We start from the raw sequence: 57157 nt of genomic DNA, 5'->3' as shown, positions 1-57157 counted from the left end.
GGAGAGTTCGTGACGCAGCAGGTCGTACTGGTCGCGCAGCGTCTGCTCGATGCCGACATGCGAGAGCCACGCGACGTCGGCGCCGCTCGCGTGGCCGGCGAATCGTCGCCCGTCCACTTCGGCACCGCGGAAGTAGTAGTCGGTCGCGGTATCGAGCGAACCCGTCCGCAGTGCCGCCCGGGTACCGGCGTGGTCCTCGAGGCAGTTCGATCGCCGGTCGAGTGCCCAGAACTCGATGTGGGCACCGCGAGTCGCGGCCGCGACGACGGTGTTGCGCGCGACGCTCTCGAATGCACCCGCTCCCTCGAAGATCCCCGGTTGGGCGACGAGGATCCGGTCGGCGTCGGCCGAACTCTCCGGTCCGTCGGCCGACCGCCACCGCAGATACGACAACCGGTCGCACGCGGCGGGTCGCGGTCCCGCTTCCGCCGGCAGCGGCGCGGGTATCGACACTACGGACCCGAGCACCTCGCCGGCCAGCGGCGCCGACGAGTCATACGGCATTTCGGTGCGTCCGCTCGTCTCCGCCGACACCACCGATGCCGTCAGGACACTTCCCATCACCGCCGCAGCCATCGCGGCGCCCATCATTGCGCGCATCCCATCCCCCGATCGGTTCGTGCGTATTGAACACCGTTGCGGGAGTCGGGTCTACGGAAACAACAGAAGAACGGACCCGTCGGAGTTCACCGACGGCCCTTCATCGTCCGCGCAAGGGAGAGACATGCGCAGAGCGACGGTCCCTGCCGTTCGGGGGAGGTGGCAGGGACCATCACTCGAAGAGTCGGGATCTTCGATCCTTCCGTTGCGGGTGAAATGTGAGGGTGACATCCTGACCTGGGCATTTCCGTAACTTCGGGTCACATCTTCCGTTCTGCTCCCGTCCCGGCGGCCCCAGGAGGGCATGGTGCTAGGGTCGCCCGTGACACGGGGTGCTCCGCACGAGCGGGGCTGAGATCACACCCGTCGAACCTGACCAGGTAATGCTGACGAAGGGATGTCCCGACATGACCACGCCTGTACCCACATCGATCCGTCCCCTGCCCGCGCAGTGAAGGCGCGGCGGACTCTCGCCGGACTGCTCACCCTCGTCGCCGCACTCTCCGCGGTCGTCGGGTGCTCGTCCGATTCCGGGAGCGACACCATCCGATTCGCGTTGGACTGGACGCCCAACACCAATCACACCGGCCTGTACGTGGCGCAGCAGGAAGGTCTGTTCGCCGATGCGGGTCTCGACGTCGAGATCCTGCCGTACAACAACGCGACCCCCGACACCCTCGTCGACGCGGGTAGCGCCGAGTTCGGAATCTCCACGCACGCCACATCGACCATCGCCAGAGCCGCCGGGTCCCGGACCGTCGCGGTCCTCGCACCGCTGCAGCACTGGGCGACGGGGATCGCCGTGCGGGCCGACAACGCCGAGATCACGCGGCCGGCGGATCTCGACGGCAAGACCTTCGCGGGCTTCGCCAACCCTGGTGAGGACGAGATGCTCGCCGAAGTGATCCGCAACGACGGTGGCCGCGGTGAGTTCGAGAACGTGACGCTCGGGACGTCGTCGTACGAGGCCGTCTACTCGTCGACCGCCGACTTCACCGTGTCGTACCTGGCGTGGGAGGGTCTCGAGGCCGAGCACCGCGGCCTGCCCATGCGGTACTTCGGCTTCACCGACTACGGCTTCCCCGACGCGTACGCGATCGTCGTCGACGGCAACGAGGACTGGATGACGGAGAACCCGGAGCAGGCACGCGCTTTCGTGCAGGCGCTGCACCAGGGTTACCGGATCGCCGCCGACGACCCCGATCGTGGAGCCCGGGCTCTGCTCGAGGCGAACCCCGGGGCCTTCCCCGACGAGGAACTCGTCTACGAGAGCCAGCGCATGCTCGCCGCCGAGTACATGCGTGACGCCTCCGGCGCCGTCGGAGTCCTCGACGCCGGGAAATGGTCGGGCTATGCCCGGTTCCTGTACGAGAACGGCGTGCTGTCCGGACCCGACGGCAGCCCGTTGACGACCGAGCCGGACTGGTCGACCTATGTCACCGATGACTACCTCGAAGACCGATAGCATCGGCCGCGCACGTCGGCTCCTTCCCGCGCTGCTCATCGCCGGGGCTCTGGTCGCGATCTGGCAGTCGTACGTCGTGGTGAGCGGTGTCCGCCCGCAGGTGTTGCCCTCCCCCGCACGCGTTCTCAGGCAGGGGTGGTCTCATCGCGTCGACATCGCCGGGCACGCCTGGTCCACTCTGCAGGTCACGATGGTCGGGTTCGCCGTGTCGCTGGCACTGGCGTGGGCCCTCGCGATCGTCGTAGACTTCTCGCCTTGGTTGCGGCGGGCCCTCGTGCCGTTGTTCGTGGTGTCGCAGACCCTGCCGATCATCGCGATCGCGCCGTTGATGATCATCTGGTTCGGTTTCGGACTGCTACCGAAGATCCTCGTCATCGCGCTGGTGACGTTCTTCCCCGTCGCGATCGGGCTGCTCGAAGGGTTCGCGGCGGCCGACCGGGAGGCGGGCGCGTTGCTACGCAGTATGGGCGCGTCGCGGTGGCAGCAGTTCCGTTACGTGCGCCTGCCATCCGCGCTCCCCCGCTTCTTCACCGCCCTGCGGATCGGCATCACCTACGCCGTCGTGGGTGCGGTGTTCGCCGAATACGTCGGCGCGACATCCGGTCTGGGCATCTACATGAGCACGCAGAAGAACTCGTTCCGCACCGATCTCGTGCTCGCTGCCGTAGTGGTGACCGCTGCTCTGTCACTCCTGCTGTACGCGCTGACGTTCGTCGTCGAACGGATGGTCGCGCCGTGGGCGCTCACGAGGGGTGAGAGATGAATGCGGTGACGGTGGCCTCGGTCCACAAGTCGTACGGCGACCGGGCGGTGATCGACGGCATCGACTGTGCTGTGGAGCCCGGCGAGTTCGTGTCCCTCATCGGGCCGAGTGGGTGCGGCAAGTCGACGCTGTTCTCGATCGTCGCGGGACTCGAGCAACCCGACACCGGAGAGGTTCTCGTCGGCGACTCCCCCGCGGCACCCGGGCAGGTCGCGCTGATGCCGCAGAAGGACCTGCTGTTCCCGTGGCGGACGGTGCTCGACAACTGCACACTCGGGCTCGAGGTGCAGGGTGTACAGCGATCCGACGCTCGTGCCCGCGCCCGCGAACTGCTGCCGACCTTCGGCCTGGCCGGCTTCGAGGACGCTGCCCCGCACCAACTGTCGGGCGGTATGCGTCAACGCGCGTCGCTCGCACGCACGGTGCTGCAGGGGCGCGACGTGCTCCTGCTCGACGAGCCGTTCGGCGCACTCGATTCGCTGACCCGCACCGAGATGCAACTGTGGTTGCAGCAGGTGTGGCAGCAGCATCGGTGGACGGTGCTGATGGTGACGCACGACGTCCGCGAGGCGGTGTTGCTGTCCGATCGGGTCGTCGTCCTCGGTCCGCGACCGACGCGGGTGCAGCACGAGGTGCGTGTGCACCTGCCCCGACCTCGAACCCTGGAGACGTGCGTGTCGAGCGAGTTCGTGGCGCTCGAACACGAGCTCATGGAGGTCCTGCACCGGTCACGACACGAGGAGCAGCAGAGGTTGCCCTCGGGATAGTCGCCGGCCGAACTGTTCGCCACCAGTGCATCCGCTACAAGATTCGCTATCCGCTACGGCAAATTCGCTGGTTGTCAGGATGTTCGTGAGACACCTGGCAATCAGCGCGGGGATCGGAACACACCCATGATCGACATCCCTGTTGGGCGGACCCGCACCGGCAAACGCGCGTTCTCCATCGCCTACAAGATCGAGTTCCTGCGACAGTGGGACCAATGCATCGAAGTCGGTGCCAAGACCCGTCTACTGCGCGAGACCAACCTCGACTACGCCACCATCACACGTTGGATCCACGCCCGGGATTCGGGAGACTTGGAAGCGTCGATGGTGACCGCAGCAGACAAGTCGAGGGACCGAGTGGACAGTCGAGACCGTGCGGAGCTGGCCAAACTCCGCAAAGAGAACGAACGCCTCCGCGAGAAGGTCGCCCAGGGCGACGCCGCCGTGGAAATCCTGGGAAAAGCATTCGAGCTCTTGCAAGGGATCACCAAGAGTTCGACCGACGAGGACCCGCAGATCCCGCCGTCGTTGATGAGTGCCCGCGAGTACGCGCAATGGCTCGAACGCCGAGGACTGTCCTGACCGACACCGTCACCGCGTTGGCCGCCGCCGGCGTGCCGATCGTGCGTGGCTGCGCATTGCTGGGGATCCCCCGGGCCCGCTACTACCGGGAGGTGCGCGGGTATCGGCACTATCGGCCGGTGTCCGATCCGATCCGGCAGCGGGACCGGCACCAACCGGCCGCGTTGTCACCGGCCGAGAAGGACACCATCGTCGAGGTGATCCTCGCCGAGGGGAACACCCATCTGTCTGTGTGCCAACTGTATTGGCGGTCCTTCGATGAGGGGCTGGTGGAGTGTTCCCAGTCGAGTTTCTATCGAGTGGCGCACTCGCAGAACCTGGTCGGGGACCGACGCCGCAGCCGCAGCGGCGGCCCGGGATCGGGGATCAGCCGCCGCAAACCGGTCGTTCCGGCTCCGGCGGTGGGCACATTGTGGTCGTGGGACATCACTGCGCTCAAGGGGCCACGCACCCAGGACCGGTATCTGCTGTATCTGGTGATCGATGTGTATTCGCGGTTCCCGGTGGCCTGGCGCATCGAGTACGCCGAGACCGCCGCCGCGGCGGTGGAAATGTTCACCGAAGCGTTCACCGCGTTCGGGGCACCGACGGTGCTGCACGCCGACAACGGGGCCTCGATGCGCTCGGGCGCACTGCTCGATGCGCTCGACGAGCAGCAGGTGCTGCCCTCGTACTCGCGGCCGCGGGTCAGTGACGACAATCCGTTTTCCGAGTCGTTGTTCAAGACCATCAAGTACGACCTGTCGTGTCCGCAACGGTTCGACAGCATCGACCATGCCCGGCGGTGGACCGAGGAATTCATGACCCGGTACGCCCTCGAACACCGCCACAGTGGGTTGGGTCGGCACACCCCCGCGTCGGTGTTCCTCGGCACCGCCGTCGAGGAACACCGCCGTCGGCAGGACCGACTCGACCGGATCCATGCCCGGCACCCGCAGCGGTTCCAGCGCCGGCCGCTGGCACCACCCCTACCTCGACCGACCGGAATCAACATCACCCATCTGTCTCAGACAGGTTGACAACTTCCGAATTGCTGTAGCGGATAGCGAGAGCGGTAGCGGATGCATCGGGGACGACCCCGGACCTGTGCCCCCAGTGGGACTCGAACCCACACTGTGCGGATTTTAAGTCCGCTGCCTCTGCCAATTGGGCTATAGGGGCGTGGGGATCACATTAGCGTTCACGACTGTCCACCACCGCGCCGGGGCGCGAGGTTCTTGAAGTACCGTGCGACGGGACGGCGTTCGTATCCTGTCCCCTCGTAGACGGAGGCCGGTACAGCCCGAGGACGGGACGCCACGCCCGGAGGGAGAGATCGAGTTCGTCACTTCGTCGTTCGGCCGTGCAAGGTTCGATCCTCATTGCTCCTCGACCTCCTCGGATCCGACTTCGAGTGTGCTCCTCGCCCGGGCTGTAACGCACCTCGATTTCCGGCCGACATCCTGCGGGGAGACAAGTACACAGCGGACAGCCGGGTGGTGAACCGGGCACGAAGAGAAGGACCATGGATGCGCTTCACGACCGCACGCCCACTGACCGGGCGACTCGCCACCGCAGTAGCCGTCATGGCCCTGGCAGCGACGCCGAGCCTGGTGGCCGCACCCTCCGCACAGGCCGAAGGCATCGTCTACCCCGCGTCCGTGAACGACTCCTTCTACAGCACCCCCGACGACATCGCCGATCGGCAGCCCGGTGACGTCCTCGCCGCGCGCGTCCTTCCGCCGCCGCTCGGATTTCCCGGCACCGACGCCGTCCAGTTGAAGTTCCGGTCGACGAACTCCGCAGGCGAACCGATCTCCGCAGTGACCACCGTGCTGTCCCCTCAGGGTGGGGCGCCGGGTCGTCCGCTCGTCTCGTACCAAGCCATCATCAACGCACTCGGGCTCGAATGCGCGCCGTCGACGGCGCTGTACGCACCGAACCCGCTGCGAGGGATCCGGGAGTCTCCCGGCCTGCTCATCGCGATCCAGCGCGGCTGGTCGCTGGCCGTTCCCGATCATCTCGGACCGAACAGCGCCTACGGCGCCGCGAAGGTCGGCGGGCAGATCACCCTCGACGGCATCCGGGCCGCGCAACGCTACGCACCGCTCGAACTCGCCGACAGTCCGGTCGGCATCGCCGGCTACTCCGGCGGCGGGATGGCGACAGCGATGGCCGCAGCACTCGCCCCGACCTACGCGCCCGAGATCCCGATCGTCGGCTCCGCCTACGGTGGCGTCCCGATGGACATCGGCGAGATGGCCCGGGAACTCGGCGAATCCGCGCATCCCGCCTTCGGATTGGCGATGGCGGCCGCCCTCGGCCTCGAACGTGAGTACCCGGACCGCATGCCGGTCAGCGAGCAGCTCAACGGTGCGGGGCGGGAACTGCGCGACCGCATCGCCAACGCGTGCACCAACGAAATCCTGCTCGCCGGTGCCGGTCGCAGCATGGCCGACGTCGCCGACGCGGCGGCGGGCCTTGCCCTGCTCGACAGCCCGACCGTGCAGGAGGTGCTGATGGAGAACAGCGTCGAGAAGGTCGCGACGGTGCCGAATGCCCCGGTGTACGAGTGGCATTCACCGACCGACGTGCTGATTCCTCTCGATGCGATCTCCACGACGCTGCGCAGGTACTGCGACGCCGGGGTGGCGGTGCGGACCGAACTCGTGCCGAGCCCGGATCACATCACTGCCGCCGTGATCGGCTTGCCGGGGGCGCTGGACTTCCTCGACGGCCGATTCGCCGGCGTTGCGCCGTCGTCGGACTGCGGGATGGTATGAACACCGCTCGGAGCGTGACTGGACGACAATTCCGTCGGACGTTCGCGGTCGGCGGCATGTCGCTTGCCCTGCTCGCGGTTCTTCCGGGCACGGCGTCCGCGCACCACCAGGAGTTCGTTCCCCTGCCGACCACATACTCGTTGGGGCGGGACCACTCGGTACCGTGCAGCGGGCAGCTGACCGGCCACGTGTTCGCCCCGCACCATCGACCGGGAACGATCCTCATCGATCTGTCCTGGTCGACGTTCTTGGGCGGTTCGTGCACCATCACCGCATTCGTCAACCACTGGGGAAGCAAGAGGAACGGCGTACGCGCCCTCGAGCTGACGTCGGCTCCCGGCGAACCCGGACACGCTCCCAGCGGACAGATCAGTATCGACATCGGTTCCGGCGATGCGGGAATGACAGTGACCACGGACGGCCTCAACACGACCTATCTCGACCCCGCCCGGTTCACCACTCGTTTCACGGTGCCCTGACGGGATTTCCGGTCGTCACAATCGTTTCCGCTCGATCCGGCCAGGACATGCATCAGGCCCGCCTCGAATGACGAGGCGGGCCTGATGGTGTCTCGGATCCCCTGGGGGACGGGAGATCGAATCAGATCACGGTGATACCGGTGGCCTGGGGACCCTCGGCACCCTGGCCGATCTCGAAGCGCACGCGCTGGTTCTCGTCCAGGCTGCGGTAGCCGCCCGACTGGATCTCCGAGTAGTGCGGATCAAAGAACTAGCGGGCGACGGACAGGGCGATGCCGTCGAGGATGTCGTGCTCGCTCACGACCAGCTCGGTGATGCCGGCTCGGCGGCCGAGTTCCTCGGCGAGGACCGTGGTGATGATCGAGCCGCCGCCGATGACGTCGACGCGGCCGGGATGCATCGGGCCGAGCGCCGCGCGCTTCTCGCGGGTCGCGGCGACGAGACCGTCGCACACCTCGCGCAGGCGGTCGAACGGCACCGACGACAAGTGGATCTTCTCGGAGTCGTACTCGTCGAGTTCGAGGGCGAGCGCGGCGAGGGTGGTCATGGTGCCCGCGACACCCACCCAGGTGTGCGCCTGCTCGACCGGCACCCGCTCGAGCGCTTCGCGGATCTTGTCCGCCGCGACCTCCCGTGCCGCAGCGACCTGCGCGGCGGTCGGCGGGGCGTCGTGCAGGCACCGTTCGGTCAGCCGGACGCAGCCGATGTCGGTGGAGTAGGCGGCGTGCACACCGTCGGCGTCGCCGAGCACGACCTCGGTGGATCCGCCACCGAGATCGACGACGACGAAAGGCCCACGCGCGGAGTCGAGTTCGCCGACCGAACCAGCGAAGGACAGACGCGCCTCCTCGTCGCCGGTGATGACCTCTGCCTCGGCTCCGGGGATCACGGCACCGAGCACCTCGCGGGTCATCGCGAAGAAGTCCTCACGGTTGCTCGCGTCGCGCGTGGCCGAGGTGGCAACCATGCGAACGGCGGTGGCGCCGGTCTCGCGGATCAGGTCGGCGTACTCCACCAGCGCGACCCGCGTGCGTTCGATCGCCTCGGGTGCGAGACGACCGGTGGCGTCGACGCCCTGCCCGAGCCGCACGACCTTCATGAGGCGGGTGACGTCGGTGAGGGTGCCGTCCTTCGCGATGTCGGCGATCAGAAGGCGGATGGAGTTGGTGCCGCAGTCGATTCCCGCGACCCTCACTGTTCTTCTCCGCGCAGCTCGGCGTAGGTGGGCCAGTCGGCGGGGATCGCCGTGCCACGCAGACCGGCGTCGGCGGCGAGGGCTACGGATTCGTCGCCGAGCGGGTTGACGCCCGGTCCCTTCGCGAGCGAATGGGCGATCAGCACGTGCAGACACTTGACGCGTTCGGGCATGCCGCCGCCGGTGAAGTCGGTGCCGAGCGACTCGATCGCGTCGCGTTCGGCCAGGTACGACTCGTGGGCGCGCAGGTAGCCCGCAGCAAGTTCCTCGTCGGTGCCGAGGCGCTCGGTCATCTCCTTCATGACCCCGGCGGATTCCTGCCGGCTCGCTTCGGCTGTGAGGCGCGGGTCGGTGAGGTAGTACAGCGTCGGGAAGGGCGTGCCGTCGGGCAGCTTGGGCGCGGTCTTCACCACTCCGGGCGCACCGTCGGGGCAACGGTAGGCGATGGCCAGGACGCCGCGGGGTTCGCGCCCGAGCTGGGCGGCGACGGCGTCGAGGTCTTCTTGCGTGACGTGATCGGTCACCCGGGAACATCTCCTGGTTCTGGGGGTGCCACAGGCATCTGCTGGGGCACGGGTTCGGGCTCGGGTTCGGGTGCCGGTTCGGACACCGACAACCACAGGTCGCTGTACCAGGCGCCGGTCGTCGGCCGCTCGGGTTCGCGTTGCTCGCGTTCGGGTGGGGCGTCGCCCGGCAGTTGTACCTGGTAGGGAATGTCGCCGGGGACGACGAACCGCAGTCGCTCGCGGGCCTGGGCGCGGACCCAGGCCGGATCCTCCATGCGGGCCTTCTGCTCTTCGAGGGCCGCGATCTCCTGTTCGAGCTGCACGCGTTCGGCGGCGAGCTGCTCGGCTTCGGAACGCTGGCTCACGTAGGTGCGCAGCGGCACCGCGAGGGTGAGGGCGAGACCGCACACGACGAGGGCGAGCACCACGGCGCGGCCGGTGGACAGGCCCAGGACGGTGCGTTCGGTGCGGGGGCGGCGGGAGTCGCGGGGGGCGCCGACCCGGGGGGGGCGGGCTCGCCCCGAACCACCGGGCCGGCCGCGGCCGGGCGACGAATGAACGGGGTCCTCGCGGCCGGCCGGCCGCGCACCCGCGTTCTCGGCCGAGTGTTCGGCCGGGGCGGTAGATCCCGTGGGCCGGACCCGGCCCGGACGCCGGACGCCCGACACACCCTCGGTGCGGGTGCGCCTCGCGCCGGGACGGGATCTACCGCGTTGACTCATGCCGGCGATCAGCCCTCGACGGAGAACCGCGGGAAGGCGAGCTCGCCGGCGTAACGAGCGACGTCACCGAGGGACTCCTCGATGCGCAGCAGCTGGTTGTACTTGGCGACACGCTCGGAGCGGGCGGGCGCGCCGGTCTTGATCTGTCCGCTGCCGACGGCGACGGCGAGATCGGCGATGGTGGTGTCCTCGGTCTCGCCGGACCGGTGGCTCATCATCGTCTTGTAGCCGTTGCGGTGTGCGAGGTCGACGGCGTCGAGGGTCTCGGTGAGGGTGCCGATCTGGTTGACCTTCACGAGCAGCGCGTTCGCGGCGCCCTTGACGATGCCGTCCTCGAGGCGCTCCGGGTTGGTGACGAACAGGTCGTCGCCGACGAGCTGGATCCTGTCGCCGATCTCCTCGGTGAGCGCGACCCAGCCCTCCCAGTCGTCCTCGCTGAGCGGATCCTCGATGGAGACCAGCGGGTACTGGCCGAGCAGCTCGGCGTAGAAGGCGCCCATCTCGGCGGCCGTGCGGTTCTGGCCCTCGAACTTGTAGCCGGTGCCCTCGGTGTAGAACTCGGTGGCCGCGACGTCCAGCGCGAGCGCGACATCGCTGCCCAGCTTCAGGCCGGTCTTGGAGATCGCCTCGCTGATCAGGTCGAGCGCGGCCTTGGTGCCCGCGACGTCGGGAGCGAAGCCGCCCTCGTCGCCAAGGCCGGTGGCCAGGCCCTTGCTCTTGAGCACGGACTTGAGGGAGTGGTAGACCTCGGCACCCCAGCGGAGGGATTCCTTGAAGGTCGGGGCGCCGATCGGGGCGACCATGAACTCCTGGACGTCGACGCCCGTGTCGGCGTGGGCGCCGCCGTTGAGGATGTTCATCATCGGAACGGGAAGGATGTGGGCGTTCGGGCCGCCGACGTAGCGGAACAGCTCGAGTCCGGACGACTCCGCGCCGGCCTTCGCGACGGCGAGCGACGCGCCGAGCAGGGCGTTCGCGCCGAGACGGCCCTTGTCGGGGGTGCCGTCGGCGTCGAGGAGTGCCTGGTCGACGGTGCGCTGCTCGGTGGCGTCGAGGCCGATGATGGCCGGGCCGATCTCGGCGAGAACCGCCTCGACGGCCTTCTCGACACCCTTGCCGAGGTAACGCTCGCCGCCGTCACGCAGCTCGACGGCCTCGTGCTCGCCGGTGGAGGCGCCCGACGGCACTGCAGCGCGGGCGAAACTTCCGTCCTCGAGCAGCACCTCGACCTCGACCGTGGGGTTGCCACGGGAGTCGAGGATTTCGCGGGCTCCTACCTGCTCAATGATGGCCACTGGCTGATTCTCCTTCGATGGACTGTCACGCTGCGGTGTCTGCACGCTGGGGACAGCCTAACGGTCGCGACCTGCGTGTGAGGCACAGGCGCGCTCGAGGCCCGGCGCGGTGCCGTCTACGGCCGCACTCCCACGCCGTAGGCGGCGGCGCGGTCGCGGACGAGCATCAGGTATTCGGTGGAGCGGTTGTAAGCCATCAGGGCGTTCGTCCAGCCCTCCGCGGTGGTCAGGTCGCCTCCGCGGTCGCACAGATAGCGGCCTGCGGTCAGGGCCGCGTCGTCGATGTTGTCGGGGTCGGCGATGCCGTCGCCGTTCGCGTCGACACCCCACCGTTCCCAGGTCTCGGGGATGAACTGCATCGGCCCGACCGCCCGGTCGAGCACCGGGTCGCCGTCGAGGCGGCCACCGTCGGTGTCGCGGATCTCGGCGTTGCCCCGGGTGCCGTCGAGCGGGACACCCCGGATGGGCGGTGAGACGCTGCCGTCGGATCCGAGGGAGGCGCCGCCGAACCGTCCGTGGCTGCTCTCCACGTTGCCGATGCCGGCGAGGGTCGTCCACGACAGGCCGCAGTCGGGGGTGCCGACGGCCAGGACGGCCGCCGCGTGCCCGTACGCCTCGAGTGCGGTGGTGGGGATGCCCAGCTCCCGCGATTGGGGTTCGGCCCAGGCGGCGAGCTGCGCGGCTGTGCGGCCGGGACCGTTCACGTCGATGGGCGGAACGGGCAGACCGGGTGCCGGCGGGACGCCGTCGGGGATCTCGACGGACGGTCGCGGGGGTGAGTGCAGAGCGGACTCGACCGCCACGAAGACGACGGCGACGAGTGCACTGAGCAGGACCACCGGCCACAGCCAGCGTCGGGGTTCTCGATCGGACGGCCCCCCTCCATATTCCATACGGGACGAAAACCCCTTGTAGACGAACCGGCAGACGCACCGGCGCCGACGATCCCGCCTGATCGTCGGTGCCGGTCTCGGAGGGTGGAATCCGCGAGGGGTCGGACTCCACCGTTGTCTCTGACTCTGTCTCTACTGTCTCGACAGCGGTCTCCCTCAATATGCGCCGTCCCCGCTGAGAACGGCCCGGATCGTGCGGCGCAGGATCGACAGGTCGAGCATGAAGGTCCAGTTCTCGACGTACCGCAGATCGGCCCGTACCGACTCGTCCCAGGACAGATTGCTGCGTCCGCTGACCTGCCACAGTCCCGTCACACCCGGTTTGACGAACAACCGCCGCGCCGCGCCGTCCTCTCCGTACCGGGCGACCTCGCATTCGAGCGGTGGGCGCGGGCCGACGAGCGACATGTCGCCCTTGACCACGTTGAACAGTTGCGGCAGTTCGTCGAGCGAGTACCGCCGGATGAAGCGGCCGACCCTGGTGACCCGCGGGTCCTCGCGGACCTTGAACAGCACTCCGGCACCGATGTCGTGATCGGCGATGTCGTCCTTGTGCTCGTCGGCGCCGACGACCATGCTGCGGAACTTGTACATCGTGAACGGGGTTCCGCCGCGTCCCACCCGTTGCTGACGGAAGAGGATCGGTCCTCTGCTGCCGACCTTGATCGCGACCGCGACGGCGAGCAGTGCCGGCGCGATCACCATCAGGATCAGCACCGCGAGGACCCGATCGAAGACGTTCTTCACGATCCAGGCCGGGCCGCTGTAGCTGGGGGCGCTCATCTGCAACAGGGGCAGCCCCTCGAGCGGGGAGATGTGCAGGCGCGGGCCGACGACGTCCATGAGCACAGGGGCGATGAGGAGCTCGGCACCGATCTTCTCGAGGTCCCAGCTGAGTCTGCGTGTCCGCGCGTGCGGCCACCGACCGGAGGGCAGGAGTGCGACGGCCTCGAAGTTGTGCTGCTCGGCGACGGCCAGGACGTTACTTCCGGCTCGAACCGCTCGCGCGTACCTCCCGCCTGGAGCTGTTGCGCTTCCTCCTGCAGTGCCGCGAGGACGGTCTGTCGGTGGTCGGCTACGGTGCACCCGGCAAGGGCAACACCCTGCTGAACTACTGCGGAATCCGACCGGACCTGTTGTCCTACACCGTCGACCGGAATCCGTACAAGCACGGACGCTTCACCCCGGGGACCCGGATCCCCATCGAGCCCGTCGAGCGGATCGCCCAGGACCGGCCGGACATCGTCCTCGCACTGCCCTGGAACCTCGAACCCGAGCTGACCCGCCAGCTCGCCTACATCGCGGACTGGGGCGGACATCTCGTCTTCCCCCTCCCCACCATCCACACGGCCATCGGTGAACCCGAACTGTCCTGGAGGACCACATCATGAAGGTTGTACTGTTCTGCGGCGGTTACGGCATGCGCATGCGCAACGATCGCAACGACCAGATCCCCAAGCCCATGCAGATGGTCGGTCCGCGCCCCATCCTGTGGCACATCATGCGCTACTACGCGCACTTCGGGCACAAGGAGTTCATCCTCTGCCTCGGCTACGGCGCATCCAAGATCAAGGAGTTCTTCCTCGACTACCACGAGGAACAGTCCAACGACTTCGTCCTGCACGGCAACCGGGTCGACTGCCTCAGCACCGACATCAGCGACTGGAAGATCACCTTCGTCGACACCGGACTCGAATCGGCGATCGGCGAACGCCTGCGCCGCGTCCGCCGATATCTCGACGGCGACGAGCACTTCCTCGCGAACTACGCGGACGTGCTGACCGATGCCCCGCTCGACGACATGATCGAGGCGTTCCACACGTCCGGGGCCACGGCCTCCATGCTCGTCGTGCCCCCGCAGTCGTCCTTCCACTGCGTCGACGTCGCGGAGAACGGCGAGATCAAGGAGATCACCCCGGTCAGCAACTTCCCCATCTGGGAGAACGGCGGATATTTCGTCCTGAACCAGGCAATCTTCGACCTGTTGCCACCCGGCGGCGACCTCGTCGCCGACGTGTGCGGACCGCTCGCAGGCCAGGGGAAACTGTTCGGCTATCGCCACTTCGGGTTCTGGAAGCCGGCCGACACCTTCAAGGAACGCGCCGAACTCGACGACAACTTCGCACGCGGTATCCATCCGTGGACGGTGTGGGAGACACCGGCGGTGACCTCGTGAACCTCATGACCGCCGACGATCCCGGGAGAGATTGACATGCGCGTACTCGTCACAGGGCACAAGGGATATCTCGGATCCGTCATGGTGCCCGAACTGCTCGCCCGCGGTCACGAGGTCGTCGGTCTCGACACGGGACTCTTCGCGGAATGCACTCTCGGCACGGCACCGCAGGATCCGCCCGGCATGACCGTCGACATCCGCGATGTGGGAACCGAGCACCTCACCGGGTTCGACGCCGTCGTCCACCTGGCGGCGTTGTCGAACGACCCGCTCGGTGCGTTCGCACCCGAGATCACCTACGACATCAACCATCTCGGATCCGTCCACCTCGCCAGGTGCGCGAAGGAGGCCGGTGTGCGCCGGTTCCTCTACGCGTCGACCTGTTCGGTGTACGGAAGTGCGGGCGACGATCTCGTGGACGAGAGTGCTCCGCTCCGGCCGCTCACGCCCTACGCCGTGAGCAAGGTCCGGGTCGAGGACGACGTGGCGGCCCTGGCCGATTCGGGCTTCTGTCCCGTCTTCCTCCGCAACGCCACAGCCTTCGGATACTCGCCACGGCTCCGCGCGGACATCGTCGTGAACAATCTCGTCGGCACCGCGGTGCTCACCGGCGAGGTGCGCGTGCTGTCGGACGGCACCCCGTGGCGTCCCCTCGTTCACGCGAAGGACATCGCCCTCGCGTTCGCGTGTGCCCTCACCGCACCGGAGAGCGATGTGCACTGCGCCGCCTTCAATGTCGGCACCGAATCCAACAACGTCCGCGTACGCGACATCGCCGAGTCCGTCACCCGCGCGGTCCCCGGGTCGTTCGTCTCCATCACCGGCGAGACCGGTCCCGACCCACGCTCGTATCGTGTGGACTTCTCGGCTATCCGCCACGCCATGCCGGCCTTCGTTCCGTCGTGGAGTGTCGACGCAGGCGCTGCCGAACTGTTCCGTCACTTCGTCGCCGACGGCCTCACGAAGGAGGACTTCACCCAGCGCTTCACGCGTCTGGCACATCTGCGGCGGCTGTCCGATGCGGGACGCCTCGACCCGACGCTGCGGCCACGGCCGGCGGGCGTGTTCCGCGAATGAACAGGTGCCGCGCGTGCGGCCACGATCGCCTCGAGCGAGTCCTCGATCTCGGAGCGGTCCCGCCCGCCGATTACTTTCCACCCGGGGACTCGCCTCCTTTCCCCGCCGAATCAGCCCACGAACTGGCGATGGTTCTGTGTACCGGCTGCGGACTGGCGCAGCTGGCGGACGACGACACCGTCCCGGACGAACCCCGCGGCATCGAGCCGGAGGCGCTGCGCGAGCAGGCCCGCGAGGCCGTCGAGGTCGTCGAGCGGGCGGGCCGGCTGAAGGGCCGCACGGTGATCGAGTTCGGCAGTCCGCACGGCGGCACCTGGCTCCCCCTGCTGATCGAACGCGGTTTCCAGCCCGCCTTCCCCGGGGCCGCCGCGCCCCTGGTCCTCGACAGCTTCGGCATCATGCACGAAGCCGATCAGCGCGCGGCATTCCTCAAACGCGCGGCGGCGCTCTCCCCCGACGGTGTGCTGCTGCTCCAGTTCCACACCCTCTCCGCCATCGTGTCGCAGGGCCAGTGGAACGCCCTGCGGCACGGTCATTTCGCGTACTACTCACTGACCGCACTGCGGCGACTGCTCGAGGACGTGGGACTGCACATCTCCGAGGCCTGGACCTTCGACCTCTACGGCGGCACCGTGCTGGTCGCTGCCGAACGGGATCCGTGGACGAATGCGGGACTGAGTGCACGCCGGATCCTCGCCGCCGAACGGGCGACCGGCATCACGAGCGCTGCGACACTCCGCACCCTGCAACGGCAGGCCGACCGCCAGGTGGACGAACTGGTCTCCTGGCTGCGCAAGTCGGCCGCCGAACACCGACGGGTCTTCGCCTACGGCGCGGCTTCCCGGGCCGTGGCACTGTTCGCTCGTGCGGGTGTCGACCGCTCCGTCATGGAGGCCGTCGCCGACGGCTCACCGGCGAAGGCCGGACGGCGAATGCCGGGAACGGACGTCCCGATCGTCGACCTCACCGCTCTGCGCGATGCATCCCCCGATTGCATCCTGCTCACCATCCCCGATCTGCTCCCCGAAGTGCGGGCGCAGTTCCCGGAGTTCGAGGGCCGCTGGTGTATTCCACCCGACAGCCGGCACGGGGTCCGGTGGGTCGGGTGAGACACATTCAGGCGCGGTGCTCGTCTGCGGGTCCCCCGCGGTGCTCGTCTGCGGGTCCCCCGCGGTGCTCGCCGGCGGGTGCCCAGTAGCGACGCCACGCATCCTCGTCGAGCCCGCCGTGCGGAACTCCGTCGGTGTGCGCGGCCTTCTCCGCCGCCCGGATCGATCCGGCGAACGCGAGAATCGCCGATCGGAGCGTCGACTCCGTGTCGCCCGTGCCTGTGATCCGGACGACCCGCAACGTCTCGGGCACCAGGTCCTCCGGGAAACCCGCTCGCATCGCGCGTTCGATCACCTTGTCGGCCAGGGAGAGTGCGGGCTGCGCCATCGCGATCCCGTCGAGGCACGACGTGCGTGCCTTCTCCGTCTTCTTCGCGATCTCCCACGCCGCTTCCTGCTCCGTGACGTCGAGCGGACCGGTGTGCCCGTTGGTCAGGTGCGGGCTGCGCGCGGCCAGCTTGGCGACGAGCGTCGCCGCCACGTCGTCGACCGTGAACTGCCCGTTCGCCTCGGCGATCCGGGAGTGGAACAGCACCTGCAGCAGCAGGTCGCCGAGTTCTTCGCGGAGTTCGTCCGGATCACCCGACTCGACGGCGTCGAGAACCTCGTAGGTCTCCTCGATCAGATAGCGGCGCAGACTCTCGTGGGTCTGGGTGACCTCCCATCCCCCGAACGACCACAGTCTGTCCATCACGGCCGCCGCCTCGGCGAGAGCGGTGTAGTCGGTCATGCATTCACCGTCGCCGCGCTGTTCAGGTCCACCGAGCCTTGCGGCTTGCCGTCGAGGGCGAGCAGGAAGTCGGCGATGTACTGCAGCAGCGCCACGTCGCGCACCCGATCCGATCCGACCCCGCCGGTCCGCGGGATCGGCAGCTGCACGAGACCGCTCGTCGCGCGGTACTGCGCTCCCGGGTACAACCGCTTGAGCCGCATCTGCTTCGAGTCGGGCAGCTCCATCGGCGAGATCCGGATCTGGGTGCCGGTGACCGCGACCTCCTCGAGGCCGTACTCGCGGCACAGCAACCGCACCCGGCCGACGGACACGAGCCGCTGCACCTCATCGGGCAGCGGACCGTAACGGTCGACGAGTTCGTCGACGACCGTGGCGATCGCGGCGTCGTCGTTCGCGGCGGCGAGCTTGCGGTACGCCTCGAGGCGCAGCCGGTCGGATGCGACGTAGTCGGCCGGGATGTGCGCGTCGACGGGAAGGTCGATCCGCACCTCCTTGGGCGTTTCGTCGGTGGTGACCGTGCGGCCGTCGGCCGCGGCCCGGTATGCCTCGACGGCCTCGCCGACGAGCCGCACGTACAGGTCGAAGCCCACGCCGGCGACGTGGCCGGACTGTTCGGCACCGAGAACGTTACCGGCGCCGCGGATCTCGAGGTCCTTCATGGCCACGGCCATACCCGCGCCGAGATCGGAGTTCTGCGAGATCGTGGCGAGTCGGTCGTAGGCGGTCTCCGTCAGCGGCTTCTCCGCCGGGTACAGGAAGTACGCGTAGCCGCGCTCACGCGAACGCCCGACGCGGCCGCGCAACTGGTGCAGCTGCGACAGACCGAGCGAATCCGCACGTTCGACGATGAGCGTGTTGGCGTTCGAGATGTCGAGGCCGGTCTCGACGATCGTCGTGCACACCAGCACGTCGAACTCGCGCTGCCAGAAGCCCTGCACCGTCTTCTCGAGCGTCTCCTCGTTCATCTGCCCGTGCGCGACCGCGACCCGCGCCTCGGGGACGAGATCGCGGAGTCGCTTGGCGGCCTTGTCGATCGAGCTCACCCGGTTGTGGACGTAGAAGACCTGGCCGTCGCGCAGCAGCTCTCGGCGGATCGCCGCGGCGACCTGCTTGTCGTTGTAGGCACCCACATAGGTGAGGATCGGGTGCCGCTCCTCGGGCGGGGTGAGGATGGTCGACATCTCGCGGATCCCGGCCATGCTCATCTCGAGGGTTCGCGGAATCGGTGTGGCCGACATCGTGAGCACGTCGACGTGCGTGCGCAGCGCCTTGATGTGTTCCTTGTGCTCGACGCCGAAACGCTGCTCCTCGTCGACGATCACGAGACCGAGGTCCTTCCAGCGGATCCCGGTCTGGAGCAGGCGGTGGGTGCCGACGACGATGTCGACGGTGCCGTCGGCCATGCCCTCGGTGATCGCGCGCGAATCGGATGCGTCGGTGAACCGGCTCAGCCCCTTCACCGTCACGGGGAAAGCCGCCATCCGCTCGGTGAAGGTCTGCAGGTGCTGCTGCGCGAGCAGGGTCGTGGGGACGAGCACCGCGACCTGCTTGCCGTCCTGCACGGCCTTGAAGGCCGCACGCACCGCGATCTCGGTCTTGCCGTAGCCGACGTCGCCGATCACGACGCGGTCCATCGGCACCGCCTTCTCCATGTCGGCCTTGACCTCGGAGATCACCGTGAGCTGGTCCTGTGTCTCCGTGAAGGGGAAGGCGTCCTCCATCTCCTTCTGCCACGGCGAGTCGGGCGCGAAGGCATGGCCGGGCGAGGCCTGCCGCGCCGCGTACAGCCGCACGAGCTCGCCCGCGATCTCGCGAACCGCCTTGCGCGCCTTGCGCTTGGTGTTGGCCCAGTCGGATCCGCCGAGCTTGCTGACGGACGGCAGCTCACCGCCGACGTACCGAGAGAGCTGGTCGAGCTGCTCCATCGGCACGAACAGCTTGTCGCCGGGCTGGCCCCGCTTGCCGGGCGCGTACTCGATGACGAGATACTCGCGGCGGGCACCACCGACCGTGCGCTCGACCATCTCGACGAACTTGCCGATGCCGTGCTGGTCGTGGACGACGAAGTCACCGGCGTTCAGGGCGAGCGGGTCGACCTGGTTGCGACGCTTGACTGGAGTCTTGCGGCCCTCGGTGACCACGCGGTTACCGGTGAGGTCGGCCTCGGTGACGACCACCAGCCCCGGCACCACGTTGTCGTCGTTGCCGGGGAGGACGACGCCCTCGTGCAGGCAACCGCGCATGACGCCGACCTGCCCGCGCACCGGTTCGGTGCCCGGTTCGAGCTTCGCGGCGGGGACCTCGTTCTCCTTCAGCCGCTCGAGGATGCGCTGTCCGGTGCCCGCACCGGCGACGACGATCACCGCGCGGCCCCCCGCGGTGACGTGGGCGCGCAGGTTCACGAACAGCATCGACAGCAGGTCCTCGGAGCCGCGGACCTCGGGGGCCGGCTGCACGTCGAGGACGAGTTCGGTGTCGGCACCGGAGGCGAGCGGGCTGAGCGTCCACCACGGTCTGCCCGCGGCCTGCGCGGCCTCGCGCACCTGACGCAGCGACCGGTAGGCCGACGCGCCGAGATCGAGCTTCCGGCCGTCCACCCCGTTGAGGTTCGAGGTGTCGAGCGGCGCCGCACCACCGATCGAGGCGGCCGTCCACGACGCCTCGAGGAACTCCTGCCCGGTGCGGGCGAGATCGCTCGCACGGGTGCGGACCTTCTCCGGGTCGCAGATCAGCACGTGCGCCCCGGCGGGCAGAACGTCGGTGAGCAACTGCAACTCGCCGGGCTGCAGCACCGGCAGCAACGCTTCCATGCCCTCGACGGGGATGCCGCCGGCCATCTTGTCGAGCATCTCGACGAGCGCCGCATCGGCCGGGTTGTCCTCGGCGAGCTGCGCGGCGCGGGCCTTGACCTCGTCGGTGAGCAGCAGTTCGCGGCACGGCGGCGCGACGAGCACCGGCACGTCGACCTCGGAGATCGAACGCTGGTCGGCGACGGAGAAGCAGCGAAGTTCGGTGACCTCGTCGCCCCAGAACTCGACGCGGACCGGATGGTCGGCGGTGGGCGGGAAGACGTCGAGGATGCCGCCGCGCACCGCGAACTCACCGCGCTTGCCGACCATGTCGACGCGGGTGTACGCCAGTTCGACGAGCCGCTCGACGAGTTCCTCGAAGTCGTGTTCGGTGCCGACCCGCAGCGTGACGGGGTCGATCTCGCCGAGTCCGGGAGCCATCGGCTGCACCAGCGACCGCACGGTGGCGACGACGACCCGCAGTGCGGGCCCGAGATCGCGATCGTCGGGACGCGCGAGGCGACGCAGGACGTGCAGGCGACGGCCGACCGTGTCGGCGCTCGGCGACAGGCGCTCGTGCGGCAAGGTCTCCCACGAGGGGAACTGCGTGACGCCCTCGCCGAACATCTCGGTGAGTTCGGCGGTGAGATCGTCGGCCTCGCGTCCGGTGGCGGTGACCACGAGCAGAGGTGTCTTCTCGGCCAGCGCCGCCGCGACGAACGGCCGCGCGGCGGGTGGGGCGACGATCTCCTGTTCGGCGGAACCGGCGAGCTCGCCGATCCTGCGCAGTCTGTCGTCGGCCAGCGCGATCCGCGCCAATCCGGACAGTGGGACAGCGGCCGGGGGCACAGCAGACAAGGAAGGCGCTCCTGAGTGTGGGACGAGAACCTTGTCGAGTCTATTCCGCTGTTCCCCGCGCGTCACCGCGCCGGGGGCGTGAAACGCGCTACCGCGCCGGGGCGTGAAACGCGCTACCGCGCCGGGGGCGTGAAACGCGCTACCGCGCCGGGGGCGCGAGGAGGTCGGCGCTGTTTGCACCGAGGTCGCGCGCGGCCCACTCGGCCAGCCGTGCGAACAGTTCGTCGTCGTCCGCCTCGCGCCGGGTGTCATCGTCGGCGAGCCAGCGACGGCGCACCATTCTCAGCAGTGCCGCGCGGGTGCGGACGGGATCGGCGTCGAGCGCGAAGGTGACGAAAGCGTCGGGTGTCCACGCTTCGATACCCGATCGTTCCAGTGCCCCGGTGAGCTCGGGGTCGGCGGTGACGACGGCGTCGGCGTGGCACAGCAGCGCCACCGAGGTCACGTGTGCCTCCCTCGGTCCCGTCACGTGCGGCACCTCGCGGAGCACGGTGGTGGGCCAGACCACCCGGGCGTCGGGGAAGGCGCGGTCGAGTTCGGCGAAGAGGAAGTCGCGGGCGGGACGCAGCAGTTCCTGCGGCAGTCGGCGGTCCACTTCCGCGATGATTCCGTCGCTCCAGAAGGGTTGGTAGAGGCCGTCTTCGGTAAGGGCGAGCGCCACATCGCGCAGGCGGGGCGGGCGAGGACCGTCGCATCGAGCACCACTCGAACCGGCATCGTCACCCTTCGTCGAACCGTCGGAACGGACCGTACCGTGCTGCCGCGGCGGGCCGCGGCATGCTGTCAGAACGGGTCGTACAGTCCTTCGCGCCGCGTGAGATCGGCGAGTCCGTCGAGGACGGTCGTGACCACCTCCGCCTGCTGCTTCGCGAGGTCGAGGACGTCGGAGCGCAACACCCGCCGGTGCAGGCCGTGGAAGTCGGCGGAGAGTGCGCCCGTGTCGACCAGGCGCGCGACGTGCCGGCGGGAGCAGCCGAGGACGTCGGCGGCCTGGGCGATGGTGAGCAACGACGGCACGACACCGATCGTCACGGCGGTGTCGGACCCGAACCGGTCGAGCAGCCCCGCCAGCGCCGCGGGGGCCTCCTCGGCGGAGAACGGCCCGAAGGTCACGACTGCAGCCGCAGACGGCGCTCCACGAACTGCCGGAAGTATTCGAGCTTGTTCGCCGGCACCAGCGCGGGCAGGATCATCTGCCACATCGCACCGGTCTGCTCTGCGAGCCGTTCGGTCGCCTTGAGAGCGTTCGCCATGATCCGGGCGCCCATCGCCTGTTCGAGCAGCAGCAGGGAGACCGCGTGGACGTCGACGTCCTCGACGAGGTCGCCCTCGTCGGCGGCCCGGGCCGCGAGCTCCTGCAGGTTGTTCTGCCAGATCTCGTAGGGCCGGTGCTCGGTGCCCTGGTAGTCGCCGATCTCGACCAGCAGCCGGAACATCGCCCGCACCACGGAATCGGTCTCGGACATGTCGACGTGCAGGACCGACAGGTCGATCAGTGTCTCGAGCGCCGGGGAACGGCGGTCCATCTTGGACTCGGCGGCGGCCTCGAAGCGGAGATAGCCGGAGTCGATCACCCCGCGCGCCAGTTCTTCCTTCGAACCGAAGTGGAAGTACAGCGCACCCTTGGTGACGCCGGCCTCCTCGATGATGTCGCCCAGGTTCGCGTCCGCGTACCCGTCGCGCACGAAGATCGTCGCTGCGCCCTGCAGCACCGATTCGCGTGTCACCTCTGCGCGTACTTGTCGTCCCACCACAGCCTGCCTTCTCACGGGTATCCCAACGATAACGCCGCTTACCTGAAAGTAGAGAGCAGACGGTCCCGGAAACGAGAGGACTATTCGGAAACCGGGGGTTCCCCGAGCTTCGGGTCCGCTTCCAGACCGATGAGGCCGTTCCAGCACAGGTTCACGAGGTGGGCCGCGACGTCCTCCTTCGACGGAGTGCGGCGGTCGAGCCACCACGTCGCGGTGGTGGCGACCATGCCGACGAGAGCCTGGGCGTAGAGCGGAGCGAACTCCGGGTTGAGCCCCCGCCGGGAGAAGTCGCCGGTCAACAGCTTCCCCACCTGACGCATCGCCTCGTTGAGCAGACTCGAATAGGTGCCTTCCTCGGCGGACATCGGCGAGTCGCGCACGAGGATGCGGAAGCCGTCGGTGCGCTCCTCTATGTAGGTGAGCAGAGCGAGCGCGGCCCGCTCGACGCGGATCCTCGACCGGTTGCGGGTGAGGCTCTCGGTGACCATCGACATCAGCACGGTCATCTCGCGGTCCACGACCACCGCGTAGAGACCTTCCTTACCGCCGAAGTGCTCGTAGACGACCGGCTTGGAGACCTGCGCCCGCTGGGCTATCTCCTCGATGGAGGTGCCCTCGTAGCCGCGCTCGGCGAACAGGGCGCGACCGATTTCGATGAGCTGTTCCCGACGCTGCGTGCCCGTCATCCGGATCCGCGGAGTGCGCTCGGTTCGCTTCTGCGACGCCTGCGACACAGGTCCTCCTTCGGCGGCGGGACGTACTCGAACGTTCGACAGCCTATCCATTCCCGATCGCGCCACCCCAGGTTCGACGTCGACGCCGTCTCGTGCGAGGATCAGGGGCGCACGCCCGCCGGTTCCGCCGCGGGGGTGTGGCAATCCGCCGTGGTGTAATCGGCAGCACCTCTGATTTTGGTTCAGATAGTTCAGGTTCGAGTCCTGGCGGCGGAGCGGGAACCGTCCCGGGGAGCCTCAGTGCTTCCCCGGTGTACGCACGGACCGGCGTACAGAAACGTGTCGAGGGAGCTACATGCAGGTGCAGACCGCGATCGTCGTGCTGGCAGCCGGAGCAGGAACAAGGATGCGGTCGAAGACACCGAAGGTGTTGCACACCCTCGGTGGACGCACGATGCTCGCTCACTCCCTGTACGCCGCCGCCGCACTCGGACCCGACCATCTCGTCACCGTCGTCGGGCACCGCCGCGAGGAGGTCTCCGCCGAGGTGAGCGCCGTCGCCGCGGATCTCGACCGCGAGATCCGGGTGACCGTCCAGGAGGAACAGCTCGGCACCGGCCACGCCGTGGAGTGCGGCCTCGGTGCCCTCCCCGACGACTTCGACGGCACGGTCGTCGTCACCGCCGGCGACGTCCCGCTGCTCCGCTCCGACACCCTGCAGGAACTGCTCGACGCGCACCTCGACACCGAACCTGCCGCCGTCACCGTCCTCACCACGACGGTGTCCGAGCCGACCGGCTACGGACGCATCGTGCGCACCACCGACGGCGACGTCGCCGGGATCGTCGAGGAGAAGGACGCCTCGCCGACGCAGCGCGCGATCCAGGAGATCAACACGGGCGTGTACGCCTTCGACGCGGCCGCGCTGCGATCCGCGCTCGGCAAGCTGAGCGCCGACAACTCGCAGGGCGAGCTGTACCTGACCGACGTCGTGAAGATCGCCCGCAACGAGGGCCACACCGTCCGCGGACTCCACACCGACGACGCGGTGCAGGTCTCCGGCGTCAACGACCGCGTCCAGCTCGCCGCACTGACCACCGAACTCAACCGGCGCCTGCTCGAGCACTGGATGCGCGAGGGTGTCACGGTGATCGACCCGGCTTCGACGTGGATCGACGTCGACGTCGTGCTCGGCGCCGACGTCACCATCCACCCGGGTGTGCAGTTGCGCGGCCGCACGGTGATCGCCGACGACGCGGAGGTCGGCCCCGACACGACGCTGACCGACGTGCAGGTCGGCGCCGGCGCCACCGTGGTGCGCACCCACGGCTCCGACGCCGTGATCGGCGCGGAGGCCACCGTCGGCCCGTTCACCTACCTGCGCCCCGGCACCGAACTCGGCGCGTGCGGCAAGCTCGGTGCCTTCGTCGAGACGAAGAACGCGCAGATCGGAGCGCATTCGAAGGTCCCCCACCTCACTTATGTCGGCGACGCGGAGATCGGCGAGCACTCCAACATCGGGGCATCGAGCGTGTTCGTCAACTACGACGGGGTGAAGAAGTACCGCACGGTCGTCGGATCGCATGTCCGGACCGGGTCGGACACTATGTTCGTCGCTCCCCTCACGGTGGGCGACGGCGCCTACACGGGCGCCGGAACAGTACTCCGTCGCGACGTTCCTCCGGGGGCGCTGGCGGTGTCGGGTACGCCACAGCGCAATATTGACGGGTGGGTCCAGCGAAATCGCGCCGGTACCCCCGCTGCCGAGGCAGCATCGAGAGCACAGCAGCCGCACGACCACGATCGCCAGAAGGACGGCCAGAACCAGTGACCAATTGGATCGACAACCAGAAGAACTTGATGCTCTTCTCCGGCCGGGCCCATCCCGAGCTGGCAGAGCAGGTCGCGAAGGAACTGGGCGTCCCCCTCACCCCGCAGACGGCACGGGACTTCGCGAACGGTGAGACGTTCGTGCGTTTCGAGGAGTCGGTGCGCGGTTCGGATGCCTTCGTGCTGCAGAGCCATCCGTTCCCGCTGAACCAGTGGGTCATGGAGCAGCTCATCATGATCGACGCGCTCAAGCGTGGTTCGGCCAAGCGCATCACCGCGATCCTGCCGTTCTACCCCTACGCCCGTCAGGACAAGAAGCACCGCGGCCGCGAGCCCATCTCCGGCCGCCTGATCGCCGATCTGCTCAAGACCGCCGGCGCCGACCGCATCATCACGGTCGACCTGCACACCGATCAGATCCAGGGCTTCTTCGACGGTCCGGTCGACCACATGCACGCACAGGGCCAGCTCGCCGAGTACATCCGCGGCAAGTACGGCGTCGAGAACATCGCCGTGGTCTCCCCCGACTCCGGTCGCGTGCGGGTGGCCGAGAAGTGGGCCGACACCCTCGGTGGCGCGCCGCTGGCGTTCATCCACAAGACCCGCGACCCGCTGGTGCCCAACCAGGTCAAGTCGAACCGCGTGGTCGGTGAGGTCGACGGCCGCACCTGCATCCTGATCGACGACATGATCGACACCGGTGGCACCATCGCCGGCGCCGTGAAGATCCTCAAGGAGGCCGGCGCGGGCGACGTCATCATCGCCGCCACCCACGGTGTGCTCTCCGACCCGGCCGCCGAGCGCCTCGCTTCGTGCGGCGCCAAGGAGGTCATCGTCACCAACACGCTGCCGATCCCGCCGGAGAAGCAGTTCGACTGCCTCACCGTGCTGTCGATCGCTCCGCTGCTCGCGCAGACGATCCGCGAGGTCTTCGAGAACGGCTCGGTCACCTCGCTGTTCAACGGGGGCGCCTGACCTTCCGCTCGACGACGGGGCAGACTTGTCCGGGTGTTCACCGGATTTCCCGTCGCGGCCCTCGACTTCTACGACGATCTCGAGGCCGACAACAGCAAAGCATTCTGGGCCGCGCACAAGGCCGTCTACGACGACTGCGTGCGCGGCCCGATGCTTGCCCTACTTGCGGAACTCGAGGAGGAGTTCGGGGAGGGCAAGGCCTTCCGCCCGTACCGCGACGTGCGGTTCAGCAAGGACAAGCTGCCGTACAAGACCCACCAGGGCGGATTCGCCTCCGTCGCGCAGAGCGTCGGCTACTACGTCGAGATCAACGCCGCCGGATTGCGGGTCGCCGCCGGCCTGTTCCACGGCTCGTCCGATCAGATCGCCGGTTACCGGACCGGGGTCGATCACGACCGTCGCGGCCCCGAGCTCGGGAGGATCGTGCGCAAGCTCGAACGCGCGGGATACGAGATCGGCGGCGACCGGTTGAAGTCCCGGCCGCGCGGCGTGGGCGCCGATCATCCCCGCATCGAACTCATGCGTCACCGGTCGCTGTGGGCCGGTCGCACCGAGATCTCCCCGCCGTGGATCGACAGTCCGCGCACCCTCGAGGAGGTGCGTTCGGCGTGGCGTGAGTTCCGGCCGCTGGTGCGCTGGCTCACCGCTGCTACCACAACGTGATCCGGCAGACCGGGTGGTATGGAAATGCTGTGTGGCGCAATGGTTTGAAGGACGCGCCGGGACGGGGATGATCTTCGTCACGCCGCGTGAAATCGTCGCAGGTCGTGCGAGACCCCCCTCCCCTGCGTAACTCGGCTTTCACCTAAAGTGGCACCTCGTGACCGACGCGCAAACTCTCGAAGCCCCTACGGAAAACGCGACAATCCGAACGGTCCGACGATGGTCGCCGGGTGCGTGCGTCTGGTGCGGCGACACCGACTCTGTCGAGGTCTTCCGCAACGAACCTCGCTGTGCCACATGCCGTAAGCACGAAGCCGTCATCGACGAGGCCCGCAAGTTCATGGGCATGTACGGCCTGCGCCCCATCGGCGGCACCCTGCAGTCCGACGACGAGGAGGAATACGAGCACCGCCTCGCCGCCCGCGAGGCCCGCCGCGCCCTCAACGACATCCGTCTCGCCGAGCAGCCCGACCCGACGCTCGTGCGCAAGGCCTTGCGTCCCCGCGCCGCCGCGATCACGGAGGGCCACACCGGTTCCTCCGCGCAGACGTCGACGCGTCCGGCCTCCGCGACCCGCAGCTCGTCCGCTTCGGCCAAGCCGGCGAAGTCCGCGGCTCCGGTCCGGACGGGCGCCGTGGACGTCGAGGAGATCCAGACCCGGGCCCTCGCGCTGCTCGATCAGCTCTCCGCGATCGACGCGCAGCTCGCGCTCGTCGCCGAGCAGAACGGCCTCGCCGCCCGCGCCCGCCGCAGCGATCTGGAGAAGCAGAAGGCGACGATCCTGCGCACCCTCGCCGCACTCGAGAAGGCACGTCTGAGCGCATCCGGCAGCTAGTCGCCGGCTCACACCACCGCAGCCCCGTCCCGCTCCGTCGAGTCCGCTCGACGGTCCGGTGCCGGGGCTGCCGTCGTTACCGCACGTCACGACGGTTGTCGTTACCGCACCTCACGACAACGGACCAGGTAGTCTGTGATCGACCAAGAGCCTGTCGGGGGCACTGCTCGGGCCTTCCCGCCTGTGCAGATCCGGGCTGAAGCCTTCCGAAGGAGTGCGCGTGAGTGTTTCCGACTCCCCTCGCGTCGGTGCACCCGCGTGGCGTTCCTTGTCCTCGGCTCTGGCGCGACCCCGATTGTTCGCGTGTCTCGACCGGTGCTCCACGCTGACGGTGATCGACGCTCCCTCGGGTTTCGGCAAGCGGACGCTCGTCGCGGGATGGCTCCATCGGGGCGGCGCACCCGACCACACGATCGTCTGGGTTCCCGAACTCACGGCGTCCGGCGACGGCGACCTGCCCGAGCATGTGCTCGCGGTCCTCGCCGATCACCCGGCCGTCGAGGTCGCCGGCGACGGTCCCGACGATTCCCCGTTCGAGCGCGTGGTCCGTACCTTCCGCGATCTGGGGTCGCCCTGCCTGCTCGTGCTCGCCTGTGTGTCGCCGCAGAACTCGGCCGAGGTGCTCGAAGCAACCCTTCGGCTGCTCGACCGGTGCCCCCTGCTCGATGCGATCGTCTGCCTGCCGGGAAACAGCACCGACATGACCGAGGTCGTCCTCCGCGGGATCGACTCCACGTACGTCCCGGCGGCCGATCTCGCGTTCACCATCGAGGAGACGACGACGCTGTTGCGCGACGCCGGACCGGAGCGCTCCGACAGCGAGTGCGAGGTCGTGTGTCGCGTGCTCGGTGGTGTGCCCACCCTGGTCTCGGCGGCCGCGGCCGTCGCCCGGAGCCGGCCCCAGCGCCTGATCGACTCCCGTGGACTGCCGACCCCGGCCTTGGCCCGCCTCGTGCGGACGTATGTGGAGAGCCTGCTCGACGAACTCGACGACGCGCACCGCGAGTTCGCGTTCTCGGTCGCCGCTGCCCACAGCGTCACCGCCGAGCGGGCGGCCGAACTGACGGGCGCGGCGGACCCCGAGGCCGCACTCGCGACGCTCGCCGCGGCCGGCCTCCTGATGGATTCGCCCTTCGACGATCCCCGGACGTGGCGGTGGCCCGACGCCGTCCGCTCGTGCGTGCTCGACATCTCCCGCCGAGAGCAACCCGGACGTGTCGACGCCCTGCTCGTCGAACTCGCCCGGGCCCATCGCGACGCCGGCAGGCCCGCCGAGGCGTCGATCTATGCCGTCGAGGCCGGCGACTGGGAGACCGCCGTGGCGATCGTCGAGGAATCCTGGGCGCGCATGGTCGACAGTTCTTTCGACGTTCTCGTCAAGGTGCTTCGGCAGATCCCCGACCAGGAGCTCGGCGACCATCCGTCGGTCCAGGCAGGTCGCGCGCTGTTCACACAGATGCTCGACGAACATTCGATCCTGCACGCCTCCCTGCCCGCGGATCCCGACGAACTCACCGAGCTCGGGAAGACACCCGGCGCCGCGCAGGCCCTCTACGTCGCGACGGTGCAGACCCTGACCCTGCGGGTCTCGGGCGAATTCGGTGAGGCCGCGCGGTTGACGCTGCTGTTGCGTCCGCTCGTCGATTCGATCCTCGAACACCGGCCCGACGATCTCGGTCCGCAACTGCCGCTGCTGCGCGTGCAGTGGGCGATCACGCTCCAGCTCGCCGGATATCTGACCGAGTCCACCACCGTCTTCCGCCGCGCCTACCGCGGTGCGTACGCCGTGAACATCGCCTTCGTCATCCAGAACGCCGCGGGCAGCTCGGCGCTGAACTGGGCGGTGACGGGCGACAATCCGCGCGCCCGGGAATGGCTGCGCATCGAGAGCAACGCCGAGCCCACCGAGGGTCGCTGGGGCGAGATGGTCAAGGTGGGTGGTCGCGTGGCGTCCGCGCTCGTCCACCTCGACTCGCTCGAGCTCGACCGTGCCGTCGGATATCTCGACGAGCTCGGTGTCCCGCGGGTTTCGGAGGAACTCTGGGGATTCGTCGCCTACGGCCGGGCCTACTACAACCTGGCGGCGGGCAACGCCTACGACGGACTCACCGAACTGCACCGGCTCATCGCTTCACACCACGATCTGTTCGACCGCGGCGCGTTCTCGCGCATCCTGCTCGGGGCCGCCGAGATCGACCTGCAGCTGGCGCTCGGCAACGGCAACCTCGCGCGCGCCCTCGCCGAGGAGTCGCCGCAGACCCATCCGATGCTCGTGGTGACGAACGCGCGTGTCGAACTGTTCACCGGTCATCCGGAGATCGCGCTCAAGAAGCTCAAGCGTGTTCCGTGGACGGAGTGCGGCTTCCCGCGCGCACATGTCGAGGCGTTGCTCATCGAGGCGAGCGCCCACCTCGATCTCGACAAGAAGGACGCCGCGGTCCGCAGCTGGCAGCGGGCCTGCACGCTCGCCGAGGCCCTCGGCAACCGCCGCGCCTTCACCACTCTGTCCGAGGGTGTCGCCGGGCGTCTCGCGGAGCCCGGCGGTCTCACCGTCCCGGACGAGGCGATCGGGTCCGTCTTCACCGAACCGGTCACCCATGTCGAACTGTCCCGGCGGGAGACAGACGTGCTGGAGTTGCTGGCGCTGGGATCGACGCACGCCGACATCGCGAAGAAGTTGTTCGTCTCGCACAACACGATCAAGACCCAGTTGCGCAGCATCTACCGCAAGCTCGGCGTGCACACGCGGGTGGAAGCCATCGGCCGGGCGCGCGATCTCAGGCTGCTGCCGGTCCGCCGGTCGCTGTAGCCGAACGCGCACGCATCCGGGCGGTGAGCCGAAGATCGAGCGCCCACACGACACCCGCGAGCGCCGCCAGTCCGACACCGAGCACACACACCGCGGTCCACCCGCCGGCGCTCCACGCCATCGTGCCGAGCGCCGAACCGGACGCCGCACCGATGAAGTAGCCCGTCATGTAGACGGAATTGACGCGCGAGCGGGCGTCGGGGTCGAGGGCGTACACGATGTTCTGGTTGGTGATGTGCACGAGGTTGAGCGCGAGGTCGACGACGAGCATCCCGACGACGAACCACACCAGCGAGCTCGCACCCGCCGCGAGCGCCGCCCACGACGCGATCAGCGTGAACACTCCCACCGCCGTCGTCGGCGGTCCGTAACCGCGGTCGACGAGCCGGCCCGCCGCGGTCGCGGCGAACGCACCGGCCACCCCGGCCAGCCCGACGAGCCCGATCTGCAGGTCGTCGAGGCCGAAGGGCGGGTCGGACAGCAGGAACGCCATCGTCGAGAACAACGCGCCCACCGACGCGAAACCCAGCCCGCCGAGCAGGGTCCGGGTGCGCAGGCGAGGATGCGTGGCGATCAACGTCCGGAGTGATCGCAGCGTGCTTCCGTAACCCTGACGGACCACCGGTGGCGTCGCCGGCAGCACCCGCCACAACGCGAGCGCCACGATCACCATCGCGACCGCGCTCACCCGGTAGACCGTCGTCCAACTGTCGCCGAGTTCGGCGAGGATGCCCGCGACGCTCCGGGCCACGAGGATCCCGACGAGCAGCCCGCTCATCACGGTGCCGACCGCGCGACCCCGCGATTCCGGCGTCGCGAGGGTCGCGGCGAACGGCACCAGCACCTGCGCGGCCACCGAGAACAGACCGGCGACAGCGGTGCCCACCACGAGCACCCCGATGTTCGGCGCGAATCCGCTCAGCCCCTGCCCCGCCGCCGCGGCCAGCATGAGCATCACCGCCAGCCGCCGCTGCGGGAACATGTCGCCGAGCGGCACGAGGAACAGCAGGCCGAGAGCATAGGCGACCTGCGCGACCGTCACGGTGGAGGCGGCGGCCGATCGGGAGGTGTCCAGTGCTTCGGCGATCGAGTCGAGCAGCGGTTGGTTGAAGTAGTTGCCACCCACGCACAGACCCGTCGCCACGGCCATGAGCAACAGGACCGGGGTCGTCAGGACGGGACGGGAGGACGCCATGTCCTCCAGCGTCCCGTGTGGGCGCGGCGGAAGTCGAATCGGCTCGTCGGCCGCCTTTCGAGGACTACTCCCGGGATGCGGCGAGCAGGACGAACCGTCCGTCCGGATCCACCCATTCGTGCCGGACCACGAATCCCGCGTCGGCGAGTTCCTGCGAGATTCCGACGAGGCGGAACTTCGCGGAGATCTCGGTCCGGATCTGCTCACCCTCGACGAAGGAGATCTGCAGGTCGAGACCCGGGATCGTCACGTCCATCGCCTCGGTCGCCTCGAGGCGCATCTCGATCCACTCGTTCTCCGGGTCCCAGACGGCACGGTGCACGAACCGGGCGGGATCGAAGTCGGCGCCGAGCCGGTCGTTGAGCACCCGCAGGACGTTCCGGTCGAACTCCGCCGTCACGCCGGCCGCGTCGTCGTAGGCGGCGATCAGGGTGTCGCGGTCGATGACGAGACCGGCGCCGAGGAGCAGCCACTCGCCGGGATGGAGGATCGCGGCCGTCCCGGCGAGGAACTGTGCGCGTTCGCTCGGGACGAGATTGCCGATCGTGCCGCCGAGGAACGCGATCGCGCGTTTCCCGCCGGCCGGCAGATGCGTGAGCGAATCGGTGAAGTCGCCGACAACCCCGTGCACCGTCAGGTTGGGATACTCCGCCGCCAGCCGGGTGACGGCCGACCGCAACGCCGGTTCGGAGACGTCCTGCGGCACGTAGGTGTGGAGATACGGTTCGAGGGCGTCGAGCAGCACGTGCGTCTTCTCGGACGACCCGGAGCCGAGTTCGACGAGCATCTCGGGGCGGGCGGCATCGGCGAAGTCGGCGGCGTGCTGTCGCAGCAGTGCGAATTCGGTGCGTGTCGGATAGTACTCGGGCAGTCGCGTGATCTCGTCGAACAGTTCGCTGCCCCGCGCGTCGTACAGCCAGGTCGGCGACAGGTACTTGGGATCGGACGTGAGTCCGCGCCGTGCGTCCTCGCGCAGTTTGGCGTCGAGGTCCTCGGGGCGCAGATGCACGTCGACGATCACGGTGAACCGACCTCCAGTGGTGAGACGATGAGTTTGCCCGGCATCGCGGCGACGAGATGCCGGTCGGGTACGGGTTTCCAGCGGCTGTCGTCGTCGAACGGTTCGGACGCCACGATCGCGACCTGCTCGTCGACGAACGTCCACAGCGAGTGGTACCAGGCGGTGGCCCAGATCCCGGATTCGTTGCACAGCAACATGTTCAACCGTGATTCCGGTGCGAGTTCCAGCACGTCGTGAACGAGTGAGATCAGCGCCGGCTCGGGATCGGCCGAGCGCAGACGCGACTGGAGCAGGAGCCACAGCGTGGCAGCATCGGTCGGTGATTCGAGCTGCAGCAGTTCGGCGACGGGAAGCGCGCCGGCGAGGGTGACGAGCGATCCCGGCCAGCCCCGGACGACACCGTTGAGACTGAACGCCCACCGGTCGTCGGAGAAGGGCGCGGCCGCCGACCGTTCGACGGGCATCCCCTCGGTGGCCGAGCGGGTCGCGGCGACGACGGTGCGCGACCGTATCGACGTCAGGCCTTCACCGACGAAGGGATCGGACCAGATCGGCAACGCCGACCGGTAGCGCCCGAAGGTGCCCTCGGCACTCCACCATCCGACACCGAATCCGTCGACGTTGATCGTGCCTCCCCCACGCATGTCGGTGGGCGCCCACGACTGGCGGAGCAGCGAGTTGGTTCCGGTGGAGAGCAGTGCCGCGACGTTCGTCTCCGGCCCGATGTACGCCAGATGTCTACACATCGCCCGTCCCGTACGCGACGCGGAGCCCGGAGAAGATCTGACGGCGGATCGGCAGATCCCAGTTGCGGAAGGTTCCGCGGCACGCGACCTCGTCGGTTCCGAACGAGCCTCCGCGCAGAACCCGGTGTCCGTCGCCGAAGAAGACCTCCGAGTACTCGCGGTACGGGAACGCGCGGAAGCCCGGATAACCGGTGAACGGTGTGGACGTCCACTCCCAGACGTCGCCGATCAGCTGGTGCACCCCGAGCGGTGACGCTCCCTGCGGATACGCGCCGACGACGGCGGGACCGAGATGACGCTGACCGAGATTCGCGTGGTCGGGACCGGGATCCTCGTCGCCCCACGGGAATCGGCGGCTGAGCCCGGTGGCCGGATCCCAGCGTGCCGCCTTCTCCCATTCGGCCTCGGTCGGAAGACGTCCACCGGCCCAGCGGGCGAACGCCTCCGCCTCGTGGAAGCACACGTGCACGACCGGCTCGTCCGGGGGCAGCGGCATCGTGCGGCCGAAGGCCGTTCGGCTCCATCCGGTTTCGTCGCGACTCCAGAACTGCGGGGCCTCGAGACGGGCGTCGAGGCGGTGCTGCCAACCTGCCTCGCTCCACAGTTCGGGCCGCTCGTACCCGCCGTCCTCGACGAACCCGAGGTAACGGCGGTTGGTGACGGGCACCGCGTCGAGTTCGAACTCCGGCACCTCGACGACGTGTGCCGGGCGCTCGTTGTCGAGGGCCCACGGATCGGTGGACGTGCCCATCTCGAATGCGCCGGCGGGGATCCGGACACGTTCGGTGTCGCGGACGGTTCCGGTGCGCGGCGCTTCCGGCGCGTCGAGCAAGGGCGGACCCTGCCGTAACTGGTGCGTCGCGAGCATCGTCTCGCCGTGCTGCTGTTCGTGCTGCGCGACCATCGCGAAGACGAAACCCTCGCGGGTCAGATCGTCGTCGAATGCACTGTCTTCGAGCACATCCCAGGTGAGCTCGCGGACGGCACGCGCGTAACGGCGGGCGGCGTCGGGGTCGAGCAGCGGCAGCCCCGTGCGGGTCGCGCGGGGATGCCGGAACGCGTCGTAGAGATCGTCGATGTCGTCGCGAACCGCAGGGCGCCTGCCCGCGACCCGCACGAGCCAGCGCTCCTCCTGGTTGGCGATGTGCGCGAGATCCCACACCAGCGGGCTCATCAACGGCGAATGTTGTGCGGTGAGATCCTGTTCCGGCACGGAGGCGAGTACCTCGGTGCGGGCACGCGCCCGCTCGAGGTGCCGCCTGAGCGCAACACGAGCAGGTGTCACCGCACCTCCTCACCCGGCGCCAGACCGCGCAGGCACCGTGCCGCGGCCGCGTCGAGCGCCGCGGTGAACCGCATGTCGCGGGAGGACTCCGCCGCGAGCGAGAGCAACCCCGCCGCGGCAGCACGCAATTCGAGCGAGGCGAGACCGACGCGGGCCGCCTCGGACCACTGGTCGCGCACCGGCGCGGCGATCGCGCACGCCTCCGCGGAGACCTCGGGCGCCGACAGCAACGCCTCGAGAGCCGCGACGGGCACCTGCCACGACTCGGCCGGCTGGGCGTCGAGATAACGCACCTCGAGATGCCCGCACGGACGAACAGGCGGGAACAGCGTCGTCATGTGGTAGTCGAGGTCGTCGATGGTGGGTCGACGGTGGATGTCGGCGTCGAGCTCGCCCGCGAGCCACGCCGCGAAGGTGGCGCCGGGCGGTGCGTACCATTCGGGCATTTCCGAACGCACGCAGGTCAGCGGTGCGTCGAGCACCCATGCGGGGTAGTCGGCGGGATGGTCGACGTGACCGAGGGCGGGATCGAGTTCGAGCCACGTGCGCATCCGCTGCGACGCCCAGTCGCCCTCCGGAGCACCTCGCAGCCGGGGCGAGCACGCGAAGGCCGCGATCATCGCCGGGCCGATGGCGTGGAGCAACTCCCAGCGCTGCACCACCTCTGTCTCGTCGCGTCCCGCGTCGACGGAAACCTGTATGGACGCAGTGCTGTTCATCATCACCCGGCCCATCGGGCCGATCCGGTCGTAGCGGAGTTCCATCGCTCCGTAGCGCGGGGTGCGCAGCAGACGGTGGGGAGGCCGCACCTCGTCGGCGGCGCGGTCGAGCATGGTCACCGACCGGCGGGCCAGCAACGCCCGGAGCATGCGGAGGTCGGCCGTGAGCCGATCGCACACCTGCCGTGCCGAAGTGCACGGCACGCTCGACAGCTCGATCTGACCACCCGGCTCGACGCTGACCGCGCTGCCCGACGGCAGGGGACGGGCCGACGACGACGGCGCTACCGTGCGCGGCGCGTGGGGTCCGAGGGCCTCGACGAGCCTCGTGAGTTCGGGACGCGATTCGGTGCCGTCGGCCCGCGCGGTGAGCCATTCGAGCTCGACCCCGATCAGCCTGGGGATTCCCAGCCGGAATGCCCTGCTGCGGACGTGGTCCTCCGCTGCTGCTCGGGAGCCGAGTTCCTTGCGGGCACGGGAGGCTGCGGCATCGACTGCCATTGCCATTCGTCCACCCCCTCGGCCGGTGCGCCAGGTCTGCGGTCGAGACTAACCCGCCGGGGGACACGACGCGCGGATAACGCACCGGTGCGTGCGCGAACGCACTCCACCGGGCAGGCTCGACCCCGACGATACGGACGACGGAGGAGGTGAGCGGCCCGTGCTGGACCTCCAGGCGGCCCGACGCGACACACCGGGATGCTTCGACCGGGTCTTCCTCGACAGCGCCGGCTCGTCGCTGCCCCCGGCACCGGTGCTCGAGACGATGCTCGCGCACCTGCGCCGCGAGGCGGAGATCGGCGGGTACGTGGCGGCCGACGAACGGCTCGACGACCTGACGGCCGTGAAGACCTCGCTCGGCCGCCTGTTCGACGTGCCGGAGACCTCCCTCGCGCTGTCCGACGGCGCCTCGCGGGCGTGGACGTCCTTCTTCTACGCGGTGCCGCTGCGACCCGGCGACCGCATCCTGATCTCGCAGGCCGAATACGCCGCAAACGCGATCGCCGCGCTGCAGCGCGCGCGGGCGACCGGCGCCACCGTCGAGGTCGTTCCGTCCGATCCGTCCGGCCGCGTCGACGTCGAGGCGCTCGAGGGGATGCTCGACGAACGGGTGCGGCTGGTGTCCGTCGTGCACGCCCCCACCAACGGCGGGCTCGTCAACCCGGTACGGGAGATCGCCGACGCCGCGCACGCGGTCGGGGCGCTCGTGCTGCTCGACGCGTGCCAGTCGGTGGGGCAGCTGCCGGTGAGCGTGCCCGAACTCGACGTCGACGCACTGTCGGGCACCGGGCGCAAGTGGCTCCGCGGGCCGCGCGGCACCGGTTTCCTCTACGTGCGGCCGCGCCTGGTGAGCGAACTCGAACCGGCCGTTCTCGACCTGCACAGCGCCTCGTGGACCTCGGCCGACAGCTACGAACTCGCTCCGGACGCCACCCGCTTCGAGATGTGGGAGGCCGGAGTGGCGGCCCGGCTCGGGCTCGGCGCGGCCGTGGACTATCTCCTCGATCTGGGTGTCGACGCCGTGGCCGAGGCGGTGGCCTACCGGGCCGGGCACGTGCGCGAGGGGCTCGCGGGCATCGACGGCGTCACCGTCACCGACCTCGGCGAGCAGCGCAGCGGCATCGTCTCGTTCACCGTGGACGGCCGCGACCCGCGGGAGGTCCGCGACGCCCTGGCCGAGCGGTCCGTGACGGTCACGGTCAGCAGCCGCAGTTCGACGCTGCTGGACATGACCTCGCGCGACCTGCAGTCGGTGGTGCGGGCGTCGCCGCACTACTTCGTCCCCCCCGCCGACGTCGACAGGTTCCTCGCCTCGGTGCACGACATCGCCCGGTCGTGAAGCTCACGCGCGTCGACGACAGGGCTGTTTGTCCCTGATCGACGTCGTCCGGTAAAGTGGTTCGAGTTGTCTCGGCGAGGGTGAACCGCAATATCGCTGGATCACCGTGATCGACGCGGCTGCGACGGAAGCAATGTGCTCCCCGGTCGCACGTGTCGGATCCGTTCGTTCGAGAACACCCGACCACCAAGTGCCACCAGCGTAGGAGCCGTCACATCATGTCCGACGAGAATCGTCTCGTAGCCAGCGTCCGCACCGAGTTCGGCAAGGGTGCCGCACGCCGCGCCCGTCGCGCCGGCCAGGTCCCCGCCGTCCTCTACGGCCACGGCACCGAGCCCCGGCACCTCGCCCTCCCCGACCTCGAGTTCGCAGCCGTGCTGCGTAACCACGGCACCAACGCCATCCTCACCCTCGACGTCGACGGCGAGGATCAGCTCGCGCTGACCAAGTCGGTCGTCGTCCACCCCATCCGTCGCTACATCGAGCACGCCGACCTGCTCGTCGTGAAGAAGGGCGAGAAGGTCACCGTCGAGGTGCCCGTCGTTCTCTCCGGTGAGGCCGGCTCCGGCACGCTGGTGGTCAACGAGGTCAACACGATCAAGCTCGAGGCCGACGCCCTGAACATCCCCGAGGAGATCACCGTCTCGATCGAGGGCGCCGAGGCCGGCACCCAGATCCTGGCCGGTGGCGTCGAGCTGCCCGCCGGCGCGACCCTGCAGGACGATCCCGAGCTGCTGCTCGTGAACATCGTCGAGGCTCCCTCCGCCGACGCCCTGGAAGGCGCCGAGGGCGAAGAGACCGCAGAAGAGGCCTCCGAGGAGGCCTGAGCCTTCACCGGCTCCCTGTGAAGTCACTCGTGCGGCGCGTCATCCCTTCGGGGTGGCGCGCCGCACGTCGTTCGAATGCACGGAAGGATCAGTTCGTGGGCGACGACGCCGCGCTCGTGGTCGGTCTCGGCAACCCCGGCCCGAAGTACGAGAACACCCGGCACAACATCGGATTCATGGTGGCCGACGTGCTGGCCGGACGCGTCGGCGGCAAGTTCTCCGCGCACAAGCGCAGCAACGCCGACATCGTGCAGGCCCGGCTCGACGGGCGGCAGGTGATCATCGCGAAGCCGCGCACCTACATGAACCTGTCCGGCGGTCCGGTCGCCTCCCTGGCCAAGTTCTTCTCGGTCGATCCCTCGAACGTGATCGTCCTACACGACGAACTCGACCTGGACTTCGGCACGATTCGGCTCAAGCTCGGCGGTGGCGAGAACGGGCACAACGGCCTGCGGTCGACCTCGTCGGCGCTCGGCACCAAGGACTACCTGCGGGTCCGGATGGGCATCGGCCGCCCTCCCGGCCGCCAGGATCCCGCCGACTTCGTGCTCAAGCCGTTCTCGGCGACCGAACGCAAGGAACTCGACGTGTGGTGCGAGGAAGGCGCCGACGCCGTCGAACTGCTGCTGAGGCTCGGCCTCGAGGGCGCCCAGAACCGCATCCACTGACCGCCCGCCTCCGCCGAGGCCGGCGCGGTCGCAGCGGCGTCGCGTGGCGCGGTGGTCAGGCCCGCGTCAGCAGTGCCAGCGAGGTGCCGCGACGCAGCTTGCCCGAGGAGGTCTTCGGGATGCTGCCGGGACCGAGTACCGCGACCGTGCGGGGCCGCACGCCCACCTCGGCGACCACCGCGTGCACGACGTCATGTTCGATGCGGCGCACCTCGTCGGGGTGGTCGAAGAGTTTGGTCTCCACGGCCACCGCGAACGATTCGCGCTTGTCCCCCGCGTCGAGCCGGATGGCGACGGCGTTGCCGGGACGCCCCCCGTCGACGGTCCCCGCCGCTCGCTCGATGTCGGTGGGATAAATGTTGCGGCCGCCCATGATGATGACGTCCTTCACCCGGCCGCACACCACGACGAGACCTTCCTCGGTGAAGTAACCCACGTCGCCGGTGTCGAGCCAGCCGTCGGCGTCCTGCGCGGGTACGGGTCCGTCCACGGTGAGATAGCCGTGCGTGACGGCCTCGCCGCGCAACTGGATGATGCCCACGCCGCGGGGTGGCAGCACCTGTCCGTCACGGCCGACGACCCGGCCCTCGAGACCGGCCACGAGACGGCCGAGGGTGGGCATGCGGCGCGTGTGGGTGCGGTTGGTCGGCACGGCCATCCCGCCGGCCTCGAGCAGGTCGGGGTCCACCACGTCGAGCACCACCCCGCGTCCCGGATCGGGGACCGACACCGCGAGCGTGGTCTCGGCCATCCCGTAGGAGGGCGCGAGGGCGGACGGGTCGAGACCGAAGCGCTCCCCGGCCTCCGCGAGGGCCTCCATCGTGTCGGGATCGACCGGCTCCGCGCCGTTCCACATCCAGCGCATCGACGACAGGTCGAGCGCGCCGTCCGGCGCCTGCGACAACTTCCGGGCCAGCAACGAGTACGCGAAATTCGGTGCTGCGGTGAGCGTTCCGTGATACTTGCTGATCAGCTCCGCCCACAGGATCGGAGAGCGCAGGAAGTCCAGCGGCGTGACCGACACAACCTCGGCGCCCACCTGCATGGGGACGCTGAGGAAGGCCACCATGCCCATGTCGTGGAACAGCGGCAGCCAGCTGATCATGACGTCGTCGTCGAGCGAGAACTTGACGCGGTCCATCATCGCCGTCGCGTTGGCGTAGAAGTTGCCGTGCGTGATCCGCACCGCCTTCGGCGAGCCGGTGGACCCGGACGTCAGCTGCTGGAGCACGATGTCGGACTCCGCCGTGTCGACGGGATCGACGGGCCTCCCCTCCCGCATCCGCTCCACGGTGACGACGGAGATGCCCCGCTCGCGCAGCAGCGGCTCCGCGATCTCGAAGGGTGCGCCGAGCACGACGGCGCGGGCGTCGATCATCCGCAGGACCACCTCGGTGTCGCGCGACCACATCTGCAGGTCGGTGCGCGGCGTGGGCTGGTGCAGCATCGTCACGCTTCCGCCGCGCATCCACACGGCCTGGCAGACCGGTGCGATGTCCACCGGTTGTCCTGCGAGGACACCCACCGCGTCGCCGGGTCCGATACCCGCCGCGGCCAGTGCGCCGGCCATGCGGCGGGCCTGCCGGTGGATCTCTCCCCAGTTCTGCCGCAACGGCGTATCCGGTTCGCCGGTGACCAGAGCCCCGGTGTCCGACTCCGCCGTCGCGTACATCTCCTCGGTGAACCTGCTCACGACCCGCTCCTCGTCCGGTGGTGCACGACCTCGATCAAGATCCGGTAGTTGCACATCAGCGTGCGCCGTCGAGTGGTCGGTATGGGGCGGCCTCGGGGAAACGTGATCGAATCTGGCGGAAATCGACACCGAATCGCCGAGTAACATGGACGAGTTGGCGGCGATAGCGCCCCTACTCCCTGCCCCCTTCGAGAGGTTTTTCCCGTTGAGCACCCCGCACGCTTCGGCCGACAGTCAATCCACCGGCACGACGGAGCCTGCGCAGTCCTCCGGCACAGCGAAGCCCGGGGCCGCGAAGGAGGTCAGAGCCGAAGCCGAGCGCAGACGCACCTTCGCCGTCATCTCCCACCCCGACGCCGGTAAGTCGACGCTCACCGAGGCGCTCGCCCTGCACGCGAAGGTCATCTCCGAGGCCGGCGCGGTCCACGGCAAGGCCGGCCGCAAGTCGACGGTCTCCGACTGGATGGAGATGGAGAAGGCCCGCGGCATCTCCGTCAGCTCCACGGCCCTGCAGTTCAACTACACCCGCTCGGACGTCGCGGGCACCGACGACGAGGTCGTCAACGTCGTCAATCTCGTCGACACCCCCGGTCACTCCGACTTCTCGGAGGACACCTACCGCGTCCTCACCGCCGTCGACGCCGCCGTCATGCTCATCGACGCGGCGAAGGGTCTCGAGCCGCAGACCCTGAAGCTGTTCCAGGTGTGCCGCCACCGAGGCATCCCCGTGGTCACCGTCATCAACAAGTGGGACCGACCGGGCCGGACGCCGCTGGAACTGCTCGACGAGATCGACGAGCGCATCGGCCTGATGCCGACTCCCCTGTTCTGGCCCGTGGGCATCGCCGGCGACTTCCGCGGTCTGCTGCGTCGCGGCGAGGACGGAGACGCGGCCGAGTACATCAAGTTCACCCGCACGGCCGGTGGCGCCAAGATCGCGCCCGAGGAGCATCTGTCCCCCGCCGAGGCGCTCGCCCTCGAGGGCGACACCTGGGTCGAGGCCGCCGAGGAGTCCGAACTGCTGTCGTCCAACGGCCAGGATCACGATCAGGAATTGTTCCTCGCCGGGCAGACCTCGCCGGTGATCTTCGCGTCGGCGATGCTCAACTTCGGTGTGCGGCAGATCCTCGACACCTTGGTCACGCTCGCACCGCCACCGCGTGCCCGTCTCGCCATCGACGAGACCGCTCGCGAGGTCGACGATCCGTTCAGCGCCGTCGTGTTCAAGGTGCAGGCCGGCATGGACACCGCCCACCGCGACCGGCTCGCGTTCATGCGTGTCGTCTCGGGTGTGTTCGAGCGCGGCATGGTCGTCACGCACGCGCAGACCGGTAAGCCCTTCGCCACCAAGTACGCGCTGACGGTCTTCGGCCGCGAACGTTCCACGGTGGAGAACGCCTATCCCGGCGACGTCGTCGGCCTGGTCAACGCCACCGCGCTGGCGCCGGGGCATACCCTCTACATCGACAAGAAGGTGGAGTTCCCGCCCATTCCGTCGTTCGCGCCCGAGCACTTCGCGATCCTGCGGGCCGAGAGCGCCTCGAAGTACAAGCAGTTCCGCAAGGCCGTGGACCAGCTGGATTCCGAGGGCGTCGTGCAGATCCTCCGCAACGACGTCCGCGGCGACGCGTCGCCGGTGATGGCGGCCGTGGGTCCGATGCAGTTCGAGGTGGTCGCGGCGCGGATGAAGGCCGAGTACAACGTCGACCCGAAGATCGAGCATCTCGGCTACTCGCTCGCGCGTCGCACCGATGCGGCTTCGGCCGACGAACTGAACCGCCAGCGCGGCGTGGAGGTGTTCACCCGGTCGGACGGCGTGCTCCTCGCTCTCGTCAGCGACAAGTGGCGGCTGCAGTACATCCTCAAGGAGTTGCCGGAGCTGACTCTCGAACCGTTGGTCGCGGCGACCGACTGAGCGTCCCGGCAATGCCGGACGGGTAGTGCGTCCAGCGGATTTTACTGATACTTTCCCTTTCGTCGATCCGACGTATTCGGGTGGAATCAGGAGTTGTGTCGATGAACGACGACGTACCGGCCGCAGCCGGTGAGGACCTGTCGTCCGGTGGGACGGCGGATACGAGCAGGCGATCCGGACGCGCGAAGCGCTCGGGCACCTTCGTCTACCCGCTGCCGAGCACTCCTCTTCCGAGCAGTACCCCGCTGACGAGCACGCCGGATCCCGGAACACACCGCATGAGCGTGGGGGATGCATCGTCGCTCGAAGGTGACCCGGCCGGCGGGGTGGGCGCCGGCAATTCCGAGGAAGGAACGACCCTGGTGAGCAGCACCGGCACGAACGGCTCCGCGAGTGGGCCCGCCACCACCACGACGACCCCGACGGCCACCGAGAGCCTGGGCACGATCACCGCACCGGGTCCGGTCCCGTCACGGCGCAATTCGATGGGCGTGGCGTCGGTGCGTATCGCCGCGCGACTCGCACAGAACGAACTGACCTCCCGCGACTCCCGCAGCACCGGAGCGCACGGCGACCCGCGTAGCACCGGATCGCACGGCGACCCGATAGCGGACAACGATGAACTGCTCACGCTGCTCGGCGAGTACCTGCTGGCCGGTGGACTCGAGAAGCCCGAGATCCACGCTACCCTCGGTGGGCAGCCGATCGTCGTCGACCTGCAGGTACCGCAGCGTCACGCCCGGTAGAGGTCACGCCCGGTAGAGACGGGCAGGTCGCGGGTTATCCGTCGCCGAACAGTGCGGCGATCGCCGCCGGATCGACGTCCTCGAGCGTCGCGGGCGACCACTGCGGGTCGCGGGTCTTGTCGACGAGCACGGCGCGCACACCTTCGATGAAGTCCGGCGTCGCAGCGACGCGCACGGCGACGTCGAGTTCGCGGGCGAAGCACTCCTCGAGCGTGCTCTCGGCACCGCGTCGCATCAGTTCGGCCGTGGCCCACACGCTCGTCGGCGACAACGACCGCAGGGCCGTGCGAGTCTGCTCGGCCCACTCGGCGTCGATGTCGGCGAGGCTGTCGAGGCGGGTCACCATGTCGAGCACCGTACCGTCGCCGAACACCGTCTCGATGTCGGGGAAACGCTGCGCCAGGGAGGATTCGGGGGTCGGTTCGACGAACTCGTCGAGGGCGTCGCGCCACTGCCCGGCGCGGATGCGGTCGGCGAAGTCGTCGATGCGGGCACTGGGCACGTAATGCGTGGCCAGGCCGACGGCCAGCGCGTCGCCGGCATCGATGCGGGCGCCGGTGAGTCCGAGATACATCCCCACCGCATCGCACCGCGCGGTGGTGCCGCGCAGGCGCGGGAGGAAGTGGCTCGACCCGATGTCGGGAACGAACCCGATGGCCGTCTCGGGCATGGCCATCGTGGCCTTCTCGGTGGTGACGCGCACCGCGCCGTGCACCGAGATACCGAGCCCGCCGCCCATCGTGACGCCGTCGAGGACCGCGAGATACGGCTTCGGGTAGGTGGCGACCAGCTCGTCGAGGCGGTACTCGTCGGCGAAGTACTCGCGGACGGTGTCGAAGCGCCCCTCGAGGGCCAGCTCGCGCACCGGCTTTACGTCGCCACCGGCGCAGAACGCGCGGTCGGACGTGCTGGTGACGAGCACGGCCGTGACGGCCGGGTCGTCGCGCCAGGCGAGAAGCGACGAGCGGATGTCGCGGATCATCGACCGGTCGAGCGCGTTGAGCGCACCGGGACGGTCGAGTTGCACTTCGCCGACTCCGTTGGCGACGCGTGTGCGGATGAAGGACTCGTTCACGGGCGGGAGCCTACCGGTCGCGGGCGACTCGTCCCGGCCACGCGACACGTCACGGATGAAGTTCCTCGGTGACCCACCGGTCCCCCGCACGCCGGTAGCGATACCGCAGGTGCCGTCGGCCGGGATCCGCCTGCCAGAACTCCACGGCCTCAGCGGCGACGCACCACGCCGTCCAGTGCGGCGAGACGAGGTCCGGATCGTGTTCGAGCGCGGTCAGGCGTTCCCGTACGAGGTCGTCGTACTCGGCGGAATCGGTGAGGACCTCGCTCTGGTGTCCCGTGGATGCGACCGCACGGGCGAAGACCGATCGTTCCCGGAAGTCGCGGGCACACACCTCGGGTGGGCCGGCCAGGACGGGTCCGCGCACGCGTACCTGCCGGCCGAGTTCGCGCCAGTACACGGTGAGCGCGGCGGCCGGTGTCGCGTCGAGCTGGCGGCCCTTCGGGGAACGGTCGTCGCCGGAGAACCACCAGCCGTCGTCGGCGACGTCCTTGATCAGCAGCATGCGCGCGTCGGGCGTCCCGGACGGGTCGACGGTCGACAGGGTCGCTGCGTGCGGCTCGGCGACGCCGGCCTCGGCCGCCTCGGTGAGCCAGCGGAGGAAGGTCTCCTGCGGCGTCGCGGCCGGTGCGAACGGCGGCGCGGACGCCGTGAGGGTGGGCAGGGCCCGGATCCAGCCGCGGGTATCGGGAAACTCACTGCGACGCGCGATCTCACTCATCGCCGCATGGTACCGATTCGGGAGCTCACTCCCGAGGTGGCGGCAGCTTGCCGGTCAGCGGGCCGACGAGCATCCAGCGATGCCCGAAGGGGTCGAGCAGGGTGGCGTTGCGATGACCGTGGGCCTCGTTGATCCACCTCTCGACCGAACCGCCGGCCAGACGGGCGCGGGTGAGCACGGTGTCGGTGTCGGCCACCTCGAGCATCAGGCTCACCGAGACCGCCCCCTCCTGCGGCGCCGTGAGTCCGAGTTCGGGGAATTCGTCTGCGAGATAGATCATTCCGCTGGGGAACCGCAGTTCGGCGTGCCCGACGCGACCGTCGTCCATGACGACCGGTTCGGCGGTCAGCGAGGCTCCGAAGACCCGGGTGTACCACTCGATCGCCTCGTGGGCCCGCGGCACCGTCAGATAGGGCAGCGCCCCCGGACGGGGAAAATCGCCGGAACCCTCCGAGACCATCTCGTCGTTCCCGCTCAGGACGCTTTCGGTTGCTGCAGCAGCGCCCATCGATTGGTCGTCAACCGGACCGAAGGCGAGTCGCCCATGCATGTGACCGTCTCCCAGTTGCGTTGATATCCGGTGCGGCTGATTCGCCAGCATCCGTCGTCGCCGAGGCTGTACCGATCGTGATAGTAGGCCGAGCCGCGCAACATCATCCCGTCCTCCGGGATGATCACGGTGTCGGACAGCAACCACACCCCGGTGGCGCTGCGGCCGTCGTCGGCGATGTCGATCTCGGGATGGGAACAAGTGTGCTCCGTGATCAAGCGCGTTCCCAGCGTGTTCTCGAGGAAACCTATGAAGGCGTCGCGTGAGTCGAAAACGAGATGCTCCCCGTAGACGGCGTGTGCGTCGGGGGTGAGGGTGTTCGCCAGCTCGTCCCAGTCCTTCGTATCGAGCGCTCGCGCATAACGGTATTTGAGCCGCGTGATCTCCGCTACCGCCTGCACATCCATCGTCGGCCTCCCATTGGCGCCCCCCTGCGAGTATTCGCATTCCAGGCTAGCCCGGACGACCGGCGCAGACGGCCGGAATCACACTGTTACCAGGCAGCATTCGATCGCGATTCGGTCACGGGAGGGCGTGCCGGTCACGACTCGGGACGACGCAGCGCGCGGATGGTCGCGTCGACGACGAGTTCGGCGTAGTCGTCGTCTACGTTCTGGTCCGGGGTGGCCAACGCGAAGAGGGCATGACTGAGCACGGTGCCGGTGACCATTTCGAGCAGCAGCGTCGCCGAGGTGTCGGCGGGGAGTTCGCCGCGCTCGACGGCGCGGTGCACGATCGTGCGCGCCGCGAGCACGCGGCTGCGGTTGAGGGTGTGGATCAGCCGGGCGAGCAGTTCGGGGTTGGCACGGGCGTCGAGCGCGACGCGCAGGCTCGCCAGGCCGGGGGTGGTCCGGTAACCGCGCAACAGCTGCCGGGCGAGTTCGACGAGATCGGATCGGAGCGCGCCGGTGTCGATCGGCACGGGCAGCGGGCTGCGCGCTTCGAGGGCCTGGACCAGCAGGTCGTCCTTGCTCGACCACCGGCGGTAGAGGGCGGCGCGCCCCACCCGCGCGCGTCGTGCGACCGCGTCGAGCGTGAAACCACGCCAGCTCGTCTCGGAGTACACCTCGAGCACGGCGTCGAACACGCGGTCCTCCAGGTCGGCGTCGCGGGGGCGTCCGCGGCGGCGCGGTGCGGGTGCTTCGGTCACGTCGGAAAAGTGTGCCAGACCACTCCTCGATTTACAGACTGAAATCGTCCGCATTAAGCTGGCGGCGTCCTCCTCCCCCAAGAGCAGACCGAAGGAACGCCATGACCGACCCCACTCGGGTCCCCGTCGTGATCGGGGTCGGCGACCTGCGCTCCGGCCGTGCCGGTGCGCCCGCCGACCCGCGTGAACCGCTCGACCTCATCCACGAGGCCACCCTCGCCGCGATCGCCGACTCCGGCGCCGATCTCGCCACGCGGATCGACACCATCCACGCGATCAAGACCGCGAGCTGGAACTACGACGACCTGCCGGGCCTGCTCGCCGAACGTCTCGGCGCGACGCCCGAGCACACGTCGACCACGCCGATCGGCGGCCACTGGCCGGCAGCCCTGCTCGATCGCGTCGGCCACGACATCGCCGCGGGCACCAGCACCGTCGCGCTGCTCGTCGGCGGCGAGGCGCAGGCCTCGGCGACCAACTCGTACAAGGCCGGAACGGATCCGGTCACGCTGGGATGGACCACCGCCCCGGGCGGCCCCGCGCCTATCAGCAACAAGGACCTCGGCAGCCCCGCGATGCAGCGCGCCGGGATGATCGTCCCCACGCGGGTCTACCCGCTGTTCGAGAACCGGCTCAGCCACGATCTCGGGCACTCGCGCGAGAAGTCGCTCGACTGGTCGGCGACGCTGTACGCCGCCTTCTCCGAGTTCGCCGCCGAGAACCCGGCGTCCTGGAACCCCGAGCGCCGCACCGCCGACGACATCCGCACCATCGCCGGCAAGAACCGCCTCGTCACCGACCCGTACCCGCTGATGGTCAACGCGATGCCGTTCGTCGACCAGGCCGCTGCCGTGGTCGTCACCTCGCTCGCCGTGGCCCGCGAATTCGGTGTCCCCGACGACCACCTGCTCTACGTGTGGGGCGGCGCCGGCGCGACCGAGCCCTCGGACGTGCTCGCCCGCGGCGACTTCGGACGCTCCGCCGCACTCGACGATGCGCTGCGGCGCACGCTGTCGGCGAGCGACCTGCGTCCCGGCGACTTCGACATCATCGACGCCTACAGCTGCTTCCCCGTGGTCCCGAAGCTGCTCATCGAGCAGCTCGGCCTCCCCCGCGACACCGTCCCGTCGGTGACCGGCGGCCACTCCTTCTTCGGCGGCCCGCTCAACAGCTACACGCTGCACTCGGTGGTGTCGGTGGCCAAGCGGCTGCGCCAGGACGGCGAGCTCGCCCTCGTGCACGGCAACGGTGGCTACCTGACCTACCAGCACGTCGTGGTCCTCGGCTGCGCGCCGCACACCGACGGTTACGTCGGCGACCCCGAGCACGTGCTGCTCGAGCCGTCCGCGCCGGAGACAGCCACCGATTACAGCGGCGAGGTCCAGATTGTCACCGCCACGGCCGAATTCGGTCGCGACGGCAACCCGTCGATCGGTTTCCTCGTCGGCCTCACCCCCGACGGCCGGCGTGTCTCCGGCCAGACCGACGCCACCGGCGCCGCAGTCCTCGCCGCCGGAGCCGACATCGTCGGCGAGACCGTCCACGTCACCGACGACGGCGGCATTCTCACCGTCACCCGCATCGAACACCTGTGCCCCGAGGAGTACCGGTCGTGAGCGAACCCGTCGTTCACGTCGAGAAGCGCGAGCACGTCCTGCTCGTCACCATCAACCGCCCCAAGGCGGCCAACAGCATCAACGCCGACGTGCACCAGGCACTCGGTGAGGCCTGGGACCGCGCCGAAGAGGACCGCGACGTGCGCGTCGTGGTGCTCACCGGCGCAGGCGGCGCCGTCTTCTGCGGCGGCGCCGACCTCGAGGCCCTCGGCACCGAAGGACCGGACGGCGTCACCCCGCCCGAAACCGCCCACTGGGGCTTCGCCGGTGTCGTCAAGCACCACATCTCCAAGCCCGTCATCGCCGCGGTCAACGGCACCGCGCTCGGTGGTGGCACCGAACTCGCCCTCGCGAGCGATCTCGTCGTCGCATCCGAAACCGCCGAATTCGGTCTGCCCGAGGTGCACCGCGGCCTGATCGCCGGTGCCGGCGGCGTGTTCCGCATCGGCCAGGCCATCCCCCGCGCCGTCGCGATGGAACTCGTCCTGACGGGAAAGCCGATGTCGTCCGCCGACGCGCTGCGCTGGGGCCTCGTCAACCGGGTCGTCCCACAGGACGAGGTCCTCGACACCGCTCTCGCTCTCGCCGCCGACATCGCGAAGGGCGCCCCGCTCGCCGTGCAGGCCGGCAAGACCGTCGCCCGCGGCATCATCGACGGCAACGTCCCCGCCGAGGACCTGCCCTGGGAACTCACCGACAAAGCCCTCGCACGTCTCACCACCAGCGCCGACACTCTCGAAGGCGTCATGGCCTTCATACAGAAGCGCGAACCCGTCTGGAAGGGCGAATAGGCATGACCACCACCGAAGTGGTTCGTCGGGCCTGATCTCGGCGCTGTTCAGCCACGGCATCGCCACCCCGCACATCGTCTCGTCGGGCAACACGACCTGATCGAGCGGTTCGCGCGTCCCGCGCTCAGCGCTGCTTCGACCTGACCGTAGGCCTCTGCCCGAATCAGGGGGAGGAAATGTGCGACTTTCCTTGCGGAAGCGCATATTTCCTCCCCCTACTCGTGTCAGTCACGCGTACGGAGCATCTCCAGGGCGACGACGACCACCACGGCGATCACGACGTGCATCAGCGTCAGGGCGACGGTGCTCGGCGTGTCGAAGTCCGCGGAGATCGTGCCCTGGATCGTCGCCAGCGGCAGCAACGCCCCGACGACCTGGGCGATCCGCGCGAAACCGTTCCACCACAGGGTGAGCAGGGCCGCGACGGCGAGACCGACGGTGAGCGGGACGACGGACATGAGCACCACGCCACCGGGCGCCGCGCTCACCACCTCACCGGCGTCGGTGTGTTCGAACGAGCCACCCGCGATGAGCCCGACGGCCCACAGCGCGAGGTCGATCACCAGTGCGGTCACGACGGACGCGGCGACCACCACGGCGGAACGCGCGAGCCGGGACTGCGGGAGATGCGTAGAGGTACCGGATGTTTCGGTGACGGACATGGATCCTCCTGATGGGCGTTCCTTCTGACGACGCCCATCCTGCGACCTCGAGCCGACTCGAGGTCAAGAGGATTCAGTCGAGATCTTCGGCGAGCTCCATCCATTGCTCCTCGGCCGCTTCCTTCTCCGCGACCACCTCACGCAACTGCGCGTCGAGTTTCTGCAGCCGGTCAGGATCGGTCGCCGCCTCCGCGAGGTCGTGGTGCAGCTTCTCCTCCTTCTCGGTCAGCTTCGCGACGAGACGCTCCAGGCGCGACAGTTCCTTGCGCGCGGTGCGTTCGGCGGCACCGTCGCGCTTCTTCGGCTGCTCGGCGGCGTCACCGGTCTTCGAGACGGTCGACGCCACCGACGGCACGTCGCCGTCGCCCATGGCCGCGCGCCGGCGCAGGTACTCCTCGATGCCACCGGGAAGGTTCGTCAGGCGGCCGTCGCCGAACAGGGCCCACGTCGAATCACAGATGCGTTCGACGAGATACCGGTCGTGGCTGATGACCACGAGGGTTCCGGCCCAGCCGTCGAGCAGGTCCTCGAGCTGCTGGAGGGTGTCGATGTCGAGGTCGTTGGTGGGCTCGTCGAGGAGCAGCACGTTCGGTTCGGCCATGAGCACGCGCGTGAGCTGCAACCGGCGACGCTCACCACCGGACAGGTCGCCGACGGGGGTGCGCTGCCGCGCCGGTGTGAAGCCCAGACGTTCGGCGAGCTGACCGGCGGAGATCTCCTTGTCGCCCAGTGTGATCCGCTCGGCGACGTCCTTGACGGCGTCGAGCACCCGCATGTCGGTGGGCAGGTCGTCGAGTTCCTGCCGCAGCCAGCCGATCTCGACGGTCTGCCCCTGGACGCGCCGTCCCTGCGCCGGTTCGAGTTCGCCCGCGAGCGTGCGCAGCAGGGTCGTCTTGCCCGAACCGTTGACGCCGACGAGACCGATCCGCTCGCCCGGACCGAGACGCCAGGTGAGGTCGCGGACCAGTTCGCGCCCGTCCGGGGTGGTGAGGGTGGCGTCCTCGAGTTCGATGACGACGCGGCCCAGGCGGCGCTTCGCGAACGATGCCAGCGCCACCGAGTCGCGCGGCGGCGGCACGTTCGCGATCAGCGCTTCGGCGGCCTCGATGCGGTACTTCGGCTTGGACGTGCGGGCCGGGGCTCCGCGACGCAGCCACGCGAGTTCCTTGCGCGCGAGATTGCGGCGGCGTTCCTCCATCGCGTCGGCCTGGCGGGCACGCTCGGCGCGCGCGAAGATCCAGTCGTTGTAGCCGCCCTCGTAGCTCTCGACCCGGCCGTTCACGACCTCCCAGGTGCGCGTCGCGACGGTATCGAGGAACCAGCGGTCGTGGGTGACGACGACGAGCGCGCTGCGCCGCGACAGCAGGTGCTCGGCGAGCCACTGCACGCCTTCGACGTCGAGATGGTTCGTGGGCTCGTCGAGGACGAGCAGGTCGAGATCCTGCACGAGGGCTGCGGCGAGGGCGACCCGGCGACGCTCACCACCGGACAGACCGTCGACGACCGCGTCGAGACCGAGATTGTCGATGCCGATACCGGTGAGCACCGAGCGGATGCGCGCATCACCGGCCCACTCGTGCTCGGCCACATCGAGCGGCCCGAGGACCACCTCGCCGACGGTCGAGCCCTCCGGCAGACCGCCGCGCTGCGTCACGACGGCCATGCGCAGACCGTTCACGCGGCTCACCCGGCCCGAATCGGGCTCCTCGATGCCGGCGAGCACCTCGAGCATCGTCGTCTTGCCGCCGCCGTTGAGGCCGACGACACCGATCCGCTCCCCCTCGTTCACGCCGAGGGACACCGAGTCGAGTAACGGCTTGATGCCGAACGACTTCGAGACCTGTTCGAGGTTGATCAGATTCGCCACGTGGAGGAACGCCTTCCGAGAATTGCGGGGATGTACTACAGGATCAGGAGTGTGCGGGATCGACGTCGCCGACGACACGGGCTCCGGGCACCGGACCGGAGGCGACCCGCACCGTACGGCACACACCGGCACCGGCGAGTTCGGCACTCACGGTGACGGCGGCGTGCTGGTCCTCGACGAGGAACGCGCAGGTGGGGCCGGAACCGGAGACGATGCCCGCCAGGGCCCCGGCCTCGACACCCGCCCGGAGCGTGCGTCGCAGCATCGGGTCGAGGGACAGAGCCGCGGCCTGCAGGTCGTTGCCGAGCAGCGGCGCGAGCTGGTGGGCGTCGCCGGAGCCGAGCGCGGAGAGCACGGCATCCGCGCTGCCGATGCGCTGAGGTTCTCCCTCGGCACGCAGCCGGTCGAGTTCACGGAAGACGACCGGTGTGGACAGGCCCCCCTTCGCGAGGGCCAGTACCCAGTGGAAGGTGCCGCGGGTGAGGACGGGGACGAGGCGCTCGCCCCGCCCTGTTCCGATCGCCGTTCCGCCGTGGAGGCAGAACGGCACGTCGCTGCCGAGGCGGACGGCGAGATCCGCGAGGTCCTCCCGGGGCGCCCCGATGCCCCACAGTGTGTCGAGCGCGACCAGCGTCGCGGCAGCGTCGGCGCTGCCACCGGCCATTCCGCCGGCCACGGGGATGCCCTTGTCGATCGTGATCGCTACGTCGGGTGTACGTGCGGCCCGTTCCGCCATCATCTCGGCGGCGCGCCACGCCAGGTTCGTCGAATCGGTAGGTACCGACTCGGCGCCCGCGCCGCGCACCGTCACGCTCAGGGTGTCGGCCGGGACCACCGACACCTCGTCGTACAGGGACAGAGCCTGGAAGACGGTGTGCAGGTCGTGGTAGCCGTCAGGACGGAGGTCACCCACCGCGAGATGCAGGTTGACCTTGGACGGGACCCTCACTGTCACGGGGGTCGGCACGACGGAAAGCACGAGTACAGAGCTTACTCGGGATACGGATGCTTCCCGACCGCCGCGGCCACGCTCTACGATCGATCGACTCTGAACACTCTGGAGGAAATGTGACTCGTTCCGTACGTAATGCGGTCGCCGTCTGCGCCGTCGCCGTGGCGGCCACCATGGGAACCGCCGGCGTCGCCTCGGCCGAACCGGCTCCGCCGCGCGTCTGCTCGCTCGGCGACCTGGTCCTGCGCTCGCTGAATCTCGTGGACTGCGTGACCCCTCCCACGGGCTCCGCCGGAATGGCGACCGGCTCCGCCGACTCGGCGGGCTCGTCGACCGGTTCGTCGAACTTGGGCATCACCGGTTACGGGGCAATGATCGGCTGACCGGACGAACGAATCCGGGCCGGCACCCTGAGGTGCCGGCCCGGATTCGGAGAATTATCGGTATCAGCCGATGACGTTCACGCCGGTGGCCTGCGGGCCCTTCTGGCCCTGGCCGATCTCGAAGCTCACGCGCTGGTTCTCCTCGAGGGTGCGGAAGCCGCGGCCCTGGATCTCGGAGAAGTGCACGAAGACGTCAGCGGAGCCGTCCGAGGGAGCGATGAAGCCGAAGCCCTTTTCGCCGTTGAACCACTTCACAGTACCTTCAGCCATGTTGCTGTCCTTCACTTGCAGGCAGAACGGATGTAGACGTTCTGTCTCGTCGGGAGTCGGTTTCGGCCCCCGGGTCTGTCACTACACGGCTGAAACGATTCCATCGTGGCTATCGCATCCGCTCGCAACCAGAAATGTGCGAGGGGTAAACCACGAACACACTACCTAACGACCGAGGACAACTTAACCACACATCGCATCCGACCGCCAGGACGAGTGACCGGGATCACTCCACCCCTGCGAGCCGCACGAAGGCTGCGGCGTCGAGCTTCTCCCCGCGGGTAGACGGCTCGATACCGGCCGCCAGCAGGCGCCTCTCGGCCTCCGCGGGCGAACCTGCCCATCCACTCAACGCTGCGCGCAACGTCTTTCGCCGTTGAGCGAAGGCCGCGTCGACGACGGCGAAGACCCGGGCGCGTGTCCGGGCGTCGGTGGGCCACGGTGGCTCCGCATAGCGGTCGACACGCACGAGGCCCGATTCCACCTGGGGAACGGGCCAGAAGACCGCACGCCCGACGGCGCCGGCCCTGCGGACGTCGCCGAAGAACCGCGCCTTCACGCTGGGTACGCCGTAGATCTTACCGCCCGGTTCTGCTGCGAGCCGATCGGCGACCTCGGCCTGCACCATCACGAGAGCGGTTCGCAGAGTAGGGAATTCAGAGAAAAGGTGCAGCAGCACCGGCACCGCGACGTTGTAGGGCAGGTTCGCGACCAGCGCGGTGGGCGTGACGGGAAGATCCTTCGGCAGCACCTTCATCGCGTCCATGTGCACGACGTCGAAGCGGTCGGCGAGCTGCGGGGCCCGCTCCCGCACGGTAACGGGAATACGCTGCGCGAGAACGGGATCGAGCTCGACAGCGACCACACGGTCGACGACGTCGAGCAGGGCGAGGGTGAGCGAACCCAGGCCCGGCCCGACCTCGAGCACGACATCCTCAGGGCCGACCCCGGCGACGTTGACGATGCGGCGCACCGTGTTCGCGTCGTGCACGAAGTTCTGGCCGAGCTGCTTCGTCGGGCGCACCCCGAACTCCTCCGCGAGTGCGCGGACCTCGGCGGGCCCGAGCAGCGCGGCGAGGCCGCGCGGAGAAGCCGGAGTGGCCCTCGGAGTGGTTTCGGGATCGTCTGCTGACACGTGGTGAACCTAGCGCACTCGGGAGCAGGTCACACCGCGCACACCCGCGCCGGTCAGCGCAGACCGAGCTTGCTGGTGCAGGATGGCCAGGCGCCCCAGCCCTGGGCCGCCTGGACCTTCTCCGCGACGGCGATCTGCTGCTCGCGCGTCGCGAGATCGGCACGCGGCGCGTACTGGGTGCCGCCGAAGCCGGCCCACGTCTGCTGCGTGAACTGCAGGCCACCGTAGAAACCGTTGCCGGTGTTGATCGCCCAGTTGCCGGTCGCCTCGCACTGCGCGAGAGCGTCCCAGGTGGAGCCGCGACCGGAGGCCGGCACGGCGGGCTTCGGCTTGGTGCCGACGCGGACCACGACGGGCCGCGGCTCGACGAGGACCTTCGAAGCGGTCTCGGCGCGTCCGACCTCGACACCGTTGACGGTGTGAACGTCGAAGGTCACCGACCGCTCGCCCGGAGCACCCGGGTCGCTCACGGCGGCCTCACCCTCGAGCATGTTCGGATCGTCCACGCGGTTCTCCGGCGGGGCGATCGGCAGGTTCTCGGTCCGCGACTCGGTCCGGTCGCGGGTGACCACGACCTCCATGCCCTCCGCGAGTTCCGCGTCGAGGGCAGGGGTGACGCTGTCGGCCTGCTCGAGCTTCGCGCCCTGGGCCTCGAGGAACTCGGCGACCGTCGGCGCTGCGACGCGCACCTCGGCGGCGGGCGCGCCGTTGTCGGCGAAGCGCACCGTCTTGGGGTTGACGACCTCGAGATCGGCACCGTCGAGCGGGAGGCGGTGCGAACGGGAGGCGGAGACGTAGGCGTCGTCGGAGAGGCGGAACTGGTCGAGCGCCTCGTCGACGGTCAGCGCGGTGGTCCACACCGAGCGCTCCTCACCGTCGACGGTGAGGCGCAGCTCGCGAGCCTGTCGCAGGACGATGGTGTCGCCGTCGGAGACGGACGAGTCCACGGCCGGGGCCACGACGTCGTTCTCGTCGACGGTGTAGCCGGCTGCGGCCAGGATGTCGCCGACGTTGGAGTTCATCGTGCCGAAGGCACGCTGCTCACCGTCGACGTCGAGGACGACGTCCTTGTGCTGAACCACAGCAGTGGCGCCACCGGCACCGAGGGTGACGAAGACGGCGGCGACCACCGAGTAGAACACCGGCGACTTGAGGCGATTGATCTTGGTGAAAGGTGACACGATTATTTCCAGACGGACGACAACTGTGATCACAGCACGGTAACGAGACGGCATTGTTATCGCAACTTCATCGCCTTTACCTGCACAGATCATGATTTCTGTCAGATCACGACGCACGTCACAGATATCGGATCGATATTAGCTCGATCATTTTCGAGTGTCCGAAATCGCCATTTTCGATCGACACTCGGAAGAAGAACTTCCTCGCGATTCGGGCGGCAAGGACATGGATTCCGTGAGGTAGCCGAGGAGCGCGCGCAGCTGTGCCCTGCCCCATGCGGGGGCGTTCGAGGTGCCGATGCCCACAGGCTCGGACGGAGCGGCCGGCTTCGCGGGCGCAGCGGTTTCCGGGACCGCCTACCGATGGTCGCGGTTGCCGGTGATCGGCTTCGTCAGCGTCCGGCCGACCCGCTGGGAATCGGGAGATCGGCGGATCCGCTCGGTACGGGGAACTGCGGAATCGTCACAGCCGGGGTGGTGCCCGTGCGGGCCATCACGTCCATCAGGACGGCGTGCATGGCCGCGACCTGCACCGGGTCGAAGTTCGCGAGATCGAGCGGGTTCGCGCGGTTGCGCGTCTCGAGCGGATCGTCGTGCAGGTCGTAGAGCTCGAACTGCGGCAGCGCGCGTCCCGACGGATCGAAGTACATCGCGTACTTCCACCTGTCCTGCCGGACGGCACGAATGTGGTTGGGCTGCTTCACCGTCGTCTGCCCGTTGGCCGCGGCGGCGTTCTCGTCGTCGAAGGTGAACAGGACGGTGTCCTGCACCTGTGGCGGCGTGCCACCGGACGACGCGCCCTCGATGACGGGCGTGAGGTCGACGCCCTTGAACGTCCACGCCGAACGGTCGGGCACGGCGGCCATCGTCGCGAGGGTGGGCATGACGTCGATCAGCGACGCGAGCGCGTCGGTGGAGACCGGCCTCGGGAACATCACCGGATTGCTCACCACGAGAGGGACATTGAGCGTCTCCTCGTAGGCGTTGAAGGCCTTCTGGCGGAGTCCGCCGTGGGAGAGCCCCATCTCACCGTGGTCGGCCACCCGGAAGACGACGGTGCGTTCGCGCATGCCCGAAACCGATTCCAGCGCATCGAGAACCGTCCCGATGTGCTGGTCGACGACCTTGTGCATGTAGGCGTACAGGTTGACGTACTGCCGTGCCGCTTCGGGACCGACGAGCGGACCGAGCGCACCTGCGAGCAGCAGGAGCAGTTCGGCCTGGGCGGTGGGCTTGAAGTTGCGGAGCAGGTCCTCGTCGATGGTGGGCGGCAGGTCGATTCCCTGCTCGAAGGCTTCGGGTGCGAACGCCCCGTAGTTGTTGCAGTCGCCGTCGACCTGATCCCAAGTCTTCGGGTACGAGAGGATGTCGTGAGGATTGGCGAACGACACGATGAGCGCGAACGGCCTGTCGTCGGAGGCGCTGCGCGACCGCAGGAATTCGGCGGCGTCGGAGGCGATCTTGCCGTCGCGGTCGGCGCAGCCACCCCCGAAGTTCTCGGGTGCTGTATCCTGCCCCGCCTCCGGGGGCTCCCACCCCGCGAAGCCGTACCGCGCGATGTCGTCGGGCGACGGGTCGCCGCCGTCGGCGCCCTTGCTCATGTGCCATTTGCCGCGGTAGTGGACGTCGTATCCGGCGGAGAGCAGCATCTTCGCCATGTTCTGGCCGTCCACCGGCAGCACGGGTTCGGTGGGCGAGAGCGTGCCACCCTCGGTGAGGGTGCTCACCACCCCGTGCTGGGCGGGATAGAGGCCGGTGAAGAACGTGCTGCGACTGGGCGAGCACATCGCGGCGTTGCAGAACGACCGCGTGAAGGTCAGCCCGGTGTCGGCCAGACG

At 68.9% G+C, this 57157-nt stretch carries 54 protein-coding genes, 2 tRNA genes, 2 pseudogenes and 1 riboswitch (2 of these 59 running past the window's edge); of the genes and pseudogenes, 25 read left to right on the top strand and 33 right to left on the bottom strand.

Features of this window, described 5'->3' with window-relative positions; all coding sequences use genetic code 11:
- On the bottom strand, window positions 1-600 hold the 5' portion of the coding sequence (locus IM25_RS11515; protein ID WP_232333310.1) for a hypothetical protein. 1113 nt of this gene lie to the left of the window's left edge; only the first 600 of its 1713 coding nucleotides appear in the window; it begins with the start codon at window positions 598-600; its stop codon lies beyond the left edge, outside the window.
- Between the two features lie 318 nt (window positions 601-918).
- Window positions 919-1015: riboswitch (TPP riboswitch) on the top strand.
- Here IM25_RS11515 and IM25_RS11510 point away from each other — a divergent pair.
- From IM25_RS11510 to IM25_RS11490, 5 genes are all read left to right on the top strand, one after another.
- The gene (locus IM25_RS11510) at window positions 998-2065 is read left to right on the top strand and encodes an ABC transporter substrate-binding protein (protein WP_259443599.1); all 1068 of its coding nucleotides are present in this window, start codon (window positions 998-1000) and stop codon (window positions 2063-2065) included. It overlaps the preceding riboswitch by 18 nt.
- The gene (locus IM25_RS11505; protein WP_198162480.1) at window positions 2043-2828 is read left to right on the top strand and encodes an ABC transporter permease; all 786 of its coding nucleotides are present in this window, start codon (window positions 2043-2045) and stop codon (window positions 2826-2828) included. The genes IM25_RS11510 and IM25_RS11505 overlap by 23 nt, the downstream gene beginning before the upstream one ends.
- Window positions 2825-3595 carry an ABC transporter ATP-binding protein gene (locus tag IM25_RS11500; protein ID WP_006553864.1) on the top strand — a complete coding sequence of 257 codons (771 nt, stop codon included), beginning with the start codon at window positions 2825-2827 and terminating at the stop codon, window positions 3593-3595. Before IM25_RS11505 ends, IM25_RS11500 begins: the two co-directional genes overlap by 4 nt.
- A gap of 126 nt (window positions 3596-3721) precedes the next feature.
- A complete protein-coding gene (locus IM25_RS26820) occupies window positions 3722-4177 on the top strand; it encodes a hypothetical protein (protein WP_016691252.1) in 456 nt (151 codons plus the stop codon).
- Window positions 4150-5196 carry an IS3 family transposase gene (locus tag IM25_RS11490; protein WP_033098889.1) on the top strand — a complete coding sequence of 349 codons (1047 nt, stop codon included), beginning with the start codon at window positions 4150-4152 and terminating at the stop codon, window positions 5194-5196. Before IM25_RS26820 ends, IM25_RS11490 begins: the two co-directional genes overlap by 28 nt.
- A 68-nt stretch (window positions 5197-5264) precedes the next feature.
- Here IM25_RS11490 and IM25_RS11485 read toward each other — a convergent pair.
- Window positions 5265-5338: transfer RNA gene (locus tag IM25_RS11485), tRNA-Leu, on the bottom strand.
- 347 nt (window positions 5339-5685) lie between these two features.
- Here IM25_RS11485 and IM25_RS11480 point away from each other — a divergent pair.
- Window positions 5686-6939: a lipase family protein gene (locus tag IM25_RS11480; RefSeq protein ID WP_033098270.1), complete on the top strand. Its 1254-nt coding sequence runs from the start codon at window positions 5686-5688 to the stop codon at window positions 6937-6939.
- Between the two features lie 14 nt (window positions 6940-6953).
- Window positions 6954-7418 carry a hypothetical protein gene (locus IM25_RS11475; RefSeq protein WP_033098280.1) on the top strand — a complete coding sequence of 155 codons (465 nt, stop codon included), beginning with the start codon at window positions 6954-6956 and terminating at the stop codon, window positions 7416-7418.
- Between the two features lie 121 nt (window positions 7419-7539).
- Here the strand turns inward: IM25_RS11475 and IM25_RS25460 are convergent.
- The 7 genes and pseudogenes from IM25_RS25460 to IM25_RS11445 all read right to left on the bottom strand — a co-directional run.
- Window positions 7540-7656: pseudogene (locus tag IM25_RS25460) on the bottom strand (cold shock domain-containing protein); the annotation flags it as partial.
- 12 nt (window positions 7657-7668) lie between these two features.
- Entirely contained in the window at window positions 7669-8613 is a 945-nt protein-coding gene (locus IM25_RS11470; RefSeq protein WP_065996049.1) for a Ppx/GppA phosphatase family protein, read from the bottom strand.
- Window positions 8610-9137, bottom strand: a complete 528-nt coding sequence (locus IM25_RS11465) for a DUF501 domain-containing protein (protein WP_006553860.1) — start codon at window positions 9135-9137, stop codon at window positions 8610-8612. The genes IM25_RS11470 and IM25_RS11465 overlap by 4 nt, the downstream gene beginning before the upstream one ends.
- The gene (locus tag IM25_RS11460) at window positions 9134-9841 is read right to left on the bottom strand and encodes an FtsB family cell division protein (RefSeq protein ID WP_065996048.1); all 708 of its coding nucleotides are present in this window, start codon (window positions 9839-9841) and stop codon (window positions 9134-9136) included. Before IM25_RS11460 ends, IM25_RS11465 begins: the two co-directional genes overlap by 4 nt.
- A gap of 8 nt (window positions 9842-9849) precedes the next feature.
- Window positions 9850-11136, bottom strand: a complete 1287-nt coding sequence (gene eno / locus IM25_RS11455; protein WP_006553858.1) for a phosphopyruvate hydratase — start codon at window positions 11134-11136, stop codon at window positions 9850-9852.
- A 116-nt stretch (window positions 11137-11252) separates the two neighbouring features.
- Window positions 11253-12029, bottom strand: coding sequence for a lytic murein transglycosylase (locus IM25_RS11450; protein ID WP_198162554.1), 777 nt, complete (start codon window positions 12027-12029; stop codon window positions 11253-11255).
- Window positions 12030-12185: 156 nt separating this feature from the next.
- Entirely contained in the window at window positions 12186-13115 is a 930-nt protein-coding gene (locus IM25_RS11445; protein WP_082937640.1) for a sugar transferase, read from the bottom strand.
- Here IM25_RS11445 and IM25_RS11440 point away from each other — a divergent pair.
- From IM25_RS11440 to IM25_RS11425, 4 genes and pseudogenes are all read left to right on the top strand, one after another.
- Window positions 13013-13420: pseudogene (locus tag IM25_RS11440) on the top strand (methyltransferase C-terminal domain-containing protein); the annotation flags it as partial. The gene IM25_RS11445 and the pseudogene IM25_RS11440 overlap by 103 nt on opposite strands.
- Window positions 13417-14205: a glucose-1-phosphate cytidylyltransferase gene (locus IM25_RS11435; RefSeq protein WP_033098266.1), complete on the top strand. Its 789-nt coding sequence runs from the start codon at window positions 13417-13419 to the stop codon at window positions 14203-14205. The pseudogene IM25_RS11440 and the gene IM25_RS11435, both read left to right, overlap by 4 nt.
- A 36-nt stretch (window positions 14206-14241) precedes the next feature.
- Window positions 14242-15282: an NAD-dependent epimerase/dehydratase family protein gene (locus IM25_RS11430; protein ID WP_033098265.1), complete on the top strand. Its 1041-nt coding sequence runs from the start codon at window positions 14242-14244 to the stop codon at window positions 15280-15282.
- The gene (locus IM25_RS11425; RefSeq protein WP_065996047.1) at window positions 15279-16391 is read left to right on the top strand and encodes a class I SAM-dependent methyltransferase; all 1113 of its coding nucleotides are present in this window, start codon (window positions 15279-15281) and stop codon (window positions 16389-16391) included. Before IM25_RS11430 ends, IM25_RS11425 begins: the two co-directional genes overlap by 4 nt.
- 7 nt (window positions 16392-16398) lie before the next feature.
- Here the strand turns inward: IM25_RS11425 and IM25_RS11420 are convergent, their stop codons facing one another.
- From IM25_RS11420 to IM25_RS11395, 6 genes are all read right to left on the bottom strand, one after another.
- A complete protein-coding gene (locus IM25_RS11420; RefSeq protein WP_033098263.1) occupies window positions 16399-17121 on the bottom strand; it encodes a MazG family protein in 723 nt (240 codons plus the stop codon).
- Window positions 17118-20771 (bottom strand): transcription-repair coupling factor, encoded by a 3654-nt coding sequence (gene mfd / locus IM25_RS11415; RefSeq protein WP_065996046.1) that lies wholly within the window; start codon window positions 20769-20771, stop codon window positions 17118-17120. The genes IM25_RS11420 and mfd overlap by 4 nt, the downstream gene beginning before the upstream one ends.
- Before the next feature lie 139 nt (window positions 20772-20910).
- A complete protein-coding gene (locus tag IM25_RS11410; protein WP_232333443.1) occupies window positions 20911-21432 on the bottom strand; it encodes a PIN domain-containing protein in 522 nt (173 codons plus the stop codon).
- Between the two features lie 122 nt (window positions 21433-21554).
- Window positions 21555-21884: a helix-turn-helix domain-containing protein gene (locus IM25_RS11405; protein ID WP_006553851.1), complete on the bottom strand. Its 330-nt coding sequence runs from the start codon at window positions 21882-21884 to the stop codon at window positions 21555-21557.
- Window positions 21881-22522 (bottom strand): ScbR family autoregulator-binding transcription factor, encoded by a 642-nt coding sequence (locus tag IM25_RS11400; protein WP_033098277.1) that lies wholly within the window; start codon window positions 22520-22522, stop codon window positions 21881-21883. The genes IM25_RS11405 and IM25_RS11400 overlap by 4 nt, the downstream gene beginning before the upstream one ends.
- Before the next feature lie 83 nt (window positions 22523-22605).
- Complete coding sequence (locus IM25_RS11395) at window positions 22606-23211, bottom strand: TetR/AcrR family transcriptional regulator (RefSeq protein ID WP_024103232.1); 606 nt, start codon at window positions 23209-23211, stop codon at window positions 22606-22608.
- A 192-nt stretch (window positions 23212-23403) separates the two neighbouring features.
- Between IM25_RS11395 and IM25_RS11390 the strand changes: the two genes are divergently transcribed.
- From IM25_RS11390 to IM25_RS11365, 6 genes are all read left to right on the top strand, one after another.
- Window positions 23404-23475, top strand: a tRNA-Gln gene (locus IM25_RS11390).
- 79 nt (window positions 23476-23554) lie between these two features.
- Window positions 23555-25030, top strand: a complete 1476-nt coding sequence (gene glmU, locus IM25_RS11385) for a bifunctional UDP-N-acetylglucosamine diphosphorylase/glucosamine-1-phosphate N-acetyltransferase GlmU (RefSeq protein WP_033098261.1) — start codon at window positions 23555-23557, stop codon at window positions 25028-25030.
- Window positions 25027-26004 carry a ribose-phosphate diphosphokinase gene (locus IM25_RS11380; protein WP_065996045.1) on the top strand — a complete coding sequence of 326 codons (978 nt, stop codon included), beginning with the start codon at window positions 25027-25029 and terminating at the stop codon, window positions 26002-26004. Before glmU ends, IM25_RS11380 begins: the two co-directional genes overlap by 4 nt.
- Window positions 26005-26037: 33 nt before the next feature.
- The gene (locus IM25_RS11375; RefSeq protein WP_033098259.1) at window positions 26038-26667 is read left to right on the top strand and encodes a DUF2461 domain-containing protein; all 630 of its coding nucleotides are present in this window, start codon (window positions 26038-26040) and stop codon (window positions 26665-26667) included.
- A gap of 157 nt (window positions 26668-26824) precedes the next feature.
- The gene (locus IM25_RS11370; RefSeq protein WP_033098258.1) at window positions 26825-27502 is read left to right on the top strand and encodes a hypothetical protein; all 678 of its coding nucleotides are present in this window, start codon (window positions 26825-26827) and stop codon (window positions 27500-27502) included.
- Between the two features lie 220 nt (window positions 27503-27722).
- Window positions 27723-30311, top strand: coding sequence for a helix-turn-helix transcriptional regulator (locus IM25_RS11365; RefSeq protein WP_033098276.1), 2589 nt, complete (start codon window positions 27723-27725; stop codon window positions 30309-30311).
- On the opposite strand, the gene IM25_RS11360 is transcribed toward IM25_RS11365, so the two are convergent.
- From IM25_RS11360 to egtA, 5 genes are all read right to left on the bottom strand, one after another.
- Window positions 30280-31506: an MFS transporter gene (locus IM25_RS11360; RefSeq protein ID WP_033098257.1), complete on the bottom strand. Its 1227-nt coding sequence runs from the start codon at window positions 31504-31506 to the stop codon at window positions 30280-30282. The two genes, IM25_RS11365 and IM25_RS11360, sit on opposite strands and share 32 nt — an antisense overlap.
- A gap of 64 nt (window positions 31507-31570) precedes the next feature.
- Window positions 31571-32527, bottom strand: a complete 957-nt coding sequence (egtD, locus tag IM25_RS11355) for an L-histidine N(alpha)-methyltransferase (RefSeq protein ID WP_033098256.1) — start codon at window positions 32525-32527, stop codon at window positions 31571-31573.
- The gene (egtC, locus tag IM25_RS11350; RefSeq protein ID WP_033098255.1) at window positions 32524-33273 is read right to left on the bottom strand and encodes an ergothioneine biosynthesis protein EgtC; all 750 of its coding nucleotides are present in this window, start codon (window positions 33271-33273) and stop codon (window positions 32524-32526) included. Before egtC ends, egtD begins: the two co-directional genes overlap by 4 nt.
- Window positions 33266-34558, bottom strand: coding sequence for an ergothioneine biosynthesis protein EgtB (egtB, locus tag IM25_RS11345; protein WP_065996044.1), 1293 nt, complete (start codon window positions 34556-34558; stop codon window positions 33266-33268). The genes egtC and egtB overlap by 8 nt, the downstream gene beginning before the upstream one ends.
- The gene (gene egtA / locus IM25_RS11340; RefSeq protein WP_065996043.1) at window positions 34555-35784 is read right to left on the bottom strand and encodes an ergothioneine biosynthesis glutamate--cysteine ligase EgtA; all 1230 of its coding nucleotides are present in this window, start codon (window positions 35782-35784) and stop codon (window positions 34555-34557) included. The genes egtB and egtA overlap by 4 nt, the downstream gene beginning before the upstream one ends.
- A gap of 154 nt (window positions 35785-35938) precedes the next feature.
- Here egtA and IM25_RS11335 point away from each other — a divergent pair, with 154 nt between their 5' ends.
- The 3 genes from IM25_RS11335 (at window position 35939) to pth (ending at window position 38612) form a co-directional block, all read left to right on the top strand.
- Window positions 35939-37117 carry an aminotransferase class V-fold PLP-dependent enzyme gene (locus IM25_RS11335; protein ID WP_065996517.1) on the top strand — a complete coding sequence of 393 codons (1179 nt, stop codon included), beginning with the start codon at window positions 35939-35941 and terminating at the stop codon, window positions 37115-37117.
- A 218-nt stretch (window positions 37118-37335) separates the two neighbouring features.
- Window positions 37336-37944, top strand: coding sequence for a 50S ribosomal protein L25/general stress protein Ctc (locus IM25_RS11330; protein WP_006553837.1), 609 nt, complete (start codon window positions 37336-37338; stop codon window positions 37942-37944).
- Between the two features lie 95 nt (window positions 37945-38039).
- Window positions 38040-38612, top strand: coding sequence for an aminoacyl-tRNA hydrolase (pth, locus tag IM25_RS11325; protein WP_006553836.1), 573 nt, complete (start codon window positions 38040-38042; stop codon window positions 38610-38612).
- A 55-nt stretch (window positions 38613-38667) separates the two neighbouring features.
- On the opposite strand, the gene IM25_RS11320 is transcribed toward pth, so the two are convergent.
- Entirely contained in the window at window positions 38668-40305 is a 1638-nt protein-coding gene (locus tag IM25_RS11320; protein WP_065996042.1) for a fatty acyl-AMP ligase, read from the bottom strand.
- A gap of 205 nt (window positions 40306-40510) precedes the next feature.
- Here IM25_RS11320 and IM25_RS11315 point away from each other — a divergent pair, with 205 nt between their 5' ends.
- Together IM25_RS11315 and IM25_RS11310 are read left to right on the top strand one after the other, a co-directional pair.
- Complete coding sequence (locus IM25_RS11315) at window positions 40511-42220, top strand: peptide chain release factor 3 (RefSeq protein WP_006553834.1); 1710 nt, start codon at window positions 40511-40513, stop codon at window positions 42218-42220.
- A 95-nt stretch (window positions 42221-42315) separates the two neighbouring features.
- Window positions 42316-42966, top strand: a complete 651-nt coding sequence (locus IM25_RS11310; protein ID WP_033098253.1) for a hypothetical protein — start codon at window positions 42316-42318, stop codon at window positions 42964-42966.
- Between the two features lie 34 nt (window positions 42967-43000).
- Here the strand turns inward: IM25_RS11310 and IM25_RS11305 are convergent, their stop codons facing one another.
- From IM25_RS11305 to IM25_RS11285, 5 genes are all read right to left on the bottom strand, one after another.
- Window positions 43001-44041 (bottom strand): enoyl-CoA hydratase/isomerase family protein, encoded by a 1041-nt coding sequence (locus IM25_RS11305; RefSeq protein ID WP_033098275.1) that lies wholly within the window; start codon window positions 44039-44041, stop codon window positions 43001-43003.
- A gap of 49 nt (window positions 44042-44090) precedes the next feature.
- Entirely contained in the window at window positions 44091-44762 is a 672-nt protein-coding gene (locus IM25_RS11300; protein WP_033098252.1) for a pyridoxine/pyridoxamine 5'-phosphate oxidase, read from the bottom strand.
- 25 nt (window positions 44763-44787) lie between these two features.
- Window positions 44788-45222, bottom strand: coding sequence for a VOC family protein (locus tag IM25_RS11295; RefSeq protein ID WP_024103221.1), 435 nt, complete (start codon window positions 45220-45222; stop codon window positions 44788-44790).
- A 14-nt stretch (window positions 45223-45236) separates the two neighbouring features.
- Entirely contained in the window at window positions 45237-45719 is a 483-nt protein-coding gene (locus tag IM25_RS11290; RefSeq protein WP_024103220.1) for a nuclear transport factor 2 family protein, read from the bottom strand.
- A gap of 134 nt (window positions 45720-45853) precedes the next feature.
- Complete coding sequence (locus tag IM25_RS11285) at window positions 45854-46462, bottom strand: TetR-like C-terminal domain-containing protein (protein WP_033098251.1); 609 nt, start codon at window positions 46460-46462, stop codon at window positions 45854-45856.
- A 101-nt stretch (window positions 46463-46563) separates the two neighbouring features.
- Between IM25_RS11285 and IM25_RS11280 the strand changes: the two genes are divergently transcribed.
- Both IM25_RS11280 and IM25_RS11275 read left to right on the top strand, forming a co-directional pair.
- Entirely contained in the window at window positions 46564-48078 is a 1515-nt protein-coding gene (locus IM25_RS11280; RefSeq protein ID WP_033098250.1) for an acetyl-CoA acetyltransferase, read from the top strand.
- Window positions 48075-48869, top strand: coding sequence for an enoyl-CoA hydratase/isomerase family protein (locus IM25_RS11275; RefSeq protein ID WP_033098249.1), 795 nt, complete (start codon window positions 48075-48077; stop codon window positions 48867-48869). Before IM25_RS11280 ends, IM25_RS11275 begins: the two co-directional genes overlap by 4 nt.
- Window positions 48870-49093: 224 nt before the next feature.
- On the opposite strand, the gene IM25_RS11270 is transcribed toward IM25_RS11275, so the two are convergent.
- From IM25_RS11270 to IM25_RS11260, 3 genes are all read right to left on the bottom strand, one after another.
- Window positions 49094-49531 (bottom strand): DUF6069 family protein, encoded by a 438-nt coding sequence (locus IM25_RS11270; RefSeq protein ID WP_033098248.1) that lies wholly within the window; start codon window positions 49529-49531, stop codon window positions 49094-49096.
- 73 nt (window positions 49532-49604) lie between these two features.
- A complete protein-coding gene (locus IM25_RS11265; RefSeq protein ID WP_019288771.1) occupies window positions 49605-51398 on the bottom strand; it encodes an ABC-F family ATP-binding cassette domain-containing protein in 1794 nt (597 codons plus the stop codon).
- A 43-nt stretch (window positions 51399-51441) separates the two neighbouring features.
- Window positions 51442-52377: a 4-(cytidine 5'-diphospho)-2-C-methyl-D-erythritol kinase gene (locus IM25_RS11260; protein WP_033098247.1), complete on the bottom strand. Its 936-nt coding sequence runs from the start codon at window positions 52375-52377 to the stop codon at window positions 51442-51444.
- A gap of 89 nt (window positions 52378-52466) precedes the next feature.
- Between IM25_RS11260 and IM25_RS11255 the strand changes: the two genes are divergently transcribed.
- Window positions 52467-52733 carry a hypothetical protein gene (locus IM25_RS11255; RefSeq protein WP_006553821.1) on the top strand — a complete coding sequence of 89 codons (267 nt, stop codon included), beginning with the start codon at window positions 52467-52469 and terminating at the stop codon, window positions 52731-52733.
- 63 nt (window positions 52734-52796) lie between these two features.
- Here the strand turns inward: IM25_RS11255 and IM25_RS11250 are convergent, their stop codons facing one another.
- The 4 genes from IM25_RS11250 to IM25_RS11235 form a co-directional block, all read right to left on the bottom strand.
- Entirely contained in the window at window positions 52797-53003 is a 207-nt protein-coding gene (locus tag IM25_RS11250; protein WP_006553820.1) for a cold-shock protein, read from the bottom strand.
- Window positions 53004-53229: 226 nt separating this feature from the next.
- Complete coding sequence (gene rsmA, locus IM25_RS11245) at window positions 53230-54138, bottom strand: 16S rRNA (adenine(1518)-N(6)/adenine(1519)-N(6))-dimethyltransferase RsmA (protein ID WP_006553819.1); 909 nt, start codon at window positions 54136-54138, stop codon at window positions 53230-53232.
- Window positions 54139-54191: 53 nt separating this feature from the next.
- Window positions 54192-55319, bottom strand: coding sequence for a resuscitation-promoting factor (locus IM25_RS11240; protein WP_006553818.1), 1128 nt, complete (start codon window positions 55317-55319; stop codon window positions 54192-54194).
- 392 nt (window positions 55320-55711) lie between these two features.
- Window positions 55712-57157: the 3' portion of a sulfatase-like hydrolase/transferase gene (locus tag IM25_RS11235; protein ID WP_033098246.1), read on the bottom strand. It continues 234 nt past the right edge of the window; only the last 1446 of its 1680 coding nucleotides appear in the window; its start codon lies beyond the right edge, outside the window — the gene reads right to left on this strand; it ends in the stop codon at window positions 55712-55714.

It is taken from the genome of Rhodococcus sp. p52 (assembly GCF_000763325.2).
GTDB classification, from domain to species: domain Bacteria; phylum Actinomycetota; class Actinomycetes; order Mycobacteriales; family Mycobacteriaceae; genus Rhodococcus; species Rhodococcus pyridinivorans.
Note: the sequence above shows the minus strand (reverse complement) of the source record. Positions and strands in the feature narration are given on the sequence as shown.

What these genes read in the sequence shown, in the direction of transcription:
- IM25_RS11330 (WP_006553837.1), top strand. Translation starts at nt 37,336, where the DNA reads ATGTCCGACGAGAATCGTCTCGTAGCCAGCGTCCGCACCGAGTTCGGC.
- IM25_RS11450 (WP_198162554.1), bottom strand. Translation starts at nt 12,029, where the DNA reads ATGGAATATGGAGGGGGGCCGTCCGATCGAGAACCCCGACGCTGGCTG.
- IM25_RS11420 (WP_033098263.1), bottom strand. Translation starts at nt 17,121, where the DNA reads ATGACCGACTACACCGCTCTCGCCGAGGCGGCGGCCGTGATGGACAGA.
- IM25_RS11510 (WP_259443599.1), top strand. Translation starts at nt 998, where the DNA reads ATGTCCCGACATGACCACGCCTGTACCCACATCGATCCGTCCCCTGCC.
- IM25_RS11280 (WP_033098250.1), top strand. Translation starts at nt 46,564, where the DNA reads ATGACCGACCCCACTCGGGTCCCCGTCGTGATCGGGGTCGGCGACCTG.
- IM25_RS11460 (WP_065996048.1), bottom strand. Translation starts at nt 9,841, where the DNA reads ATGAGTCAACGCGGTAGATCCCGTCCCGGCGCGAGGCGCACCCGCACC.
- IM25_RS11250 (WP_006553820.1), bottom strand. Translation starts at nt 53,003, where the DNA reads ATGGCTGAAGGTACTGTGAAGTGGTTCAACGGCGAAAAGGGCTTCGGC.
- IM25_RS11270 (WP_033098248.1), bottom strand. Translation starts at nt 49,531, where the DNA reads ATGTCCGTCACCGAAACATCCGGTACCTCTACGCATCTCCCGCAGTCC.
- IM25_RS11295 (WP_024103221.1), bottom strand. Translation starts at nt 45,222, where the DNA reads ATGGTCTCGGAGGGTTCCGGCGATTTTCCCCGTCCGGGGGCGCTGCCC.
- IM25_RS11360 (WP_033098257.1), bottom strand. Translation starts at nt 31,506, where the DNA reads ATGGCGTCCTCCCGTCCCGTCCTGACGACCCCGGTCCTGTTGCTCATG.
- IM25_RS11490 (WP_033098889.1), top strand. Translation starts at nt 4,150, where the DNA reads ATGGCTCGAACGCCGAGGACTGTCCTGACCGACACCGTCACCGCGTTG.
- egtC (WP_033098255.1), bottom strand. Translation starts at nt 33,273, where the DNA reads ATGTGTAGACATCTGGCGTACATCGGGCCGGAGACGAACGTCGCGGCA.
- egtA (WP_065996043.1), bottom strand. Translation starts at nt 35,784, where the DNA reads ATGGCAATGGCAGTCGATGCCGCAGCCTCCCGTGCCCGCAAGGAACTC.
- IM25_RS11395 (WP_024103232.1), bottom strand. Translation starts at nt 23,211, where the DNA reads ATGACGGGCACGCAGCGTCGGGAACAGCTCATCGAAATCGGTCGCGCC.
- IM25_RS11500 (WP_006553864.1), top strand. Translation starts at nt 2,825, where the DNA reads ATGAATGCGGTGACGGTGGCCTCGGTCCACAAGTCGTACGGCGACCGG.
- IM25_RS11435 (WP_033098266.1), top strand. Translation starts at nt 13,417, where the DNA reads ATGAAGGTTGTACTGTTCTGCGGCGGTTACGGCATGCGCATGCGCAAC.
- IM25_RS11290 (WP_024103220.1), bottom strand. Translation starts at nt 45,719, where the DNA reads ATGGATGTGCAGGCGGTAGCGGAGATCACGCGGCTCAAATACCGTTAT.
- IM25_RS11300 (WP_033098252.1), bottom strand. Translation starts at nt 44,762, where the DNA reads ATGAGTGAGATCGCGCGTCGCAGTGAGTTTCCCGATACCCGCGGCTGG.
- IM25_RS11430 (WP_033098265.1), top strand. Translation starts at nt 14,242, where the DNA reads ATGCGCGTACTCGTCACAGGGCACAAGGGATATCTCGGATCCGTCATG.
- IM25_RS11505 (WP_198162480.1), top strand. Translation starts at nt 2,043, where the DNA reads ATGACTACCTCGAAGACCGATAGCATCGGCCGCGCACGTCGGCTCCTT.
- glmU (WP_033098261.1), top strand. Translation starts at nt 23,555, where the DNA reads ATGCAGGTGCAGACCGCGATCGTCGTGCTGGCAGCCGGAGCAGGAACA.
- IM25_RS11425 (WP_065996047.1), top strand. Translation starts at nt 15,279, where the DNA reads ATGAACAGGTGCCGCGCGTGCGGCCACGATCGCCTCGAGCGAGTCCTC.
- IM25_RS26820 (WP_016691252.1), top strand. Translation starts at nt 3,722, where the DNA reads ATGATCGACATCCCTGTTGGGCGGACCCGCACCGGCAAACGCGCGTTC.
- IM25_RS11480 (WP_033098270.1), top strand. Translation starts at nt 5,686, where the DNA reads ATGCGCTTCACGACCGCACGCCCACTGACCGGGCGACTCGCCACCGCA.